Here is a 57,671-nt window from a genome sequence, read left to right as displayed (position 1 = left end):
GCCGGCCAGCTCGCGATAGAGATCCGAGATCTTCTGGCGCACTTCCGTGCCCATGACCTTCAGAAACGAACTTTCCGCGCCGGGCACGCCGCCGGCCTCGGCCGCCGACACCACGCGCAGGTTGGTCATTTCGACCGCCATCAGTTCGAGCTCGAGCTCGACCAGACGCTCGGCCACCCGCGGATGCTCGATCAGCGGCTTGCCTTCGGCCTGCTCGCTGCGCGCGATCTGCTTGAGGTGCTCCAGCGCGGCCTTGGAAATACCCACGCCGGCGATACCGGTACGCTCGAAGGTGAGCAGGTACTTGGCACAGGTCCAGCCCTTGTTCTCTTCACCGACGAGGTTTTCGACCGGCACCTTGACGTTGTCGAAGAAGACTTCGTTGACTTCGTGCGCGCCGTCGAGGGTGATCAGCGGACGCACGGTCACCCCGGGGGTGTTTTCCATGTCCACCAGCAAAAAGGAAATGCCTTCCTGCTTCTTGACCGTGGTATCGGTACGCACCAGCACGAAGATCATGTTCGCGTGCTGGCCGAGGGTGGTCCAGGTCTTCTGACCGTTGACGATGTAATGATCGCCATCCCGCTCGGCGCGGCACTTCAGGCTGGCCAGGTCGGAGCCGGCGCCCGGCTCGGAATAACCCTGGGCCCACCAGTCCTCGCTCTTGAGGATACGCGGCAGGTAGTAGTCCTTCTGTTCCTGGGTGCCGAACTTGATGATCACCGGGGCGACCATGTTCAGACCGAACGGCAGGATACGCGGCGCACCGGCTTCGGCCGTTTCTTCCTCGAAGATGTGCTTCTGGATCGGGCTCCAGCCCGGGCCGCCATGCTCTTCGGGCCAGTTGATCGCCAGCCAGCCCTTTTCATAGAGCGCGCGTTGCCAGGTGATCATGTCCTCGGGCGAGACGTGCTCGGAGGACTTCACCTTGTCAGAGATTTCCTTCGGCAGCTTTTCGGCCACGAAGGCGCGGACCTCGTCGCGGAATGCGAGTTCGGCTTCGTTATATTGAATATCCATTGATTACTCCGTAATACCCAGCGTTACAGGTCGCCGAACTTGCGGCCTTCGCTGGCCAGCTTTTCCAGCAGGGCGGACGGCTGCCAGACCGGATCGCCCGATTCGTCATAGAACTGCTTGACCTTGGCATGGATCGTGTCCAGCCCGACCTGGTCGGCCCAGAACATCAGACCGCCCCGATAGACCGGGAAACCGTAGCCATAAATCCATACGATATCCACATCCAGCGGACGCATGGCAATGCCTTCCTCGAGGATCTTGGCGCCTTCGTTGACCATCACGTAGAGGCAGCGTTCCAGGATTTCCTGATCGCTGACATCGCGGGTCTCGATGCCCTTCTCGGCACGGTACTTCTCGATTTCGGCCATGGCCGTTTCCGACGGACGCGGGGTGCGATCGCCTTCGGCGTAGTCGAACACGCCGCCGCCGGTCTTCTGGCCCCAGCGTTCCTGCTCGGCCAGAGCATCCATCCAGTCGCGCTCGGGCGCGTTTTCGGGATCGTCTTCGCGCAGGCCTTCACGAATACGCCAGCCCACATCCAGACCGGCCAGGTCGGCCATGGCGAACGGGCCCATCGGCAGGCCGAAGTCGAACAGCACCTTGTCGACCTGCGAGGGTGTTGCGCCTTCGTTGACCAGCTTGACGGCCTGGGCCTGGCGCTTGTGCAGGATACGGTTGCCCACGAAGCCGTTGCACACGCCCACCAGCACACCGACCTTGCCGATGCGCTTGGACAGGTTCATGACCGTGGCGATGACTTCGTCGGAGGTCGCCTCGCCGCGCACGTTCTCGAGCAGCTTCATGACGTTGGCCGGCGAGAAGAAGTGCATGCCGATGACGTCTTCGGGGCGCTTGGTGGACTGGGCGATTTCGTTGACGTCCAACGTGGAGGTATTGGTGGCCAGGATCGCACCGTCCTTGCAGACGCGATCGAGCTCGCCGAAGACCTGCTTTTTGACCTTCATGTTCTCGAACACGGCCTCGATGACCAGATCCACGTCGGACAGGTCGTCATAGGACAGCGAGGTGCTGATCAGCGACATGCATTTTTCGACCTGATCGCTGGTCATGCGGCCTTTCTTGGCGGTCGCTTCGTAGTTCTTGCGAATCAGGGCCACGCCCTTGTCGAGCGCTTCCTGCTTCATTTCCAGCATCTTCACGGGGATGCCGGCCGACAGGAAGTTCATCGCGATGCCGCCGCCCATGGTGCCGGCACCGATGATGCCCACCTGCTTGATTTCGCGCTGCGGCGTTTCCTTGGAAATACCGGGCACCTTGCCCACTTCACGCTCGGCAAAGAAGACGTGGCGCTGGGCCGCGGATTCCGGCGAATTCAGCAGTTCGGTGAACAGCTCGCGTTCGCGCTTCATGCCGGCCGCGAAGTCCAGCTCGGTGGCGGCCTGAACTGCCTTGATGCAATGGAAGGGAGCCAGAAAGCCGCGCTTCTTGCGGGCAATGGACTGCTCGAATTCGGAGAAGACGTTGTCGCTTTCCTTCTCCACGCTCAGCTCGCTGACCTTGCGACGCGGGGCGCCGTCGGCAATCAGCTTCTCGGCATAGGCAATTGCCTCGGCCTTGAGATCGCCGGAGACAACTTCATCGACCACGCCCATTTCCTTGAGCTTGGCCGCCTTCATCGGCTTGCCTTCGACGATGGCCTGCATGGCAGCCTTGGCGCCGATCAGGCGCGGCAGACGCTGGGTGCCGCCGGCACCCGGCAGCAGGCCGAGGTTGACCTCCGGCAGGCCCATCTTGGCCGAATCCAGGGCCACGCGATAATCGCAGCCCAGGGTGATTTCCATGCCGCCGCCGAGTGCGGTGCCGTGTACCGCAGCGACCAGCAGCTTGTCGCTGTTTTCCAGCGTCTGCACGACGTCGGGCAGACCCGGCTCCTGCGGCGGCTTGCCGAATTCGCGGATATCGGCACCGGCCGGGAAGGTACGCCCGCCGCCGATGATCAGCAGCGCCTTGGCGCCATCGTCGGCCATGCCCTTGTCCAGCGCCTCGACAATGCCCTGGCGTACCGCATGCCCGAGCGCATTGACCGGCGGATTATCGACGGTGATGACGCCAATATCGCCATCGCGTTCGTAGGAAACCACTTCACTCATAAAACACTCCTTTCCAATTTTCGTAACCGCCCGCCGGTGCGCGCGGCCTGTCTGTCTTGTTGCCGAAACTCGCCCGGACCTTTGCTAACCCGCCTGCGGCCACTCCTGTTCCTGCAACGCCCGCCACATCAGCTTGCCGGTGGGCGAACGCGGCAGCGTTTCGCAGATTTCGATCACCCGCGGCACCTTGTAGGCAGCCATGTTCTCGCGACACCACTCACGGATATCATCCGCGCTGGCGGCGTCCGCGGCGTTGAGCACCACGCAGGCCTTCACGCTTTCGCCGCGGCGCGGATCGGGCGTGGAGATCACGCAGGCCTCGCGAATCGCCGGATGACGATACATGAGGCTTTCCACTTCCGCCGGCCATACCTTGTAGCCCGAGGCGTTGATCATGCGCTTGACGCGATCGACGATGAAGAAATAACCCTCGTCGTCGTAGTAGCCGATATCGCCGGTACGAAAGAACGACTTGCCACCCAGATCAATGAACGCCGCCTCGGTCTCCTCGGGCCGGCGCCAGTAGCCGGAAAACACCTGCGGACCGTTGCTCACGATCTCACCGACCTCGTTGGGCCCCAGTTCAGTCAGCGTTTCGGTATCGATGATGCGCGAATCCACGTCGAACACCGGGATACCCAGGCATTGCGGCTTGGGCGCATCGAAGGGGTTGATATGGGTGGCCGCGATCGTCTCGGACAGCCCATAGCCTTCGATGTAGTGCAGGCCGGTGAGCTTGAACAGCTTGTCGGAGACCGCCGCCGGCATGGCCGCGCCGCCGCCGCCGATATTTTCCAGGCTCGACAGATCGTATTTCTCGATCTCGGGATCGGACAGCATGTCGATCGCCATGGTGACGATATTGGTCCAGCGGGTGATCTTGTACTGCTCGATGAGCTTCGCCGCCGTGCGTCGTTCCCAGCGCGTCATCAGTACGACCGTGCTGCCGATGAAGATGGGCGCGTTCATGCCGTTCTGCATGCCCGTGACATGAAAATACGGCAGCGTCGCCAGGGATTTGCCTTCCGAAGTACTACGACTCCAGTAGACGCTGTGTACCGCCGAAGCCATGACCGTACGATGGGTATGCACACAGCCCTTGGGCGCGCCGGTCGTGCCCGAGCTGTAGGGCAGCACGCACAGATCGTCGGGCCCGGCCTCGTGGGCGCTCGGGGTGTGGCCGGCGTTCAGGGCGTCGGCCCACAGCACGGCGTTGTCGCGACCGGTAGGCTGGCTTTCGGCCTTCACTTCGGCCGGCAGGTCGAGATCGGTGGGCGCGCTCGCGTACTCGCCGTAGTTGGCCACGATCGCGAGGTCAAGCTTGCCGCTATCCAGCAGCGGCGCCACGGCTTCGTAGCGCTCCTGACCGCAGATACAAATCGTGGCGTCGGTGTCCTCGACATAGTGTTCGAGTTCGACGCTGCGGTTCATGGGGTTGACCGGCACCACGGCCGCATCGGCACGCAGAATAGCGTAGTAGCCGACGACGAACTGCGGCGCGTTCTGCATGAACAGCAGCACGCGATCACCGCGTTTTACGCCCTGGGCCTGCAGATAGCCCGCCAGGGCACAGACCTGCTCATCGAGCTGGCGATAGCTCAACGGCGTGTCGTAATAGATGATGGCCGGCCGCTCCGGATAGCGACGTGCCGAGATTTCGAGGTTGGTATAGAGGCTGGTCTGCGGCAACCCCAGCGAATGGGGCAGATTGGCAGGCCATGCGGCGTAATGCCGATCGAACATAACGGTCATCTCCTCGCTTTCCAGCGTTTGGCGCTGCCCCACTCTTGAACGGTGCTCGACAGGCCAGGGTTTGCGTTGCCGGCGCCGCCAGGCCGCCGTCGACTCGAATGGTCGGTCACCGGCGACGCCGCGGCTTGGCGTCTTTAACTTGAAATACTATTTCGTTTTTTGAAGCGGCTTTTTTACTCCGCGCGTCGGCTGATGTCCAGTCGCCAGGCCTCGTCCAGGCCCGGCTGCTCAAGCAGGGCTTCGTCGCAGCGGCTGCCGTGCAACGGCGTGGCCGAGACATAACCCTCGCGTAGCGCCACCACGTCCGACAACGGGTCGGCGATCGCGGTGATATCGCGTTCGAAACTGAGCCAGTGATAGACCAGCCCGCGGCCATCGGTACCCGCGATCAGATGCGGTGCGACGATCGTGCCCGTGGACTGGCGGGTAAAACGCAGCCCCTGGATCGTATCCGCGTCCTGCATGGGGAAATTGAGGTTCCAGCAGCAGCGCCCCGTTTCACCGCGCGCGGCCCACAGCCGCCGTATCGCATCCACCGCGTAGGCTTCGGTGGCCGAAAAGTCGAGCGCGCTGCGATCGTGAAAGGCCTGGCTCAGGGCAATCGCCGGAATACCCAGGTGATCGGCTGCCAGGACCGCGCCGACCGTGCCCGAATACATCACCGAGTCGGAGAGATTCGCGCCCCAGTTGACCCCGGACAGCACGAGATCCGGCGGATCGTCGCGCAGCCAGTCGGCCATGGCGACCATCACGCAATCGGCCGGCGTACCGGTGAGCGCATAACGCTGGGTGCCGTATTCGGTGACCCGAAGCGGGTGGTGCATGGAGATGCCTTGGCCCACGCCGCTCTGGTCGGCCATGGGCGCCACCACCCAGACTTCTTCGGCCACCGCCGCGGCGATGCGCTCGGCCACGGCAAGCCCCGGGGCCTCGACGCCGTCATCGTTGGTCAGCAGTATTCGGCGAATCGGCTTCATGACGTTTCCGGGCAGTCGACTATCGGCCCCGCGAGTTTCGCACGCGTCTGTGTCGATCGTTCAATCATGGGCACGCGCGACCGCCCAGCCGCGTTCGGCAATCAAACCGGCGCGCCGGCCGACGTTGAGCGCATCGCTGTTACTGGCGTTGCCCTGCACCGCGCGTGCATACACGCCCTGCAGAATCGCGGCGGTACGAAACAGCGAAAACGCCACGAACACCGGCCAGTCGTCGATCGGCGCGAGCCCGCGTGCCTGGCGATAGCGCTCGAGCTGTTCGGCCTCGGTAGGAATGCCGTGGGCGGCCAGATCCAGCCCCTCGATACCACGCACACCGGCCACGCCATGCGGCAGGTGGTAGGGCATGCAGGCATAGGCCAGATCGGCGAGCGGATGGCCGATGGTGGCCAGTTCCCAGTCGAGCACCGCGGCCACGTCGGTCGAATCCGGCGCGATCAGCAGGTTGCCGATACGGAAATCGCCGTGGGCGATCGCCGGCGTGGTGTCGTCGGGGATATGGTCGGTCAGCCATTGGCCGAGCGCATCCATGTTCGGGTCGGTTTCGGTGGCCGAGGCTTCGTACTGGCCACGCCAGCGCTTGATCTGGCGTTCGACATAACCGTTTGGCCGGCCGAAATCGTTCAGCCCCACGGCCTCCACGTCTACGTCGTGCAGCGCGGCGAGCGCATCGATGAGGCCGCGATAGATCTCGCCGCGCTCGCTGGCCGCCAGTTCCGGCATGGCCGGATCGCCGAACACGCGGCCCGGCACATAGTCCATGACGTAGAACGGCGTGCCGATGACGTCGGCATCCTCGCAGTGCACATGCATGTGCGGCACCGGTACGCCGGGCGCGTCCACCAGGGCCGACATCACCCGGTATTCGCGGTCGATCCGGTGGGCCGAGGGCAGAATCTTGCCCGGCGGCTGTTTGCGCAGCACGTAGTGGCGCGGCGCATCCGCGCTGCCCGTGGTAAGAAAATAGGTCGGGTTGGACTGCCCGCCCTGAAACTGGCGCACGTCGAGTCCGCCCTCGACCAGGCCATGGTCACGAAGATACTGTTCGAGCGCGTTCTCGTCGAAGCGGTGCGCCTCGCGCACCGCCACGATTTCCGGCGCGCCGGCCTGACTCTGATCCGCCATGTTCAGCTGATCGTCTCGCCGCCATCGGCGACGAGCGTCTGCCCGGTAACATAGGCGCTGGCGTCGGTGGCCAGGAAGATGGCAACACCGGCAATATCCACCGGCTCACCAATACGCCGTACCGGCGTACGCTTTTCGGCCTGTTCGAGGCGTTTCGGGTCTTCGACCAGGGCCTTGGCGAAATCGGTACGGACCAGCCCCGGCGCGATGGCGTTCACGCGAATATTCTGCGGCCCCCATTCGACCGCGAGGTTACGCACCAGCGCGGCTTCCGCGGCCTTGGATACGCCATAGGCGCCGATCACGGTATTACCGCGCAGGCTGGCGATCGAGGACAGCACGATGACGTTGCCGCCGCCTTGCTCGGCCATGCCGGGCAACACCATGTTGCATAGCCAGAACGTGCCACGCACGTTGGTTTCCATGATCTTGTCCCAGGCCTCGTCGGAGAGTTCGGCCGTGGTGCCATAGACCGGGTTGGTCGCGGCATTACAGACCAGTACGTCGATCTGGCCATAGGTTTGTTTCGTCTTGTCGACGAGGTTCTGCAGGTCTTCTTTCTTGCCGACATGACAGGCAATCGCGATGGCGTCGTGGCCGGCGTTGCGCAGTTCTTCGGCCACCGGCTCGCAGGCTTCGCTCTTGCGGCTGGAAATAACCACCTTGGCACCGTGCTCGGCCATCTGCCACGCGATCGCCTTGCCGATACCGCGGCTCGAACCGGTGATGACGGCGACCTTGCCGTTCAAATCAAACAGATTGGACATCAAATTCTCCTGGCGTTATCAAACGCGTGCCGGCGGCCCGCAGGCCGCCGGCACGGTGTGCCTGCCGCTAGCCGCGGGCCGCGCGCTGGCGACGCAGCTCGAGCTTGGCGATGCTGTCCAGATGCACTTCGTCCGGGCCGTCGGCCATGCGCAGGGTGCGCACGTTCGCCCAGGCCGAGGCCAGGAAGGTGTCCTGGCAGACGCCCATCGCGCCGTGTGCCTGAATGGCACGGTCGATCACGTTGAGCGCCATCTCGGGGGCGATCACCTTGATCATGGCGATTTCCTGGCGGGCTTCCTTGTTGCCCACCTCGTCCATCATCTTGGCGGCCTTGAGCGTGAGCAGGCGCGCCTGTTCGATTTCGATACGCGAACGTGCAATGTTCTTGCGAATGGAGTCGAACTCGGAGATCTTGCGGCCGAAGGCCTCGCGGTTTTCCACCCGTTCGCACATGGCTTCCAGTGCCCGCTCGGCGATGCCGATGGTGCGCATGCAGTGATGGATACGCCCCGGCCCCAGACGGCCCTGCGCGATCTCGAAGCCACGGCCTTCGCCCAGAATCAGGTTCTCGGCCGGCACGCGCACGTTGTCGTAGTGGATTTCGGCATGGCCCTTGGGGGCATGGTCGTAGCCGAACACGTGCAGCGGCCGTTCGATGGTCACGCCCGGGGTATCCAGCGGCACCAGAATCATCGACTGCTGGCGATGCTTTTCGGCGTTCGGGTCGTTCTTGCCCATGACGATGGCGACCTTGCAGTTGCGCGCCATCGCACCAGAGGACCACCACTTGCGGCCGTTGACGATGTACTCGTCGCCGTCGCGCTTGATTTCGGTGGCGATATTGGTGGCATCCGAAGAGGCCACGGCCGGCTCGGTCATGGAGAAGCAGGACTTGATCTTGCCTTCCAGCAGCGGCTCCAGCCACTCTTTCTTCTGTGCTTCACTGCCGTAGCGCTCGAGCACTTCCATGTTGCCGGTGTCCGGCGCGCTGCAGTTGAAAACGATGGGCGCGATCGGCGAACGGCCCATGATTTCGCACAGATGCGCATAGTCGTAGTTGGATAGCCCGGCGCCGTAATCGCTTTCCGGTAGGAACAGGTTCCAGAGGCCTTCGGCCTTGGCCTTGGCCTTGAGTTCTTCCATGATCGGCGGCCAGGCCCAGCGATCCTCGGCCTCCTGGTGCTGCTGTTCGTAGACCGACTCGGCCGGGTAGACGTGTTCGTCCATGAACGCGAGCAGCCGGGCGTGCAGATCCTCGGCCTGCTTGGATAGTGCAAGCATGATCTCTCCTCATTGTGGCGGACTGTTGTGCTCGCACTGGCCCGCGCACGGCAGGCAAGCCCAAGCGTGTTCTTTTACCGACCGGAAACTGACACAGCCGCGGGCGACCGTCAATTTAATGAAACGCAGTTCCAGACTCGGCATGAACGATCGTTCGTTTTCGCGACGAAGCCCGACCCCACTCTGCGCAGGTCGATCGCGTGCGGCGAAACCGAACGATCGTTCACCGACCTCGACCATACGCCCTGCCGCGCAAAAAATCGACTGTTTATTGCACGCGACAGACTCGGGCCGCAGGTTACGCCTGGCGCCCGGGAATACGGCATCGATCGACGGACGGCGCGCACGGGGCTGCAACCCGTGGCCGCGCCTGAGCTGGACGGGCGTTACCCGTGGTGTAACGAATCCACTATGCGTCGATGGGTACGCCTTGCTCGCTCTCGCTACCGCTACGCAGTCGGTAGGTACCCTCGCCGATGGCGAGCAGGCGCTCGTCGGCGTCGACGATATCCACCGTGGAATTGAAGATACGAGTCCCGCCCGCGCGCCGCCGGCCGATCGCGCGCACCAGGCCCTGGCTGGCCTGACCGGTGAAGGTGGTGGTCATCGACAGGGTGATGGCCTTGCGGATACGCCCCAGGTAGGGGCAATAACTGCCGGCCGCCGCACCTGCGATATCGAGCAGCGTGGCGAGGATACCGCCGTGCAGCACCCCGGCGAGGTTGAGGTGCCAGGCCTGAATCTCCAGTTCGAGCGTGGCCCGGTCCGGCACCCATTCGACGAACTCGAAGCCCAGATGCGCGGCAAAGCCGCGGTCGTAGCGCGCGTTGGCGTCGGCCAGTGAGATGACCCGGCTGTCTTCGTGATCCGGCATCGATCAGTCGCCGCCCACGACGAGCTGTCTAACCTGCTCCACCACCTGCTTGAGGCGCGGACCGAGATTGTCGACCAACACCTCGCGGGTCAGGCGTTGTGCCGCCCCCCCACAGTTGAACGACACCACGCGCTGGCCGTTCTCCAGCACCAGCGGCACCCCGACACCGCTGATATCCCGGCTCCAGGTGCGATCGGTCATGCAGAAACCGTAACGGGCATAGTCGTCATAGGCGCGTTCGAGCAGCGGTTCGATCTCCGACCACGGCATGGCGCTTTCCGCTCGAATACGCTCGTAGTAGGGCTCGCGGGCGGCCGGCTCATGGGCGGCCAAAAACGCCAGCCCCATCGAGGACAGACCCATCGGCACCCGCGAGCCCACCTGCAGGCGCAAGATCAACGGGCCCTTGCCCTGACAGGCATGGGTATAGGTCAAATGCGCCCCCTCGGGCACCCCGAGGGCCACCATGCAATCGGTGGCATCGGCGAGCTCCTGCATGAACGGCTGGGCGATATTGCCCACGCCCTCGCTCGCGAGGTAGCGATAGCCCAGATCGAGCACCCGCGGGCCCAGCCGGTACTTTTCCAGATGCGGCATGTAGAGCAGATACCCCAGCTGGGTCAGCGTGGCGGTCAGCCGGGATACTGTCGGGCGCGGTATATCCGTGCGCTTGGCCAGCTCTGCATTACCAAGATATTCCGCCGCATCGCCAAAACAACGCAACAGCTCCAGCCCCCGCGCGAGCGCGGTGACGTAGTTGTGCCCCTTGGTGTCCGGACCGTCCGGCGCCATCGTCTTTCGCATTTTCTCTATTCCCAAGCCACAAGTTTTTGGCGCCGCGCCGGCTATCCGACGCAGCTATATCGGTTTTGTATTTTTCGGTTCCGTGTTGCCAGCCCGTCCAACGCTGGAAAGACATCGTGGGCCCGATCGAGCGATCCAGCCTCTTTGATCAAACACCCTGCCCCCGAGTCGAACACAAGATAGACATAACGGTAAGCAAGCGCCATACCGAAAAAGTCGCATGGCAACAGTGCCCTGACGCCGCTACGCCTGCGCCGCGACCCGGCAGCACAGGCGAACGCTTTCACGTTGATATATAAAACGAACAATCGTTCGGCAAATAGCTCGGATCGGCACTCTCTAATCGTGAAATTAGTATTTTTTGATTTGCGCGGCAACGTATACTTGCGGGCATCCTTGCCTGTCGCGTCAAACACTCGCACGGGCCATGGCGCGAGCAAGACGCTGCAACGGCCAGAACGCAATGACGAACAACAGTGCAAGGGCCATGAAGGCATAGTCGAAACCCGCCTCGAACACCCGCTGCGCGGGTTCCTCCGGATGGCGCAGCCGGTAGAAGTCGCTGGCGTACTGCGCTAATACCGCCGACAGGTTCACCCCCAGGGCGCCGCCGATCTGGCGGCCGAAATTGATGATGCCGGAGCCGCGATCGAGTTGTTCTTCGGGCAACAGCCCCAGGCTCGCGGTGGTGATCGGCGGCATCATCAGGCCCACGCCAAGGCGCCCGAACACCGCCCAAACCACCAGCCAGGCGGCCGCGGTCGGAATCTCGGCCGCGGCGAGCAGCACCATGCTGGCAACGAAACACAGCAGGCCTGCGGCCACGAGTCCGCGGATCGGCACCCGGTCGGTCAGATGGCCGGCCACGGGAAAAACGAACGCCATGGCCAGCCCGGCCGGCACCAGCATCAGCCCGGAGGCCGATGCGCTCATCTGCGCAGACTGCTGGAAATAAAGCGGCGCGAGATAGGTGCTGGCGAAAAGCCCCGCCCCCATGACCATCGACAGCACGAAACCGCTGGCAAAGCCGGGCCTGGCCAGTACGCTCAGTTCAAGCAGCGGCTCGCGTACGCGCCGCTCCCAGGCCACGAACAGCACGGCCAGCACCAGCCCGCCAACGAGCACCCCATCGACCAGCGGATCGAACACGCCCCGCCGATGCAGCGAGGCGATCGACCACAGCAGCGCCACCAGCGCGGCACTCAACAGCGCCATGCCGACCCAGTCCAGCGAGGCACGACGACTGCCACGGCCGGGTAGAAAGCGCCAGGCGAGCCCCGCTGCCAGCGCACAGGCTGGCAGCACCACGATGAAGGTCGCCCGCCAGGAAATGCTGTCGACCAGCACGCCGCCCAGCGCCGGCGCGATCGCCGGGCCGAGAATCACCCCCATGCCGTAGATGCCCATCGCCTGGCCACGCCGGTGCACGGGAAACACCTGGAAGATGGCCACCAGCGCATGCGGCTGGATCATGCCCGCGGTGAGTCCCTGACCCACGCGCGCCGCCACCAGGGTCGGAAAATCGGCGCTTAGCCCACCCACGAGCGAGGCCACAATGAAACCGCCCATGGCCAGCGCGAACGCGCCGCGCGAGCCGAAACGCGAAGCGGCCCAGGCGTTGAGCAGCATGCCCACGGTCATCGCCGCGAGAAACCCCGTCGCCAGCCAGTGGACCTGGTCCTGGGCGACGTTGAAGCGGGTCATGATCGCCGGCACAGCCACGTTGATGATGGTGGCCGCAAGCACCACCGAGAAGGTGCCGAGCATGACCGTGACCGACACATACCACTTGTAGCGCGCGCCGAAGCGCTCGCCGAGCACGGCATAGGTCCGTGATTGCGACGCGTCGCCCATCGATTAATCGCGGGTCGGGTCGGCCGCGACCTGCACCAGCAGCTTGCCCCGATTGCGTCCCTGCAGCAGCCCCTGGAAGGCTTCCACCGCGTTTTCCAACCCGGCGACGATATCTTCCTGATACTTGACCTCGCCGCTGCGCACCCAGGCGCTCATGTCGCGCTGAAAATCGCCGTAGCGATGGCGATAGTCGAACTGGATGAAGCCCTGCACGCGCAGGCGCTTGACCAGAACTTGGCCCATGAAGGCCACCAGACGATCGGGGCCGTCGGGCGCTTCGCTGTCGTTGTAGTGAGCGATGCGCCCACAGACCGGCATACGCGCAAAGTCGTTGAGCAGCCCGCGCACTGCGTCGAAGACCTTGCCGCCCACGTTCTCAAAATAGACATCGATGCCGTTCGGGCAGGCGGCGGCGAGCTGGGCTTCGAAATCGTCGTCCTTGTAGTTCACGCAGACATCGAAACCGTACTGTTCGACCACGTGCTCGCATTTGTCCGGCGCGCCGGCCACACCGACCACGCGACAGCCCTTGAGGCGAGCGATCTGGCCCACGACCTGGCCCACCGCGCCCGCGGCCGCCGACACGACCACCGTTTCGCCGGACTGCGGCTGGCCGATTTCGTCGAGGCCGACATAGGCGGTAAAACCGGGCATGCCGAGCACGCCCACCGCGGTACTGATCGGCGCGGCGCTCGGATCGAGCCTGCGCAGCGTTTTCGCCGTTTGCACGGCATACTCCTGCCAGCCGCCATGGGCCAGCACATAGTCGCCCACGGCGAGGCTGTCGTCGTTGGACTCGACCACTTCACCCACGGTCGCGCCTTCCATGACCGCGCCTTCGGCGACGCTGGCCGCATAGGACTTGGCCGCGCTCATGCGACCCCGCATATACGGGTCCAGCGACATGTATATCGTTTTCACCAGCACTTCGCCCTCGCCCGGGCGCGGCATCTGGCTTTCCTGCATTTGCAGGTGGGTTTTATCCGGCATGCCCTGGGGGCGACGGACAAGAATGATCTGGCGATTGACGCTCATCGATAAGCTCCCATGAACGAGCGCGGCTGTCGCAAAACAGCGGCCCAAAGAAAACAGGGGCACCAAAGTGCCCCTGTGACATGCGCATGCTCTATTCGAAACTTATTCGGTTTCGATATCCGACACGCGACGCAGTTCGACCTTGCCGTCGACCACTTCCGCGATTTCCACATCCACGGCCAGATTGCCGCTATCGGTGATGCTCTGGACCTCATACGGATTGTGGTTGGTCTCGACTTCTTTGAGCGCCTCAGGAATCGCCGCGCGGATCGCCTTGGCATCCTTGACGGTGCCGGCCTTTTCCATGGCACGGGCGACCAGGAACATGGCGAAGTAGTTGTACGCCGTTTCCGAGGTGGGCACGCCTTCGTGATCCTTCTTGTAGAGCTTCACGAATGCGTCGGCGCCCGGGTTATCGGAATACACCAGCGGGGTGACGCCCACCGCGCCTTCAACGGCTTCCATGCCGCCGGCCACGTTGGCCACTTCGTCGATCTTGGCCTGATCCATGACCACGAAGCCGCCCTTGAAGCCCAGTTCGCGCGCCTGACGCACCACCAGGCCGGTCGGCTCGGAGGCACCGCCCACGAACAGCACGTCCGGCTCGGCAGCCAGCACCTTGCTCACGCCGGTATAGAAGTCCGCGGACTTGTTGTAGTCCATCGGGTTGCTGGCCACGACTTCGCCGCCGGCGGCTTCCCAAGCAGGAACGAACGCCTGGGTCCAGTACTTGGCATAGTCATGGGTGGCGTTGGCCACGGCGAGCTTCTTGCCGAAGCGATCCATCGTGAGCTTGGTGAAGGGCTTCACGTAGTCGGTGAAGTTCGGCGGAATCTTCACCGTGAGCTCGTTGCCCTTTTCGGTGACCGAGGGAATCGAGGTGTAGGACATCACCAGGAAGCCGTCGCGCTCGTTGAACGCCTGCAGCGCGAACGTGCCGCCGGAATGCGGCGTGAACACCACGGGCGTGTTCGACTGCTGGACCAGACGCTTGCCGTTTACCGCCGCGCGGCTGGGCGAATACATATCGTCCAGGCTGACGATATTGATTTCGTAGTTGGTGCCATCGACATCGATGCCGCCGTTGCCGTTGATTTCCTTGGCGGCCATGCGCAGGCCTTCCAGGGTGTTTTCACCGTAGAGCGCAGCGCCGCCCGACAGCGGCCCGGTGAAGCCGATATTGACCTTCTCGGCCGCATGCGCGGCGCCGGCCATACCCATGGCCAGAGCTGTCGCTACGGCGACCCGGCGAACCGTTTTCTTGAATGTCATTCTCTATCTCCCCTCTTTTATTCGGGTTGGTTGCTAGCACTCGTGGAATCACGAGATTTTGGAATTCCTAGGCGCCGATATAGGCCTTGCGCACCGCCTCGTTGCCGAGCATTTCTTCCCGGTCGCCCTGCATTACGAGCTTGCCGTTCTCGATCACATACGCGCGGTTGGCGATCTTGAGCGCGGCATAGGCGTTCTGCTCGGCCAGGAGCACGGTCGTGCCCTCGGCGTTAATCGACTGCACGGTCTCGAAAACCTGTTTGACCACCAGCGGCGCCAGCCCCAGCGACGGCTCGTCGAGCATCAGCAGCTTGGGGCGTCCCATCAGCGCACGCCCGACCGCGACCATCTGCTGCTGACCGCCGGACAGCGAGCCCGCGGGCTGGTCCTTCTTTTCTTCAAGAATCGGGAACATCGCCAGAATATGCTCGAGCGTGCGGTTCATGCCGGCACGATCGCGCCGGTGCACATAGCCGCCCAGACGCAGATTCTTGAGTACCGACATGCCGGGAAACAGCTTGCGTCCTTCCGGACACTGCACCACACCCGCCTGAACCAGCGCCGAGGGCTTGCGTCCGGTGACGTCCTTGCCGTCGATGGTGATACGCCCGGCCGCCGGCTTCATCAGCCCGCTGATGGTGTTGAACAGCGTGGTCTTGCCGGCACCGTTGGCGCCCAGCAATACGACCAGCTCGCCGGCGTCGATTTCCAGCGACACCCCGTCGAGGGCCTTGAAACTGTCGTATTTGGCGTCGACGCCCTCAAGCTTCAGCATCTTCTTTCCCCAGATAGGCTTCGATAACCACCGGATCGTTCTTGACCTGCTCCGGCGTGCCTTCGGAAATCTTCTCGCCGTGATCGAGCACGATGATCTTGTCGGCGATACGCATGATCATGTCCATCTTGTGTTCGATCAGACAGACCGTGATGCCGTGATCGACCATCTTGTGAATGAGATCGACCAGCCCGTCGGTTTCTTCAGGATTGACGCCGCCGGCCGGCTCGTCGAGCAGCACCAGCTCCGGATCGGTCGCCAGCGCCAGGGCGAAGGCGACGCGCTTGCGCTCCTCCTGACTGGTGTCGGCGATATAGCGATGGCCGATATGCGAAAGACCCACGAATTCAAGCGTCTCCGCAGCCTTGTCGCGGCAGCGTTTTTCGTCGGTCTTGAGCCGTTTGGAATTGACGATCACGTCCCACAGGCGGGACTCGGTGCGCAGCCGATGACCGACGATGAGGTTGTCGAGCACGGTCGACTCCTCGAACAGCATCGTGGTCTGGAACGTGCGCGCCACGCCCAGCCGAGCGATCGAGTCCGGCGACTTGCCGGCCAGATCCTGGCCCTTGTACTCGATCACGCCTTCGGTGGGCGGCATCGCGCCCGCGATGAGATTGAAGAACGTGGTCTTGCCGGCGCCGTTGGGCCCGATGATGGCGTTGATCTGATTGGCGCCGAATTCGACGCTCACATCGTTGACCGCCGCCAGACCGCCGAAGCGCTTGGTGAGATTGCGGATATTAAGCATTGTTGCGCGCCTCCGTAGCGTCGGCACTGTTCGAGTCGGTCGTATCCACGCGGGACTCGCGCGTCTTGCGCGGCGCCTGACGCGCCATGCGCCGACCGCGCCAGGTCAGGAACGAGCCGACGATGCCGCGCGGGAAGAAGATCACGAGCAGCACCAGCATCGGGCCGAACACGATCATTCGGTATTCCTCCAGCGACTGCACGGCCTGGGTCAGCCAGGTGATCACCAAGGTGCCCAGCAGCGGCCCCATGAGCGTGCCGATACCGCCGACCAGCAGGTAGGCGATCATGTCGAAGGTATGAATGAAGTTGGCCTCTTCCGGCCCGATGAAGCGCACCACGCCGGCATACAGACCGCCAGCCGCCGCGGCATAAACGGTGGAGATGACGAAGGCCAGAACCTTGTTGCGCATCAGATTGATGCCCAGCGACTGGGCCAGATCGTCACTGATACGAATAGCGCGGAAGGTGCGGCCGAGCAGGGATTCGGAAATCCGTCGGGTCAGCCAGATCGCCAGCGCCAGGAAAGCCAGCACCAGATAGTAGAAGGGGATCGTCTGGGTGAAATCAACCAGGCCGAAGCCTTCCGGCGGCGCAATGTTGATGATGCCCAGCGAACCGTGGGTCAGCGCCTCCCATTTGTCGATCATCAGATAGATGATGTAGCCGACGCACAGGGTGAAGATCGCGAAGTAATGTTCCTTCAGCCGTAGCGACACGATACCCACCACGAAACCGAATACCGCACCGAACAGCCCGGCCGCGGCAAACGCCGGCCAGAACGGCCAGCCGTGATCGACGGTGAGGATGGCCACCACGTAGGCGCCAATCGCGAAGAAACCGCCATGGGCCAGATTCAGCTGGCCACAGTAGCCGGTGATGATGTTCATGCCGTAGACGGCGATCGCCCAGATGAAGGCCAGCGCCATCACATAGATGTGGTACTCGTTATCGGTGACCAGCGGAAAGACGACCGCCAGGGCCAGCAGCAGCCAGCGCATGGTCGAGCCGAGCAGAAAATCGATTGCGCGGTTCATTAGCGCACCCCCTTGGTGAACAGGCCGGTCGGCTTGATCGACAGGATCACGACCAGAAGCACGAAGGCGATGACGTCCTTGTAGGTGCTCGACAGATAGAAGCCGCCGAGCGCTTCGGAAAAGCCGATGATCAGGCCGCCGATGATCGCGCCCGGGATACTGCCCATGCCGCCGAGGATGATGATCACGAAGGCCTTGAGCAGCACCAGATGCCCCATGGCCGGATAGACCAGGTTGATCGGCGCGAACAGCCCGGCAGCGACCGCGGCCAGCGCGCCGGCGATGGCGAAGGTCATCATCGCGACGCGGTTGGCATCGATACCGACCAGGAAGGCGCCTTCACGGTTCTGGGCCATGGCGACGATGGTCGCGCCGGTCATGGTCTTTTTCAGATAAAGGTGCAGGGCGCCCATCAGCGAAAACGCACCGACGATGATCAGCAGCCGCTGCGCCGGCAGGGTCAGGCCGCCGATATCCAGAATCTGGTTATAAGGCGATGCAATACGCCGGAAGTCCGCACCCCAGTACATCTGCACCACGGCTTCGAGAAACAGCAGGATGCCGATCGCCGCGATCTTGTCGTGGATGGGCGGCGCATGGCGCAGCGGATGAAAGACCAGCCGTTCGCAGATCACCGACAAGGCGGCCACGACCACCGCCGCCGCGGCGATCGCGACCCAGTAGTTCAGGCCCAGATCGGACATGGTGAAATAACAGACGTAGGCGCCAACCATGTAGAGCGCGCCGTGGGCGAAGTTGGGCACGTGCAGAATGCCGTAAACCAGCGTCAGCCCCAGGGCGACGAGCCCATAGATGCTGCCGAGCGTCAGGCCGTTTAGCACCTGCTGAAGGAACAAATCCAAGACGGTCTCCCCCTATTGAGCGAACCAAGGTGTCAGACCGTGTACGGGCAACGCACCGTCCACGGAAGATGGAATCAGACCGGCGCTATGCACGACGGCCCAACCGAATCAGCAGCAACGAAAGGAGGGAGTACAGCGCAGCCGGCACCTGCCAGGACACGAAGTCCGGCCGGGCCAAGCCATGCGCTAGTAGCCGACACAGGGGCGTCGGCGACCGCGTATCGATCCGACGATCGCTCATGCGGTGATCTCCTCCGATTGTATGCGCCGTGCTCCGGTAGCGTTTTTGTGTGCGATCTGCGTCGCGTGCCCCGGCGGCATTTTTCTTTTCTATGGTTCAAAGCTGCCACGCTCGCGAACCGCCGTCAACAGCCTAGTGAAACCCCGTTTCATTTGACTAATACAGCAATCCGACACGGCCAACCGTCTGAAAATGGCGGCAAAACCGCAAACGCTTTGCGGGCGGGGTATTGACGATCGAACGTTCGTCCGACGGGCTTTCGCGCCGCCTCAACGGGCCGGACGAAAGCACGAGGATTACGTCGAACGCCGGGCCCGGCCGGGCCTCGTTCGAGCCGATACCGCGCAATCGGCGCGCGATCCGCTATGGGCGACCCCCCGCGGCCAAGTTGCATCTGCGACGAATGACGCGCCGCAGAACATGCATCGCGGCGAACGCATCAGACCTCCAGCCACTCGCGCCGCACGCCCTCGTCGGCCTCCAGATCGCCCGGCGTGCCTTCAAACACGATCCGCCCATGCCCCATCACATAAACCCGATGCGACACGCGCATGGCGATACTCAGGCGTTGTTCGACAAGCAGCACGGAAATGCCCTTGTCGGCGATCGCGAGTAGAAAGTCGCCCACTTGGGAAACGATCTGAGGCGCCAGCCCCTCGGTGGGTTCATCGATCATGATCAGCTTGGGGTCGCCCATCAGGGTGCGGCACATCGTCAGCATCTGCTGTTCGCCGCCGGAGAGCAGATCGGCCTTCACGTCGGCCCGCTCGGACAGGCGCGGGAACAGTTCGTAGGCGTCCTTTAGCGACCAGCCGGTCTTCGCCCCCACCTTCTTGACCCCCATTTCGAGGTTTTCGCGGGTGGTGAGTCCCGTAAAGATCAGCCGATCCTCCGGCACGTAGCCGATGCCACGGCGCGCGACCTGATGCGACTTGAGCCCGGCCACCGACTCACCGTCGAACTCGATGCGGCCGTGCGGCGCAACCAGGCCCATGATCGCCTTGCAGGTGGTCGAACGCCCCACCCCGTTCCGCCCGAGCAGGCTTACGATCTCGCCGCGGCCGACGTTGAAATCCACCCCCTGCAGGACGTGGCTCTTGCCGTAATAGGCATGCAGATCCTTGACTTCCAGCATATTCGCGCTCATTGCTAATGCGCCTCGCCCAGATAGGCTTCCTGTACCGCCGCGTTGGCCCGGATGGCTTCCGGCGTATCGCTGGCGATGACCTGGCCGTAGACCAGCACGCTGATGCGATCGGCCAGTTCGAATACCACGCCCATATCGTGCTCCACCATGAGCAGCGTCTTGCCCTGGGTGACTTCGCTGATCATCGCCATCGTGTGGTCGCGCTCGGCCAGGCCCATGCCCGCCGTGGGTTCGTCCAGCAGAATCACGTCCGCGCCTCCGGCGATGGTGGTCCCGATTTCCAGGGTGCGCTGCTCGGCATAGGTCAGCAGCGAGGCCGGCACATCGCGACGCGCCGAAAGCCCCAGTCGTTCCAGCCACTGTTCGGCGGCCTCGTTGAGGGCGGCCTGACGGCCGACCAGATGCCAGAACGAGTATTTATAGCCCTGGGCCCAGAGCAGCGAGCAGCGCAGGTTCTCGAACACCGTCATGTTCTGGAACAGGTTGGTGATCTGAAAACTCCGACTCAGCCCGCGCCGATTGATCTGGTGCGGCGCCAGCCCGCTGATACGCTTGCCGTGCAGGCTGATCTCGCCTTCGCTCGGGGTATAGCGGCCGCTGATCAGGTTGAACAAGGTGGACTTGCCGGCCCCGTTGGGCCCGATGATGGCATGCCGCTCGCCCGGGGCCACCGCCAGATCCACGCCGCGAATGATCGGCGTTTCGCCAAAGCGCTTGTGCACGTTCGCCAGTGTGAGTGCATCGCTCATGTCTTTGCTCCCGGTGCCTGCATGGATCGGTTCACCTCGGCCCAGCGGGCACGCACCACGCGCGCGGCCCCGAGCACACCGCCGATGCCCGCTGCCAGCACGAGCAGCGCGACCAGCCAGGACACGACGCTCGTGGCGTTGATCTGCATATAGAACAGCTCGATCGGGCTGGACGGGTCGTAGGCCAGCGATAGCTGATAGCCCATCTCCACCACCGCCACGAGCCCGGCGATCGCCAGCAGCGCGGGTATCAGGGCCAGCAGATAGCCCGGCAACAGCCGCCGGAACAGGCCGGCCCGCCACGGCGCAGCGTGTGCATAGATCACACCGGCGATACCGCCCGGCGCATACATCACCATGAACACGAACATCAGGCCGAAATACAGGATCCAGCCTTCCGAAAAACCACTCAGCGCGGTATGCATGTAGGTCACCAGCACCGCGCCGATAATCGGCCCGAAGAACAGGCCCACGCCGCCGATGAAGGTCATCAACAGCACCGCGCCGGACTGCACCAGCCCCACGTTGGGCGCGGTCATGATCTCGAACATGATCGCGAACAGACCGCCCGCGATACCGGCAAAGAAGCCCGACAGCGAGAACTGAATAAAGCGCGCGATGGTGGTGTTGTAGCCCACGAACTGGGCACGCTCGGGATTGTCGCGAACCGCGTTGGAAATACGCCCGAGCGGTGTCTTGGTGAGCAGATACATGGCCACCGCGGCAATCACGGTCCATGCACCGATCAGGTAATAAACCTGGATCGACGGCCCGTAGCTGAAGCCGAACAGCGTCACATCGGTCACACGGTTGCCGGATATGCCGCTTTCACCGCCGAAGAAGTCGGTGAACATGTTGGCGCTGGATTCCACCATGGAGCCGATGCCGAGCGTGATCATGGCGAAAGTCACCCCGGCCCGACGGGTCGAGATCGAGCCAAAGAGAATGCCGAAGGCCAGCCCGCCCGCGCCGCCGATCAGCGGCATCAGCTCCAGCGGAAACTGCCAGACCTCGTCATTGACCGCCCGGATCGCATGCAGGGTAAAGAAGCCCCCCAGGCCGAAATACACCGCATGGCCGAAGGAGAGCATGCCCGCCTGACCGAGCAGCATGTTGTAGGACAGCGCGAAGATGATGAACACGCCCATCTGGCTCATCATCGAAATCGAGCTGCTTGAGGTGAAAATATAGGGCAGTACGACGATCACCAGCGCAAACAGCGCCCAGACGCCGATATGCCATAAAAGTGCCGTACGCGAAGATTGGGAATGACTCATGATTCGCGCGCTCCCATCAGCCCACGCGGGCGAAAGATCAGAATCAGCACCATCATCAGATAGGGCAGCATCTGACCGATACGCGACAGATCGATATGGGCCAGCCCGCCGGCAATGTTTTCACCGTCGAGCCCCAGCCCAACGGCAGCCAGCAGATCGGCAACGGAATAATTCAGGCTCACGGCAAAGGTCGTGACCAGGCCGATGATCAACGAGGCGGCAAGCGCGCCGCCGAGCGAACCCAGCCCGCCGAACACCACCACCACGAACACGATCGGGCCCATGGAAAACGCCATGCCCGGCTCGGTGATGTAGTAGTTGCCGGCCATCACCCCCGCCAGCCCGGCCAGACCGGTGCCAAAGGCGAATACCAGCGTGAAGATACGCGGCACGTCGTGGCCGAGTGCGCCGACCATTTCCGGGTGCGACAGCGCCGCACGAATGATCATGCCCACGCGTGTGCGCACCAGCAGCAGGTAGATCGCCACGAACATGGCAACGGCCACGAACAGAATGAACGCGCGATAGGCCGGAAAGCTGGTGCCGAACAGGGTGAAAAGCGTGAAGTCCAGCGACGGCGGAATGGCGTAGTTGACCGGGATCTGGCCCCAGATCAGCACCACCAGCTCGTCGATGACATAGACCAGACCGAAGGTCAGCAGCAGCTCGGCCACGTGTCCGTGCTTATGCACGTTGCGCAGCCCGAAGCGCTCGGTCAGCGCGCCGAGAAATCCCACGAACAGGGGCGCGAGAATCAACGCCACCCAGAAATTGGTGTACGAACTGATGGTGTAGGCGCAGTAGGCGCCCAGCATGTAGAAACTGGCGTGGGCGAAATTGAGCACGCCCATCATGCCGAAGATCAGCGTCAGGCCGCTGGCCAGCATGAACAAAAGCATGCCGTAGAGCAGGCCGTTCAAGACCGAAAAAACAATGGATTCGAGCATCACCGGGCACCCCGAGACGGCGAAATGACAGAGCGTCGGGCGTACGCGGCACCCGGCGCATGCGCCGGGGCCCCGTCACCGTCATGCCGACCGGCTGCGAACCAGCCGGCCGGGGATCAAGCGTGATCGCTGACGATCAGCTCGACGGACGCTTCATTTCGCAAACGCTGTCGACCGCGGTGCTGGCGGCATCGAGCTTGGCGTTCATCACCCAACCCAGGCCGGAGCCTTCGGAGTCGTACTTCGGATAGTCTTCCGAGAAGGTAGAGATGAACAGCGGCTGCAGCAGCTGGTGATCCTGCTCACGCATGGTCACCGTGCCGAACGGCGTTTCCATGGTCATGCCTTCCAGGGCCCGCGCCACGGCCAGCGGATCGGTACTGCCCGCCTTTTCCATGGCCTGCTGGAGCATGTCCATCTGGGTCTTGATACGCAGGTAGTAGAACTCGATCCCTTCGTAGCGCTGCTCGAACTCCTCGAGAATTTCACGCAGCTCCGGTGCTTCGTATTCCTCGACCAGGTTCTCCTGCCATTCGGTGAGCATCTTGACGTGTTCCGCACCCGCCTTGCCCAGCGCCGTGGGCGTGCCCAGGCCGCCGGCATAGTAGGTGTACCAGTCCACGTCCAGACCGCCCTGGGCGCCGGCCTTGACCAGCAGCGACAGATCGTTGCCCCAGTTGCCGCTGATCACCGTGTCCGCGCCGGAGGACTGAATCTGGGAGATATAGGGCGAGAAGTCCTTCACCTTGCCCACCGGATGCAGCACGTCGCCGACGATTTCGATATCCGGACGTTTCTCCTTGAGCATTTCCTTGGCGATACGCGAGATCGCCTGCCCATGGGAGTAGTCCATGTTGATCAGAAACACCTTCTTGATGTCGTCCTGCTCGGCCATGTAATCGGTAATGGCCTGCAGCTTCATGGCGCTGTTGGCATCGAAACGAAAATGCCAGAACGAGCATTTCTCACCGGTCAGGGCCGGGTCCACGGCCGCATAGTTGAGAAAGACCATGCGATTATCGGGATTGCGGCGGTTGTGTTTCTCCACGCCGTCGACCAGCGCCCCGCCTACATGCGAGCCATTACCCTGGGTGATGTACTGCACGCCTTCGTCGGCGGCCTCGCGCAGAATCTGCAGCGATTCCTGGGCGCTGGACTTGTTGTCGTAGCCGATGATCTCGACATCCTTGCCGAGAATGCCGCCGTCCGCATTGATGCGCTCGGCCAGATACTTGAAGTGCTTGAGACCGGCATCGCCCACGTTGGCGAAGGGCCCCGAAAGCGGGTCGATATAGCCGATCTTGATGGTGTCGTCGGCCGCGCTGCCAAGCGTTGGCACGGCCAGCGCCGCTGCCACCCCAACTGCCGCCACGGCCCGTCGCACGAGCCCCTTGTAGTGCTTCATTGCGTCTCCTCCGGTTTGTTTTAGCGTGGCTTTTGCCACTTGTTATCGATGCCTCGCACATCGTGCAATCGAAACTAGCACCGTCTGATTCGCGGCGCCAAAAATACGTGCTGCATACCGCTATCGGCGGTACAGTTCGAGCCACGGGAATGCGTGAACGATCGTTCATGTTTTGATGAAACAGAGTTTCATCCACGTTGACGCCCCCCGGCCCTTGTGTAGAATTCGACGCGCGATCAAAGGAGATAAAAATGACAGCGGCCGCGATGAAACGATTCGAAAACCGCACGGTGATCGTCACCGGTGCGGCCAGCGGCATCGGCCGCGCCAGCGCCCTTCGCTTTGCCGAGGAAGGCGCACGCGTGGTGCTCGTAGACCGCGAAGAAGCCGCGCTTCAGGCGGTTCTCGACATGCTGCCCGGTAGCGGCCACGAAATCTCGGCGCTGGACGTGCGCGATGAAGCCGCCGTCACCGCCCTGGCCGATCGTATTGCCGCCGAACACGGCGCGATTCACGTGCTTTGCAACAACGCCGGCATTGCCGGCGGCGACTATGCGCCGGTCACCGATAACGATCTGGACACATGGCGCGACGTGGTCGACGTGAACCTGTTCGGCACCATGCATTTCACCCGAGCGGTCGCACGCCACATGCGCGATGCCGGCGCGGGTGCGATCGTGAACACGGCCTCGGTTGCCGGCGTGCGCTCTGGCGCGGGCGGCAATGCCTATAGCGCATCCAAGGCCGCGGTGATCAACCTCACCCAGACCAGTGCCTGCGACCTGGGCCAGTACAATGTACGGGTGAACGCGGTCTGCCCGGGGCTGGTCAAAACGGGCATGACGAAGTCTGTTTTCGACTATGCCGAAGCGAACGACAAGACTCACAAGCTTGGCGCGCGCTGCGAACTGCGTCGCTACGGCCGGCCGGAAGAGCTGGCCGCGGCGATCACGTTTCTCGCCAGCGACGACGCCAGCTTCATTACCGGCCAGGCCTTGCCGGTCGATGGTGGCAACACCGCCTCGCTGAACATGCCGGGCATGAAGGTCTGATCATGACGATCCGTAACGTCGCATCGCCTGCAGTCGGCGCCACCGCGGTGGCTCCATACGGGATGGCGACGCGTAATTATCGGTGCCATCATGGCGCCCTTCGCTTGTCGCAGAGCGCCAGTGACCGTTTCCACCGACGGCGCGCGCTCCCCAGTGGTGTGACGAGCCAGCAAAGAGCAAAAACGATATGAGTGAAGAAATCGAACGCGACGTGATGGAGTACGACGTACTCATCGTCGGCGCCGGCCCGGCCGGCCTGTCGGCCGCCTGCCGTCTCAAGCAGAAGAGCCCGGAACTGGAAGTCTGCATTGTCGAAAAGGGGTCCGAAGTCGGCGCCCATTTGCTGTCCGGTGCGGTCTTCGAGCCGCGCGCGCTCGACGAGCTCTTCCCCGACTGGAAGGAAAAAGGCGCGCCGTTGAACGTGCCGGTCTCGCGTGACGAAATCTATTTCTTCACCAGCGAAAGCAAGGCTACGAAGATGCCCAATGCCTTCGTGCCGGCGCCGATGCACAACGAAGGCAACTACGTCATTTCACTCGGCCAACTCGGCCGCTGGCTCGGCGAACAGGCCGAAGCCCTGGGTGTGGAAATCTACCCCGGCTTTGCCGCCCAGAGCCCGATCATCGAAGACGGCGTGGTCAAGGGCATCATCACCGGCGAGATGGGCGTGGGCAAGAACGGCGAGCCCAAGGACAGCCATGTCCCCGGCATGGAACTGCGCGCCAAGTACACCTTCTTCAGCGAGGGCTGTCGCGGTCATATCGGCAAGCAGCTCATTCGCGAATTCGAGCTCGACAAGGACGTCGACCCGCAGCACTACGGCATCGGCCTCAAGGAAATCTGGGAAATCGACCCGGAAAAACACGAGCCGGGCCTGGTCATTCACGGCGCGGGCTGGCCGATCCATCTGTCGGGCAGCGGCGGCTCCTTCCTGTATCACCTGGAAGACAACCGCGTGGCCGTCGGCCTGATCGTCGACCTGAACTACGAAAACCCCTATCTGTCGCCGTTCAAGGAATTCCAGCGCTTCAAGCACCACCCGAAGATCGCCCAGTATCTGGAAGGCGGCAAGCGTGTGTCCTACGGCTCGCGCGCCATCACCAAGGGCGGCCTGAACTCGCTGCCGAAGATGACCCTGCCGGGTGCGGTGCTGATCGGCTGCGATGCCGGCACGCTGAACTTCGCCAAGATCAAGGGCAATCACACGGCCATGAAGTCCGGCATGATGGCAGCCGAAGCCGCGGCCGACGCACTGGCCAATGGCGGCGAGGGTCACGACGAACTCACCGCCTACACCGACGCCTTCAAGAAGAGCTGGGTTTACGAAGAACTCTATGCCAGCCGCAACTTTGGTGCCTCGCTGCACAAGTTCGGCACCTTCAAGGGCGGCGCGCTCAACTATATCGAGCAGAACTGGTTCAAGGGCAAGGCGCCGTGGAACTTCCACGACACCACGCCGGACTATGCGGCGACCAAGCCGGCCGATCAGTGCACGGAGATCGAGTATCCCAAGCCCGACGGCAAGCTGTCGTTCGACATCCTGTCTTCGGTGCATCTGTCGAATACCGGTCACGAGGAAGACCAGCCCTGTCACCTCAAGCTGACCGATCCGTCGATCCCGATCGAGCATAACCTGCCCAAATACGCAGAACCTGCCCAGCGTTATTGCCCGGCAGGCGTGTACGAAGTGGTCGACGGCGAAGACGGCAAGCCGCGCTTCCAGATCAACTTCGCCAACTGCGTGCACTGCAAGACCTGCGATATCAAGGATCCGTCCCAGAACATCACCTGGGTGCCGCCGGAAGGCGGCGGCGGGCCGAAGTACTCGGCGATGTAGGCACGGGCGCTGCGGTTTGTTCGTCGAACTGCGCCGTGGCGACCGGGTGTTTTTAAAGACATAGCGACAAGAGAACCGACACATGAAAGTACTGGTGAGCGTCAAGCGCGCGATCGACTACAACGTGCGCATTCAGATCAAGCCGGACGGCTCCGGCGTCGTCGAGAACGGCGTCAAGCACAGCATGAACCCGTTCGACGAAATCGCCGTCGAACAGGCCATGCGCTGGAAGGAAGCCGGCAGCGCGGATGAAGTCGTGGCCGTGACCATCGGCCCGGAAGCCGCCAAGGAACAGCTGCGCAGTGCGCTGGCCTTCGGCTGCGACCGCGCGATCCACGTCAAGACCGACGAGCCGGTACAGCCGCTGACCGCTGCCCGTGTGTTCGAAGCGCTGGCCAAGAAGGAAGAGCCCAAGGTCTTTCTGATGGGCAAGCAGGCGATCGATGACGATTCCAACCAGACCGGCCAGATGACCGCCGCCCTCCTGGAATGGCCGCAGGCGACCTTCGCCTCGGAAATCGAACTCGACGGCGAAACCGCGAAGGTCACCCGTGAAATCGACGCCGGCCTGGAAACGCTGGATATCGACCTGCCCGGCGTGATCACCGCCGACCTGCGCCTGAACGAGCCGCGCTATCTCAAGCTGCCGGACATCATGAAGGCGAAGAAGAAACCGATCGAAGACACCAGCCTCGACGACCTCGGCGTGGAACGCGCCGCTATGCTCGAAACCGTCAAGACCGTGGCCCCGCCCGAGCGTGGCGGCGGCATCAAGGTTGAATCGGTCGACGAACTGGTGAGCAAACTCAAGGAAAAGGGCCTGCTATGAGCAACAAGATTCTGATCATCGCCGACTACCTCAACGGCGAACTCAACCAGTCCACGGCGCGTGCGGTCACCTGCGCCCAGCAGATGAGCCCGACCGCGATCGACGTGCTCGTGCTCTGCGACGACGGCGCCAATATCGCTGCCTCCGCGGCCAAGCTCGACGGCGTGAACAAGGTGCTGCAGGCCGACAACGACGCCAACAAGCATCCGACCGCTGCGGCCCTGGCGCCGCAGATCGCGGCCGCCGCACAAAGCGGCGAGTACAGCCATGTGCTCGGCCCGAACACCACCTTCGGCAAGGATCTGATGCCGCGCGTGGCCGCCAAGCTGGGTGTCGCCATGATCACGGACATCATGGCCGTGCATTCCGCGCATGAGTTCGATCGCCCGATCTATGCCGGCAACGCGATCATCACGGTCAAGGCGCCGGAAGATCAGGTTCTGGTCGCCTCGGTACGCTGTGCCTCCTACCCGGCCGCGGCCGAAGGCGGCAATGCCGAGATCGAAACCCTGAGCCTGGACGCCGAAATCCCGTCGCATACCCGCTTCGTGAACCTCGAGCAGGCCAAGAGCGATCGTCCCGATCTGCAGACCGCGCCCAAGGTCATCTCCGGCGGTCGCGGTGTCGGCAGCGAAGAGAACTTCAAGATCGTCTACGACTTCGCCGACAAGATCGGCGCGGCCGTGGGTGCCTCGCGTGCTGCGGTCGATGCGGGCTTCGTACCCAACGACATGCAGGTAGGCCAGACCGGCAAGATCATCTCGCCCGAGCTGTACATGTGCTTCGGCATTTCCGGTGCCATCCAGCATCTGGCCGGCATCAAGGACGCGGGCACGATCGTGGCCATCAACAAGGATGAAGAAGCGCCGATCTTCGAAGTGGCCGATATCGGCCTCGTCGGCGATCTGTTCGAAATCATCCCGGAACTCGACAAAGCCGTCAGCTAACCCAAGCGTTCGCTATGGCCAGTCGACCGGTATCCGCGGCGCTCGCATTCGAGCGTCGTGGGTACCGGTTTTTTATTGCGAGAGAGTGAGTGAGGAGAATGTCGTGCAGATCATAGAAAACATCGACGCCCTGCAGGCGCTGGTGGGCGAGGAAGTGGGCGTGAGCGATTGGCTGCTCATCGACCAGGCACGGATCAACCAGTTTGCCGATGCCACGGAAGACCACCAGTGGATTCATGTCGACGTCGAGCGCGCCGAGCGTGAATCCCCCTTCGGCGCGCCTATCGCCCACGGCTTTCTCACCCTGTCGCTATTGCCGCAGCTCACCAGCCAGATCCGGCGTATCGAAGGCGTGACCACCACGGTCAACTACGGTCTCGACAAGGTGCGCTTCATCGCGCCCGTACCGGTTGATTCGAAGGTGCGCGCCCGCCAGAAACTCGAAGCCGTGGAGCCGCGCGGCGACAACCGCTATATGCTCCACAACACGGTCACCATCGAAATCGAAGGCAGCGACAAGCCGGCCTGTATTGCCCAGTCGCTGTCGCTCATCATTTTCTAATCAAGAAGGGATTGCCCCATGGCCCAACCGGAACTTGATAGCGGTCATATCCGCGTCGCCCTGACCCACGGCGTGCTGCGCATGACGATCGACCGCGCCGACAAACGCAACGCCCTCACCGGCGCGATGTATGCCGATATGCAGCGCGTGGTCGACCACGTACGCACCAACGACGAAGTACGCACGCTGCTCATCGATAGTGCCGGCGATATGTTCTGTGCCGGCAACGACATCAGCGATTTCGCCAAGGCCACGCCGGAAAGCCGGGCCGAAAGCGGTGGCGGCCCTGCGATGAAGTTCATCAAGGCGCTTATCGCCCTCGACAAGCCGATCCTCATCGCCGTTCAGGGCCAGGCCACCGGCATCGGCACCACCATGCTGCTGCATGCCGACCTCGTGATCGCCAACGAAAGCGCCCGTTTCTATACCGCCTTCATCGATCTGGCCCTGGTGCCCGAAGCCGGTTCCAGCCTGCTGCTGCCGGCGTTGGTCGGCCGCCAGAACGCGGCCCGGCTGCTGCTCGCCGGCGACACGCTGGACTCCGAAGAAGCCCTTCGCATGGGCCTGATTGCCTATCGCGTGCCCGATGCCGAGCTGGGCGAGCGTGCCACCGCGATTGCCGAAAAGCTCGCCGCCAAGCCGCCCGAGGCCGTGCGCCTGAGCAAACAACTGCTGCGCCAGGGCATGGGCAGCGACGACCTGGGCGGCCAGATCGACCGCGAAATCACCCATTTCAGCGAACGCCTGTTCTCGGACGAAGTGCGCGGCATCATGAACAAATTCTTGCAGCGCAAGAAATAGGCGTCTCGTCGCCCGAGGGCCTCGAAGCCGCTTCTCCACGAAGCGGCTTTTTTATGCCTGACACCCGGTATGGCAAACTTTCCGGGTCGACGCGCGCCGATTAGCTCGCGCATGACTGGAAATTGTCATCCAATTTCGAGATGCTTGTAAAAGCCACCGTTTAACAAAAAGCCCATGTCTTTCGCCGCCCGAGACGCCCTGACCTCCGAGCTCACGGCCTTGTTCACGGCCGAAAGCCGGCTGTATCGCCTCGCCGGCAGTGCGGGCGTGTCGTCGCTCATGGTCGAACGCTGGCAGGGCTTCGAAGAACTCTCGTCGGTGCATCCCACCCAGATCGTGGCCCTGTCGCCCGATGCCCAGCTCGCCCTGCCCGACTTCATCGGCGAGCCGCTGACCCTGATCACCACCCTGGCCGATGGAAGCCGCTACTCGCGCACCGGGCTTGTACGCGATGCCGAGCTGCTCTCCGGCGACGGCGGGCTCGCCCGCTACCGGCTCACCACCGTGCCCTGGCTGTGGTATCTCACCATCGGCCGGCACAACCGCGTGTTTCAGGCCAAGACCGTCATCGAGATCGTCGAACAGGTCTTTGCCGACTACGCCGCGATCGCCGCCTGGCAGCTCGCCGACGAGGTCGGCGAGTTCCTGCACGACACCCGCCCCCGCAGCTATTGCGTCCAGTATCGCGAGTCCGATTACGACTTCGTGGCCCGGCTGCTCGCCGAAGAAGGGCTGGGCTTTCATTTCGTCACCGATGACGAAGCCCCGGCCGGGCATCGGCTCATGCTGTTCGCCGATGCCGCCCATCGCCCTGAAGACGTCACCTCGGCCAATGCCCTGGGCGGGGCCGGCATCCGGTTTCATCGCGCGGCCAGTCAGGAACCCCAGGACGCCATCCAGCAGTTCGGCGCCACCCGCCAGCTGCCCTATGCCCGGCTGTCGTCCACCAGCTTCGACTACAAGCGCAAGGCCAATGCCAGCGCCGGTCTGCCCACCGAGGCCCGCTACGGCGCCGAGGATGCGCCCATGCTCGAAGCCTACGACTATGCCGGGCCCTATGCCTGGGCCAGCGACGCCGAAGCCGAGCGCTATACCCGCCTGGCCCTGGAAGCCGCCGAAGCGCGCACCAAGACCTGGCACGGCGAGTCCAGCGTTCGCACGCTCGCCTGTGGGCATGTCTTCACCCTCACCGAATCCAATCTCGACGCGCTGTCGGCCGCCACCGGCGATGCCGACGAGCGCAAACGCCAGTTTCTGGTGCTGAGCGTAAGTCATGTCGGCATCAACAACCTGCCCAATGATCTGGCTAAACGCGTCGAGGCCCGGCTGGGCAAGATACCGGCGGCGCACGGCGAACAGGCCGATGCCGACCTGCTCGCCCAGGCGAAGCAAACAGGCTATGCCAACCGCTTTGATGCCATCCGTCGCGATGTGCCCTGGCGGCCCGTCTTGGCCGACGACACCGGCCTGCGCTTCAACCCGCGCCCGACCGCGCCGGGTGCGCAGACCGCGACCGTGGTCGGCCCCGACGGGGCCACGGCCCCGGTCGGCGCCGATGCCCTGCATACCGATGCCCTGGGGCGGATCAAGGTGCGTTTTCACTGGCAACGCGGCGATCAACCCGACGACCGCCTGACCTGCTGGATTCGTTGTACCCAGCGCGATGCCGGGGCCGGCCATGGCCAGCAGTTCATCCCGCGCATCGGCCAGGAAGTGCTGGTGCAGTTTCTCGGCGGCGATATCGATCGCCCCGTGGTCACCGGCAGTCTCTACAACGGCCAGGGCGAAGCCGGCACGCCGGCCACGCCCGGCGGCACGCAGCGTGAAAGCGATACCACGGCTTACCAACAAGCCGCAGACCATGCCCCGTCCGCCCAGGGCAATCTCGCCGGCGGCCAGGCCCCGGCCTGGCATGGCGCCGCCGCCGGGGATAACGATCATCGCAATGCCGCGGCCCTGTCCGGCACCAAGACCCAAGAGTTCGGCGGCAGCGGCCACAACCAGCTCGTGTTCGACGACACCGACGGCCAGCAGCGTATTCAGCTGGCCACCACCCAGGCCCACAGCCAGCTCAACCTCGGCCATCTGATCCATCAGGCCGACAACTTCCGTGGCAGTTTTCGCGGTACCGGCTTCGAGCTTAGAACCGATGCGTACGGCGCGGTGCGGGGTGAGCGTGGCGTATTACTCTCGACCTATGGCATCCAGGCGAATGAGCCCGCCGGCGACTTCACCGCCGGCCAAGCGCTGCTCAAACAGGCCAACCAGCTCGGCGAAAGCTATAGCCAGATCGCGACCACGCATACGACGACGGCGCTGGCGGCGCATCTGGGCGCAGCAAAAGCGAACCAGTCTTCGATCGACGAGAGCGCCAGCCCACTCGCGGCCCTACTGAAAACCGCTCAAGGGCAGGTTGATGCCGCCGACTGGCAACAGGCCACGGCCGATGCGGACAACAAAAACACAGCGTTGGCCGACACCAAACGCCCCCACCCGGCCGATCCGATCCTGGCCATCGCCGCCAAGGCCGGCCTGGGCGTCGTCGCCGGCCAGGATGTGCACTGGCATGCCGACGAAACCCTGACGGTCGCCAGCGGCACCGACAGCAACTGGGCCATCGGCGAACGGCTGCATATCCATAGCGGTCAGTCCATCGGGGTGTTGGCCGGCGTACAAGGCTCGGGCGAGGGTTTGAAACTCATCGCCGGCCACGGCGACCTGGACCTGCAGGCCCAGGCCGACCAGATGAAGGTACAGAGCAAGGACAGCCTCAAGATCGCCAGTGCCAACGCCGAAGGCGAGTTCGCGGGCAAAAAGGCCGTCAAGCTGGCCACCGCCGGTGGGGCCTCGGTCACGCTCGAAGGCGGCAAGATTACCGTGGCCTGTCCGGGCACGCTCACCGTGCATGCGGGGAACAAGGTGTTTACGGGGCCGGGCAAGATCAAAACCTCAATGGACAAATTTCCGCCCGGCGGTGGCCTATTCGGTGAAACCTTCGAGTTTGTCGACCCGCTCGGCCGATCATTGGCCGATATCCCATATACCGCCGAGGTCGACAACCAGATCCAGCGCGCGCATACCGTCGAAGACGGGCGGACGCGACGGTTTTATACGAGCGACAAACGCCCGGCCCGCGCCGACTACACCGTGCCGAAGATCCAGATCGGCGACGACCGGTTCGAATAGAGGACCCCATCATGTCCACATTGGTCGACGATCACGAAGGCGTAACCTACGAGCGTGGCCAGGCCAATGCGCGCTCGCGAACCAACACCACGGCGGACTCCGTCAAGACCTGCACGTTGGCCTGTGCCGATCTGTGGTCGATCGAACAGGTGGCCGCGATCGAAGCCCAGTCCGAAAACAACGAACTGCTACCGCAGGCTATCCGCCGTGCCAAACGCACCGCCGGCGGCTACGCCGCCCTTTTTCTATCCGACGAAGGCACCGATAAAGCCGGGCGTTTCTACTGGCCCGGGCTGGCGGCATTCGCCGCCAAGCAAGTCGTCGAAGGTATCGAGTACGCCAACGAGAATATTGATTTCTGGAGCCTGAACTTCCGCTCCAAAGCCGCGTTCGCCCGTGCAGCCGCAGCGAATACGTTCTATTATCTGCTCAAGGGCAACTTCTGGGTGTTCATCGAAGTGGTTCCGTGGATGACCTACTACAAACGCCACGGCCGCGAATCATTCGACTGTTGCGTGGACCAACGCGATGTCGCCACCTATAACCCGGAAGTCAAACGCCAGATGCACGCGTTGCCTTGGGCGCCGGGCAAGAACGTGTCGCTCGAGCGTTCGCTCCAGTCCCGCGTCGCGCCAATTGTCGGGCCATATCGTATCCATGATCACGCTGGCGCACTGGCCGAGGTGGATAACTGCCGGGCGACCGCGCCGTTGAAGGCCGGATTTGCGCAGATGAAGCGTGCCGAGAACATCGACGACCCCCTTGACGACGCGAGACTCAAAGCCCTTTATAGAAGCGCCGAATCGTTTCTGAATCATGAGCAGCGACTACGCCTACAACGCCTAGTCTACGACCATCCGGAGTTCCGGAGCGCAATCAGTACGAATGATTTCTTCCGTCGCTGGGCACCGGCAAGCCTCGGCGCGCGAACGCCGGAACTGATCTTCAACAGCGAGGCGACGCTAACGGATGACATCATCAGAAACGAGCTTGAGCCCGCCAGGCTCAAGCCCGAGGATGTGTCGGAATCCATGTCGCTCGACGATGGCTCGCTTTATAACGAGGACGAGCGGATGGCATACGTGGCTCGGATTCTCGATCGCTACCATCGACTGATGACCAAAAAGACCGATTACATGCTCGATCAGCTTCGCGCAATCGCTCGCTGGCAACATGCATAGGCATATCTCGCTAGTCATCTGTGCGCTGGCGATCGTCATCGGGGCCGGTGCTTGGATCAGATCAACCTCGTTTGCCGCATCAACAAAACAGGCTACAACTGCCATGCAGAATCCCGTATTGCGCATTCCGATTGGCGAAAAAGGCGACGATCTGAAAGCACAGAATGACCTGACGATTGACCAAGGTAGTCTTGCTGGCCTCACGTTTTACGAAGTCGGCCGAATCGCGACCGGCACCGAACCTCGCGTCGAGATCGTTAGCGGCGATCGAACGCTCTCGCTACCGCAGGCCACGAAAGTCTTCATGGATGAAGATACGGATCAAGGCTGGCCGATTGGCGACATCAGCGTGTCGATCAAGATGCCTGACTATCCCGGCAAGGACGCCAGCGACGCAGCCTATGAAGAGTACGACCGGGCGGTGTACACGCTCTATAAAGACATCGTGCAACGCATTCGGGCGGCCGGGTACGAACGGTACTATTCGCCGCGTGAGCCGCGCCTTACCGGAGCAGCCACCTACTTTTTCGAGCGCGCTTACAAGAAAGTGCCGATCTATTGGGAAGACGACGAAACACTGCTGATCCCACAAGATCCGTATTACGAGCTGACATTCGATGATTGGAAGCATTTGCGAGCTGATCCGACTTGGACCTGGTATGCCGCCGATGTTTTTATTCGATTGAACTACTCGCGTCGCTATGAAGGCGTAAACCAGGGGGATACGTTCAGCGTCGACATCAAAAATGATCGCACACTTATGATCGGTTACGATCCGCAGCAAAATAGTGACCTGGAGGCGGCGATTGAAAACTATAAAAACACAGTTCCCAAGAAATATAGACGGCGTGCGGAGTTAGAGGTTCGCGCCAGAAAGAACGGCATCCCGATAGCTTCTGATTATAAGGATCCGAAGATTCTCGGTATCGAGGTGCCGAGCTACGAGGAGTGGTCAAGCCACTGAGGGCTGAGGGGCATCCGTCACGCTTGAGGGCGGAGCACTATCCCGACTTTAGATAGCGACAGACGCTTTTCGCAGCAGCAGTAAGGCGTGGCTGATCTGGGCCAACGAACGCCATCTGTAACGTTGCCGCGCCCTGCCTAGGGCCGATTTTACCGTTACGACCTCAAGCTCGGCGGCTACTACCTTGTTTAGGACAGCCCACGGACGCATCGCCCGCAACGTTTGCTGTGATGGGCGGCACTCCGCCCGGCGCCGAGGGGTGGCGCGGGCTCATATCGCGACCCAAAAAAAAACGCGGCTCGTGCTGATCGAGCCACGCTTTCGTTGAGCGGCATGCGTTTGCCGCATGCCGAACTTAAGGCAGTCGTGCCTTAGGAGTCGATCTCGCCCAGCAGATCGTCGCAGGCTTTTACGCAGCGGTTGCAGGCTTCGGCACACAGCGCGCAGTGCTGGTTCTGGTCGCCGTGGCCTTCACAATGCGCGGCGCACTTCTGGCAGGCGTCGCGGCAGGCCTTCACCTGCGTGGCGGCCGGCGATTCGCCGAAGGCGGTCTGGCGCGACAGCACACGCGCGGTGGCGTTGCAGATGTCGGCACAGTCGAGGTCGGTTCGGATGCAGCCACGCAGGTCGGCCACATTGTCTTCGGCCAGACAGGCATCGGCACAGGCGGTGCAGTGATGCGCGCAGTCGAAGCAGGCTTCGACACAGGCGACCAGCTGTTTCTGAACCGACAGCGGGTTCGGGTGGCTCTTGAGCATGGCTTCTGCTTGCATGATTTCGCTCCTTGCGACGTCAGCGCGCTACCGCGCCCACGTTAGAATTCGTATCCACCGCCCGGCGGGGGCGGCGGCTGTTGAATACGCATGGAAACGAAACCCGTGCTGCGGGTATATCAGCAGTCTTACGGAGGGCACGGCCGCCACTGTCATGAGCGCGATACGTGATCGTGTTCGACGCGCCTGCCGGCGTCTAACGCGCGGACAAGCCGCGTCTGGCGCCCGATCAGTGCGCGATTCGGCGCCAGAGCGCGCTGATCCGCTGCGGTGCCAGCCACCCGGCCGGCACCGCGACAACCGTGCCGGCTTAAGCGAAGCGCTTGCGCGCGGCGGCGTATTCGGTCGCCAGGCGGTCGACGATTTCGCTGGCCGGCAGCACGCTGTCGATACTGCCCACGCCCTGCCCGGCGCCCCAGATGTCCTTCCAGGCTTTCTTCTTCTCGCGGTCGCTGCCGAAGGTCATCGCTTCCTTGCCCGATTCGGGCAACGCGTTCGGGTCCAGACCTGCGTTTTCGATGGAGCCGCGCAGATAGTTGCCATGCACGCCGGTGAACAGGTTGGAGTAGATCACGTCCTTGGCGGTGGATTCGGTGACCATCGCCTTGTATTCGTCCACCGCGTTCGCTTCGGCGCTGGCGATGAATCGCGTACCCATATAGGCAAAGTCCGCGCCCATGGCCTGCGCCGCGAGAATATGTTCGCCGCGGGTGATCGAGCCCGACAGAATCAACGGGCCGTCCCAGAACTGGCGGATTTCGGAGACCAGCGCAAACGGGCTGAGGGTACCGGCATGGCCGCCCGCCCCCGCACAAACCACGATCAACCCATCCACCCCGGCTTCAACCGCCTTCTCGGCATGGCGCACGCTGATCACATCGTGGAACACATGACCGCCGTAGTCGTGGGCCACTTCCACCGCGGCATGCGGGGCGCGCAGGCTGGTAATCATCAACGGCACCTTGAAGTCCGCACAGGCTTTCAGATCGTGTTCGAGACGATCGTTCGACGCATGCACGATCTGGTTCACCGCGAACGGCGCGATCTTGGCCTGCGGGTCGGCCGCACGGGCCTCGTCCAGCGTGGTGGTAATCCGCTCGAGCCAGACCGGCAGCTCCTCGGCCGGGCGCGCGTTCAGCGCCGGAAACGAGCCGACGATACCGCTCATGCACTGGGCGATCACGAGATCCGGATTGGACAGAATGAACATCGGCGAACCGATGACCGGCAGACGCATCTGCGCATTGAGTTGATCGACCAGCGACATGAAGACTCCTTTTTGTTCTCGCAACAGGGGGTGAAGGATACCGAACGATCGTTCACCGCGTGTAAGATACGCCATGGCATGAGGCCGCGATACCGTTACAAAGGGATCGCGCGCCATTCATGTGAGGCCGTCAAACGACGGCGTCGAGCTCGCTTGACGCCCTTTACGCGGCTCAACATACTGCGACACGGCTTTTTTCGAAAGGTCGTTTCGAAAAACTTATAGCGGCCTTAACTACGGCCTTCAGCCCATCGCGGCGCCCGTTTGTCCTTCGGCGACGGGCACGGGCCGATAAACGACACCTACAGGCCCTTACTGCAAGAACAATCGAGGAGTCCCATGCGACAAGCAGTCATCGTTTCAACCGCCCGCACGCCGATCGGCAAGGCCTATCGCGGCGCCTTCAACAACACCCAGGCACAGGCGCTCGGCGGCCATGCCATCGAGCATGCCCTCAAGCGCGCCAAGCTCCAGGGCGAGAACATCGACGACGTGATCATGGGTGCGGCACTCCAGCAGGGCTCCACCGGCCAGAACGTGGCTCGCCAGTGCGCGATTCGTGCCGGCCTGCCGACTTCGGTGCCGGGCATGACCATCGACCGCCAGTGCGCCTCGGGCCTGATGGGTATCGCCACCGCGGCCAAGCAGATCGTCAACGACCGTATGAACATCGTCGTCGGCGGCGGCCTCGAATCCGTGTCGCTGGTCCAGAATGAGCACCAGAACACCTTCCGTGCCCGTGACCCGTGGCTGGTCGAGCATCGTCCGGACATCTATATGTCCATGCTTGAAACCGCCGAAGTCGTAGCGGATCGCTACAACGTCTCGCGCGACGCCCAGGACGAATACGCCTACCAGTCGCAGATGCGCACCGCCGCTGCCCAGGAAGCCGGCAAGTTCGACGACGAAATCGTGCCGCTGACCACCATCAAGAAGCAGCAGGACAAGCAGACCGGCGAAATCAGCGAAGTCGAAGTCACCCTCGACAAGGACGAAGGCAACCGCCCGAGCACCACGCTGGAAGGCCTGCAGGGCCTGAACCCGGTGTTCAAGAACGGCCAGCAGATCAGCGAAGGCCGTTTCATTACCGCCGGCAACGCCTCGCAGCTGTCAGACGGCGCCTCGGCCAGCGTGCTCATGGAAGCCGCCGAAGCCGAACGCCGCGGCCTGGAACCGCTGGGTGCCTATGTCGGCATGGCGGTAGCCGGCTGCGATCCGGACGAAATGGGCATCGGCCCCATCTATGCCGTGCCGAAACTGCTGGAACGCTATGGCCTGAAGGTCGACGATATCGGCCTGTGGGAGCTCAACGAAGCCTTCGCCAGCCAGTGCCTGTATTGCCGTGACTATCTGGGCATCGACCCGGACAAATACAACGTCAACGGCGGCTCCATCGCCATCGGCCATCCCTACGGCATGTCGGGTGCACGCATGACCGGCCATGCCCTCATCGAAGGCAAGCGTCGCGGCGCCAAGTATGTGGTCGTGACCATGTGCGTGGGCGGCGGCATCGGCGCGGCCGGCCTGTTCGAAGTGTTCTAACGAACTTGAATAACGTATTGCATCAATCTAGCGTTTGTTGAATACTCATTCCTAACCTACCCCTTGGCGTGGTCGCGATGACCTACGCCTTGGGGCGAAAAAGCCGCCTTCGGGCGGTTTTTTCATTTGTAGATCTATCAATCCGCTGATCCCGTGCTTAGACCATTACGCACCATCGCTTATATCGATGGTTATAACCTCTACTACTCGGCGCTCACCGGTAGTCGATTTAAATGGTTGGATCTACGTCGTCTCATCGAACAAATCATCATGGAGTCGGCGCCGAATCCGGCATTCGAACTTGTCACCGTGAAGTTTTTCACGGCGCCGGTCCTGGGACGATACGCATCGGATCCCGCTTCGCCGGATCGGCAACGCCGCTACCACAACGCGCTGAAGTTTGCGCCCTCGGGGCCGACAGAAGTCATCAACGGCTATCATGCCTCGACGATCAAAAAGGCGCGTTTACTGGAAACGGGCGAACTCAAGCGGGTCGAGGTGCTTGAGGAAAAACAAACCGACGTCAACATTAGCCTGCACATGTACCGCGACGCGGCGTACAACCGCATCAATCAAATCGTCCTCGTGAGTAACGATTCTGATCTCGCGCCGGCACTGGACATCGTCAAACACGATTTTCCCGACATCGTCCGGGGTGTGGTTTTGCCTTCGCTCAATCGTTCCAGTCGACGTAGCGGGCAATTGGATGCGCTAGCCCACTGGACTCGAAGGCAGCTCAAGGCAGACGACCTATCACAAAGTCAGTTACCAAGGGCCGTGCTCAACCGCAAAGGAAAGCCGATCCTCAAACCTGACGCATGGTAATCACGCGATCTCCCAAAGGTTCGGTCTGCAAAACAAAATTTAATGGGTCTACCGGAAACTACGGTTTCCGCGAACGGCGGCGACCCCGATCATGACGCGATGGTTCCCCTGCCCGGCGACGTCGGGCTTCGATGCGTTCGCCCATGGCCAAACCGATCAGTTTTTTCGTTCATCACCAGGGCCGCGGACATGCCCAACGCACGATGGCGATCGTGCGTGAGCTGCCGGCCTCGCAACCGGTCAGCGTTCTCACGGCTGACCCGTCCTTGTTCGACGGCTTCGAGCGCGATATCGAAATCGTCGCCCTGCCGAACATGATCGGCGCGCCCGTTCCCACGCCCGAACTCTACGACCAGCCCACGCCGTCGGTCATGCACTGCGTACCGCTGGGCCTGCCCGCGATGCGCCAGACCATGCGCCGTATTCTCGACCATCTGGACGACCGCGATACCGGGCTGTTCGTGATCGACGTATCGGCCGAACTGGCCCTGCTCGCACGCATCGCCAGCGTACCGGCGATCAAGATCCGCATGCACGGCAATCGCGGCGATGCCGGCCACCTGGCCGCCTACGATGCCTGTGCCGGCATGCTCGCGCCCTTCGACGAGCGCCTGGAACAGGCGGACTACCCCGACTGGGCCCGCGCGAAGACCTTCTACAGCGGCGGCCTGTGTACCAGCAGCGAACATCGCGACGATAAAGTCTCGGCACGCCGAGCGCTGGGCCTGCCGCTGGATCGCGAGATCGTGGTCGCCCTCACCGGCGGCGGCGGCGCGGGTACGCCCTATGCGCCCTTGACCGTGGCCGCACGGGCCGCCCCTGACACCCTGTTCGTCACCGTCGGCCCGCTGCACCGCGAAGGCCACGAAACCGACTTCGCCAACCTGGTCAATCACGGCTGGGTATCGCATACCAGCGACTACATCGCCGCCGCCGATATCGTGCTCGCCTCCGCGGGCGACAACACCGTGCACGAGGTCATGCGGGCCGGGCGTCCGTTTATCTGCGCACCGGAGTGGCGGTATTTCGATGAGCAGCAGCGCAAGGCCGAGTCGCTGGCCGCCGTGGGTGCGGCGATTCACCTGCCCAACTGGCCGGGCGATCTCGACGGCTGGCGCGCGCTACTCGAGCGGGCCCGAACGCTCGATATCGAACACCAGCGCGGCCTGTATTCGCCCGAAGCGGCGGCCCGGGCGGCCGAGTGGCTGCAATCGCGCGTGGAAACGCTATGGCGGGACGACGCGACGGGCGCGCCCCAGCCGGTGGCGGTGGCCGCCAACGCCAACTAGGGCCTGTTAGCCCCAGTCGTCGCGCAGCGTAGCGTGGCTTGGCCCTGGACCAGCTAACTCCGGCGCCACCCGCCTTGTCTGGCACGCTTTTGTGCAGCGAGGGCGCTACTGGCTTCCGTGTTAAAGGCCACTAGCCGTAGCGCACCTCGCCGTCCAGGCGGGCGGCGCGGATTTCTTCGGGGCTCGGCTGGCGCCGCACGACGATATCGTCGGCCGCGGGCGACCAGTCGATAAGCCCCGCGTCGCGAAACATGCCCAGCCAGTAGTCCATGCACCAGCGCCCCCAGCGTGCATGGAAACGACGGGCGTTGGTGACAATCGCCTCGAAATGCGGATACGGCGGCCGGTAGAGGGGATGGTGCTGGTGCCAGGCACGGGCACCGGCCAGCCAGTAGAAGTCGACGCCCGCGGCCGCCAGACGCCAGGCGTAGTCGGTTTCTTCGCCGCCATAGCCTTCATAGGCCTCGTCGAAACCACCGGCACGGGCGTGATCGGCCCGGCGCAGCGCGAACGACAGCCCCCAGAGCTGGCCCGGGTCGCCTTCAGACACCGGCGCGTCGGTTTTCAGCCGCGGCCGTGCCGGATGAATCTCGCCCAGCCGGTCCATGCGTTCGAAATCCGGCGTACCGTCAGCGTCGACGCGTACGGCATCGGCCGGTAGATAGCGCACCTCGCCCATGAACAGCCCCGCACGTTCGGCCAGCGCGTCGAGATAGCGCTGCACCAGCTCGGGCGCCGGTATGCAGTCCACGTCCAGAAAGATCAGCCCTTCGTGGGCCGCGCGCTCGGCGGCGAGATTGCGAGCCCGTGCCAGCGGCAGATCGGAACCCTCCACCCGGATATGACGCACCGCGAAACCCGTGGCCGGTAGGTCCGGCTCGATTTCGGGCTGCATCCAGGCGATGACCAGCTCATCCGGCGGGCGCGACTGGGCGTTGAGCCCGTGCATGAGGTTGACCAGATGCGCGCGCCGGTCGCGTACCAGGGTGAGTACGCTCGTGTTCACGAGGCGTGGCACTGGGCCTGGAAGTGGGCTACGCCCTCGATCACGCCGCGGGCATGGCTGGCGCCGGCCAGATAGGCATGCCCCAGCCCCGCGGCCTGGGCAAGGCCGTCGCGATAGTTGGCGACCACGATGGCGCAGGGCAGTGTCTGCAGCATTTCCAGATCGTTGGCCGAATCACCGGCCACATAGACACGCTCGTGGTGGGTGTCGGTGGCCTGGGCCAGATAGTCGACCGCCGCGCCTTTCGAGGCACGTATCGGCAGCACGTCAACGCAGCGATCGTTGCTGTGAATCACCCGAGCCTGCAGGCCGTTCTCGGCCAACAGTGCGCGCAGGCGCGGGGCGATGTCCTGCCCCGGCTCGCACAGATAGCTGATCTTGTGCTCGCGCTGCTCCAGCGGCGACTGGGCGACGAGTTCGTCCACGCCGTCCAGCACTCGGGCAACCGCGGCTCGGTTCCAGCCCTGCCCGATTCGCGCGGCCCAGCGGGTATCGCGGACGTAGGTCACGCCGTCGGCCGCCAGCCGATACACCTCGGCGCCCACGCAGGCGATAAGAAAATCCGGCCAGGCAATGCCGGCCTGCTCGAGAATCAGCAGCGCGCTATGGAAACTGCGGCCGGTGGCCACGCCGAAGCGCAGCCGCGGCTGCCCGGCATACCAGGCGTTGAAGTGCGTCACGCCCTGCGAGCAGCCCACCAGCGTACCGTCGATATCGCATACCAGCATGGCGTCCGCCGGCGCGGATACGCGCGCCCTGCGTTGGCGGCGGGTATCGCACAGACGATGCACAAGCCGGTGGTAGTAATCCACATGGCGCGCCCAGTCGAACACGCTGGTGGCCTTGCGCCCGCCGGCCTGGCAGGCTAACCAGCGTTCATGATCGTCGAGCAATTCGACGGCGGCTGAGGCGATGGCGTCGGTCGAGCAGGGATTGACCAGCACACCGTTGTGGCACTGTTCGATGATGTCGTTCGGCCCGCCGGAATCGGTGGCGACGACCGGCAGCCCCGCGGCCGCGGCTTCCAGCAGGGTCAGGCCGAAGGGCTCGTTGAAGGCCACGTTGGCGAACAGCCCGCCGCGCTCGCGTGCCCAGGCATAGACCGCCGGCACGTCGGCGCCGTGATGCTGCTTCGGGTAGGCAATACGGCCATACAGATCGTAGTGATCGATCAGCGCCAGCATTTCGCGCAGGTTGTCGGCGATCTCGGGTTCGAGCGCATCCAGGGATTGCCGCCCGCCGGCGAGAATCACCAGATTGGCGCGTGCCTGCAACGCCGGCGACTCGCCGTAGGCCCGGATAAGGTTCGCCAGGTTCTTACGCGTGACCGGGCGTGCGATCGCCAGCAGCGCGGGTTTGTCCGGCTCGTTGAGAAAGCGCGACATCAACGCATGCACGCGCTCGTTGGGCTGGGACCGCGCAAAGGCCTGCAGGTCGCTGGCCGGGCGGATCACGCGGATACGCCCCGGATCGTAGTCCGGATACTGGGCGTACTGGTGTTCGGCCTCGTCGCGCGAACTCGCGATCACCAGGCTGGCATCGCGCAGCGCCTGGTTTTCCACCGCGATACGGCGATCGAGCGTCGCGTTTGCCGGCGTGCCTGCCGCCCCGGAATTCGCGGCGTAATCCCGTTTGGGCTGGCCCAGGGAGTGGGCGGTGAACACGAACGGTATACCCAGCCGCTGCTTGACCTCGGCGGCGACGTGGGCGGCGTCTGCGTAGTGGGCATGCAGCATATCCGGCGCCTGCGCCAGGCTGTCGATATAGTCGATCAACCCGTTGCTGAACGCCGGCAACTGATCCCAGAGTTCTTCCTTGCTGCGGTAGGCCGGGTCCGGCGTGGCCAGCCGGATGATGCGCACCTTGGGGTTCACGTATTCGCAGCCGCTGCGATAGTCGCCCTCGGTGAAATCCGCATCGAAGGCGCGCGTGATGATATCGATCCGCTCGATATCCGGGTCGCGTGCCGAGGCCTGGGCCAGTTCCAGCAGGTAACGAATATGCCCGCCGGTATCGGCGGTGAGCCCGTATTCCACGTCGTGGGCTCGAAGACACCCTTGCAGGGCGATGTGCATGATAAACATGGGCGCGCTTTATCCTGTGTCGCCGTGAACCATCATCCCCGTGCCATGACCCTGAACCGGCCGCTGCGCATCGCGCAGATCTCACCGCTTATTCTGCCCCTGCCCGCACGCGAGGCCGGCGGTACCGAGCGTATCGTGGTCGACCTGAGCTACGCGCTGAACGCGCTCGGCCACCAGGTCACCGTGTTCGCAAGCGCCGACAGCGATCTCGACCTGCCGTGCGTGAGCGCGCTCGAAAGCCTGGCCTTCTTCGAGGCCCGCGACGGCCACGTGCCGCCCGGTCTGCCCGGCGTGCTCGAAGCCGCGCTCATGGAGCGTCTGCGCGCACGCCTGGCCGATTTCGATATCGTCCACTGCCACGGCGAATTCTTTCATGCCGCGCTGCTGGGCGAGCGACGCAGGCACAGCCTGACCACCATCCACTGGCGTACCGACGAACTCGACCGCCAGCTTTTCTTCTCCGCCTTTCCGGACCTGCCCGTGGCCGCCATCTCGGCCAGTCAGGCCGCTACCATACCGGCCGCCAACTGCCGCGGCGTTGTCGCCCACGGGCTGGACCCGGCACGTGTTGTGCCAACGCAGCCCTCGACGGTCGACGACACGCTGCTGTTCATCGGTCGCATGACCGATCAGAAGCGTCCCGATCGCGCCATCGAGATTGCCAGACGCTGCGAACACCCACTCAAACTAGCCGGAAGTCGCGACCCCGGAAATCCGTACTATTTCGAACACCACGTCAAACCCGCGCTGGGCGGCACGATCGAACACGTCGGCGCGGTGGACGACGCACGCAAACGCGAGCTGCTAAGCGCCGCCCGCGCGCTCGTCTTTCCCATCGACTGGCCGGAGCCCTTCGGCCTGGTCATGATCGAGGCCATGGCCTGCGGCACGCCGGTGATCGCCTGGAACAACGGCGCGGCGCCGGAAGTGGTGGAGCACGGCGTGACCGGCTTCATCGTCGACAACATCGACGACGCCGTGGCAGCCGTCGCCCGCCTGCCCGAACTCGACCGTGCCACCATCCGCGCCCGTTTTCTCGAACGCTTTACCGCCGAACGCATGGCCCGGGATTACGTCGCGCTCTACGAACGCCTGCTGGCCGATGCCTGAACACACGGTTTGTATGCCGCGCCCGCATTACTACGCATTACTGCAGCCTGCCCGAGGCACTACCATCCAGTCCTATGCCCAGCCAAGCGTGCACGCCTTATGCATGAGCGTATCCCGCGCGGGTTCGCCACCGCTGCGCCCATGCGGTCGACCGAGGCCATGAACGGCGCTGCCACGCGCACGCGTATTGCCATTTGTGTGCCCGTGCGCGACGAATTCGATTCGCTGCCCGCCCTGCTCGATGCGTTCTCCAAGCAGACGGCCGCCCGCGATTGCTTCGTCGTCTGTCTGTTGTTCGACGGCTGTCTCGACGGCGGCCAGACCTATGCCGATGCGCGCGCGCCGCTGCTCGACTACACCCTGGTCAGCGAACGCATCGAACGTCAGACCGTGGCCAACGCGGGGCGAGCCCGCCGGGCGGCCATGGCACTGGGCACCCGTACGCTGGCTGAAACACGGCGCGGCGGCGATATCGAGCTGCTGCTGTGCACCGACGCCGATTCCGTGCCCGCCACGGACTGGGTCGAAACCAGCATTCATGCGCTAAAGCATGCCGACGTGGTGGCCGGCTATATCGAACGACCCGACGCACCGCCCAGCGATATGCATCGCCGCGTGGAACGCTACTGGGAACGGCTGCGCTGCCTGCAGCGTACGGTCGACCCGCTCGGCCACGATCCGGCGCCTTCGCACCCGTCGCAGGGCGGCGCGAACCTGGGGTTTCGGGCCGATGTCTATGCCGCGCTCGGCGGCTTCGACGACGTGGCCACGCACGAAGACGTGCGTCTGGTTACCGCCGCCCGGGCGGCCGGCTATCGCGTACGCCACGATCGCAGCGTCCGCGTGGCCACCTCCTCGCGCGTGCACGGGCGCGCCGTCGACGGCCTGGCCGATACCCTGCGCGCCCGCCAATCCACGCGCGCCATGCCGGCCGTACAGAACCCGGACGCCGCACTTGCACGTTACCGGCTGTGCGCCCAGGCACGCGCCGCCTTTGATGGACTCGCTGACGCCGCAACGGCCCGAACGCTTGCCGAACGCAGCGGCCGTTCCGTGGCCGAACTGCGCGCCATCGCCGGCGAATGCGCCAGCGCCGAAAGCTTCGTCATGCAACTCGTGCGCGAACCCGAAAACACCGAAGAACTGGCGCTCGACAGCGCCGAGCAGCGACTCGCCCAACTGGAAACCGCCCACGGATGTCCGACCGCATGACCGAAACGCCCGATCTGGCCAGCCTCGACCGTAACGCCAGCGATAGCGCCTACATGACCGCGGGCATCGCCCGCCTACAAACAGGCCTGGCATTCGACGACCCGGCCGACGCATCGAGCTATCGCGTGCTGCTGCGCCGGCTCTATGCCGCCGGGCGCTTCGACCTGCCGCTGGGGCGCCTGTTCGAAGGCCATATCGATGCCCTGCAGATCATCAACCGCTATGGCGATTCGGCCGCGGCGGCCGCCCTGCACGCAGCCGCACACCACGGCGCCTGCTTTGGCGTATGGAACGCGCCGCTGGCCGGCGAAGCACTCACGCTCGCCCACGACCGGCTCGACGGCGGCAAGGCCTTCGCCTCCGGCGCGGGCCTGCTCAGCCATGCGCTGGTCAGCGCCGAGGTGCCGGACAGCGACGCCAAGCAGCTGCTCGTCGTCGACCTCGCACGCACCCCGCCCATCCTCGATACCGACTGGTGGCAGGTGCTGGGTATGCAGCGCTCGCATACCCATCTCGTGCGCTGGAACGATGCGCCACTAAGCGACCACGACATACGCATCGGCCAACCCGGCGACTACGAACGCGAACCCTGGCTCAGCGCCGGCGCCCTGCGGTTCGTCGCCGTTCACGCGGGCGGTATCGCCGGACTGTTCGACGGCGTACGCCGGCATCTGGTGACCCGCGGCCGCGACGACGACCCGCACCAGGCGGCCCGGCTGGGGCGCCTGTACGGCCTGGCCGACGGCGCGGCCGCGATGGTCGATCGCACCGCCGCTCGCCTGTATGAAAGCGACGCTGATCACCATCCGGCGCTCGTGGCCAACGCCCGCAGCGCCGTGCTCGACGCCGGCGAACAGGCACTCACCCTGGCCCAGCAGTGCGTCGGCCTGTCCGCGTTTTTCGAAACCGACCCGCTGTGTCGGCATATGGCGGATCTAATGGTCTATCTGCGCCAGCCCGCACCGGATGCCCAGCGGGTTAAAACCGGGGCAGCCGCGGCGGCCGGGCATATCGAGCTGTCGCTGTGAACGCGCCCGATCTCGATCGCATCGTGCGTGCCCACGTCATCGCCCCGCATCCGGACGACGAAGCCATCGGCGCCTTCGGGCTGATCGCTGCCCTGCGCGCACGCGGCACGGTGGTCGACGTGACGCTGGTCACCGACGGCGGCGCCTCGCATCGCGAAAGTGCGGCCTGGCCACGGGCGCGCCTGCGTGACACCCGCTATCGCGAAACACGGCGCGTGCTGCGCCGCGCCGGCATCCGCCGCCAGGACCTGCGCTTTCTCGGCTACCCCGACGGCGACCTGGGCTTTGCCGGGCCGGCAATGATCGCGCCGCTCGCCCGCGATCTCGCCCGTCGGCCACGCCCGGATCTGATCGTCACCCCCTCGGTCAACGACAATCACGCCGATCACCGCGCCGTCGCTGCCGCCGTCAAACGCGCCTGGCCGGCCTCCATCCCGCGGCTGTCCTATCTGGTCTGGCCGCGTCTCGAACCGCACCGGCCCCGACCGCGCGGGCGCAACCAACGTTTGCCGCTGCGCGGGCGCGCGGCGATGAAACAGGCCGCGCTCACACTCTATCGCAGCCAGTTCGGCCAACTCGTCGACGACGCAGACGGCTTTACAATCGGCCGCGATCTGCGCGTGCGCTTCGGCCACCCCGTGGAACGCTTTGGGAGCCAGCCATGAAATCCGCCACCCGCCGTGCGATCGACCTTGCCGGCTTCGAAGCCAAATTCCGCGCCGGCCCCGACCCATGGCACACCTTCACCGACCGCGATGAAGCCATCAAGCGCCAGCGCATCCTGCGCGCGCTCGGCGACGGCCCCATCGCCCGTATTCTCGAACTGGCCAGCGGCAACGGCTCCAACAGCCAGGCCCTGGCCCGGCGCGCCCTCAAGCTCCAGGCCTGCGACGGCAGCCCCAGCGCCACCCAGCTCACCCGCGACGCCCTCGCCGACGCACCCCATGCCCAGGCCTGGCAGATCGCCCTGCCCGCCCGCCTGCCGGGCACGCAGTACGAAGCCGTAGTCATCGCCGAACTGCTCTACTACCTAGACGCCCGCGCCATGCAACGCCTGGCCCGCGACGTCGCCACCGCCCTTGCCCCCGGCGCCCGCCTGGTACTCGCCCACCACCAGGTGGAATTCCCCGACAACAGCCAACGCACCGCCGGCATCCACACGCGCTTCATCAAAGCCCTCGGCCGACCGGTTATCAGGGTCCGCCAGTTCCGAAGCCAGCGCTGGCGGGTGGATGGGTATCGCGTGGACTAACGTGCCGTAAGCGATGAGCCGGTCATCTCGAGGCATGCATAAAACACCTTCGGCTCAGGGTCGTCGCAGCAGTTGAAGTGACTGAGCTATGGCGCTCAAGAAACGCCAGCAACGAACGCTGCAGCGGCAGCTGGCTGAATGACCGGCCAGTACGTTTTACACATACACGCGCGCCCAGTCGGGAATTCCATGCGTCGTCCAACGCCTTAAACTGACTCGTGGCCCGCCTCACCGTCGTGGGCGGCAATCGCACAGCGCAGGCGGAGCATATTCTCGATAGCTGTCAAACGTGTCTCGATACGGTCCAGGCGTATGTTCGTATCATCGACCGTCGCGCGTATCGAACGCAGGTATTCGAGGATCAGATTGTTAGCGCTCATGGCTACAGCCTCTGCGATGCACAAGTCGTAAATTAATATAGCGCGTGTCCGGTCGCCAGTTCGTCCCCGCGGGTGCGGGGAACACGTCGTTGTCCGCGCGCTCGACCAGGCCGAGGATCGGTTCATCCCCGCGGGTGCGGGGAACACGCTCCATGCTTCGGCGCGCTGCCTCTCTGGCGCGGTTCATCCCCGCGGGTGCGGGGAACACGCATTCAAGGGCGCTACCTGGGTGGCGCAGTCCGGTTCATCCCCGCGGGTGCGGGGAACACCGTAGCGCCCAGCTCGCGCATTTGCGTTTGTGCGGTTCATCCCCGCGGGTGCGGGGAACACAGATTGATGCCGCTCCCGATGGCCATGTTTGACGGTTCATCCCCGCGGGTGCGGGGAACACCTCTTCGGCCTTTGCCTGCACCGTCGATACGTCGGTTCATCCCCGCGGGTGCGGGGAACACGACTCGCGCAGCCCATCGCTGCGTTTCTTCTTCGGTTCATCCCCGCGGGTGCGGGGAACACGACCCGACCGTCGAAACGGCCGATTTGTCGGACGGTTCATCCCCGCGGGTGCGGGGAACACGCTTCCGCAAACGTGATGCCCGTACGTCGGCCCGGTTCATCCCCGCGGGTGCGGGGAACACGCCGACGCGTTTGCCTGCGACTGGTTCGTGACCGGTTCATCCCCGCGGGTGCGGGGAACACTCTTCGCCGGCCAGATCGGTGGCGCTGCCCAGCGGTTCATCCCCGCGGGTGCGGGGAACACGCCGTCGACTTTTCCTGTGTCGTGGTCAGCTGCGGTTCATCCCCGCGGGTGCGGGGAACACGCGTGGAACTTCGCGTTCTGCTGCGACTTCCGGCGGTTCATCCCCGCGGGTGCGGGGAACACGCGTCCGCGCCGCTTAACAGGAGCCCCGCATGCGGTTCATCCCCGCGGGTGCGGGGAACACTTAGATGAGCTCGACCGTGGTGTGCGTGCGGCCGGTTCATCCCCGCGGGTGCGGGGAACACTTGGGCACGATTTCGGTGCGCTTGAGATCGACCGGTTCATCCCCGCGGGTGCGGGGAACACGTTATGCAGGCGTCCGCATACAGGAAAAGTTACGGTTCATCCCCGCGGGTGCGGGGAACACTTCGGCAGGCCGTTGAACACCATGTTCTCGGACGGTTCATCCCCGCGGGTGCGGGGAACACGTCGTCTGCGACGGCTTCGGGTTCGGCGCCGGCGGTTCATCCCCGCGGGTGCGGGGAACACTAGCCGCGCACGGTTTCGGCGGTGATTTGGGCCGGTTCATCCCCGCGGGTGCGGGGAACACGGAATATGGAGCGGGGGAAGTATTTTCGTATCCGGTTCATCCCCGCGGGTGCGGGGAACACGTTGTTGGTCGCCTCGATCTGCGCGATGAGCTCGGTTCATCCCCGCGGGTGCGGGGAACACTGTTGCGCGGTGCGCTGCACAAGCAAGCCGGCCGGTTCATCCCCGCGGGTGCGGGGAACACGCGCAATTAGCGTCAATCGGGTTCGCGCCATCCGGTTCATCCCCGCGGGTGCGGGGAACACCCTTCGCGTTCACACCGCAGACGGCTCTCGACCGGTTCATCCCCGCGGGTGCGGGGAACACGGCCAGGTTTCGAAACCGCCGCGATGCCTCGCCGGTTCATCCCCGCGGGTGCGGGGAACACGCCAATCGCGCGCAAATACGCTCGGCAAGTGCCGGTTCATCCCCGCGGGTGCGGGGAACACGATGATCGCGCGATCGACTTCGACCCAGTCATCGGTTCATCCCCGCGGGTGCGGGGAACACCTTTGCCTGATCGCTCTGAATCGCCTTCCACGCGGTTCATCCCCGCGGGTGCGGGGAACACACTGGCCTTCGTCCATCGAGCCGAATGACAGGCGGTTCATCCCCGCGGGTGCGGGGAACACCGTTCCAGCAACTCGCGCTTCGCGTCGCTGTCCGGTTCATCCCCGCGGGTGCGGGGAACACGCCAGAATGCGGCTGATCTGTGTGTCCATGGCCGGTTCATCCCCGCGGGTGCGGGGAACACTGGCAGCGAGAACGCGATTCTCGCCAAGCGGCCGGTTCATCCCCGCGGGTGCGGGGAACACTCTAATTATAAACGACTGATTGCAAAGGACAATTCAGACGCGTCAAAAACCACCAGCCGATTTGCTGGATTTTTAACCAATTTGAGTTGTTAAAGATCGAGCGTTTTCAGCTACTTATCTTCGGGCGGCAGGAAGCGCACCAGACGTAGTCCGTCGTGGTCGATCGGTATGCGTCGGTTGACGCCGACGGTCTGGAATTCGAAACCCGATTCGTGGCGGCTGGCCCAGGCCATGGCGACATTGCCGTCTTCAACCAGCACTTCGATCTGTTCCCAGATCATTTCGCGCACGCGCTTACTGACATCGCCGACATAAACGCCCGCCCGGATTTCGAGCAGCCATACGGCGAGCCGGCCACGCAGGCGCGGCGGCACGGCCTCGGTGACGACCACGAGCATGGCCATATCAGCTGCTGCGGTGACCGGCGTCGCCCAGCGATTCGGCCGTGGGAATGGCGGGTGGTACCTGATCGGGCGAAGGCGGCGGTGGCTCGATCTCGCCGGCGGCAAGAATTTCTTCGATCATCGGGATGATTCGATTGAGCAGTTTCGTCTTGGTAAACGCATCCCGACAGGCAATGCGTACTTCGCGATCGGGCTTGGCCACGCCCTTGGCTGCGACGCGAAACGCGGCCGGCACCACGGTTTCGAATTTCACGATATCGGCGATGTCGTACACGAAGCTCTGCGGTTTACCGGTATGCAGAAAACCGATGGCAGGCGCATAGCCGGCCGCCAGAATGGCGGCTTCGGTAATACCGTACAGGCAGGCCGTTGCTGCCGATAACGCCTTGTTAATGGGGTCGGAGGCGTCCCAGTCGTTCGGGTCGTAGCGACGACCGTGCCATTTCAGTCCGTATTGCTTCGCGAGCTGCTGATAAAGCTTGCGAACCCGCGCGCCTTCGATACCACGCAATTGATCCACGCTGCGACGCGACGGCGGCGCTTCGCCAAAGCGCATTTCGAACATCTTGCGTACGACTTTCAAACGAAGGTCGTCTTCCAGCGCGAGCCGCGCCTGGTAGAGCAACTTGTCGGAGCGCGCCCCGCCCGGCTGACCCGCGCTGTACAGGCGCACACCGGCTTCGCCCACCCAGATGAGCAACGTGCCCACCGTCGAGGCAAGCTTGATCGCGGCATGCGAAACCCGCGTGCCCGGTTCGAGCAACAGGCAGGCGGTGGTACCCACCGGAATATGCATACGCTCGCCGTTGACCTCGTCAACCACCACGAACGCGCCGTCGCGTACATCGATCTGGCCGCGGCCGACAAACACCATCGACCGGCGATCCTTGAGTGGGATGGGTTTGAGGGGAATGAAGGCCATCGAATATCAGCGCGGCGCGAGACTTAACAATCCCAGCCCGAATGCTTTACCGGGACCAATGCCCTGTTCGACCGCAGCCTGCAGGGCAGGCGCATCCGTGGCCTTTAGAACGCCTTCGAAACAGGCTTGTTGCAGACAGATCGTGTCGTTTTTCAGATGTACGACATCGCTCGCCGTCACCAACACGTTCTGTATCTCGAAGCCGCATTTAGTACCCTTGCGTTCGAGCCATGCCTGTTGCTGGGGTTCGGTTTGCAACCCGTAGCGCTTGCCTTGTTGCGTAATCGTCGGGTTCGCGAACAGCCGGAAACGGTAATACCGCTCGATCTGAATGAGCCGAGCCGGGTCGATTTCTTTGGTTTCCGGCGCTTTTTTGAGATAGCCCTTTTCCTTGAAACCCCGCCAATCCGGTTCGACGATCGATTGAACCATCAGGACAGGCGCCCGCCATACCGCTTCGGGCTCGACGCGCCAGAGAAAACGCGGCGGCGCCTCGTCGCCTTCGGTTACGAACGCACGCACCAGAGAGCGGTGCATGTCATAGGCGTCGGCAAGATCGCGCCGAACCGCGCTTTGGCGCAGGTCAAGCGTCAGTCGTGTCAGAAACATTGCCGACCTCCAGTTTCAGATCGAATGTCTTGACGAAACGCGGACCAAACCGGCGCTCGGAAAATGGCGCAATCGGTTGATCGACCCGAACGGTGCCTTCCTCGGCATCTTCGATCACGACGCGTCGCTGCGGGGTGTTCTCAATACCGTCTTGTTCGGTCAGCAGCGCCGCCGACCCGAGTACGTCCAACAGGCCCCCATCGCGCAACCCCTCCGGCATGAAGACCGGGCAAGACGGAGCGAAACTCTTACGCCCGAGGCACAAAGGCCAGTGGGGCGTGCGCAGGGCATTGTGGACTTGCGACAGCAATTCGCGGTCGCCTTCCAGTGCAACGAGGAAAACCGCGTCCGACAGGTAATAGCGCTGGCTGACCACCGTACGATTCGCATCGGCCTTGCCGGATGAGGCAACCACGCCGGTCGCGGTGTGATAGTCACGCATCGGAATACCTTCGCGATCGACCCGCACGGCCATCCGCAATGCTGCGAGATCGGCGACCGGCTCGGCTCGATCGCGTCCGAGTGCGGCACAGACGAGGCCCAGCACGCCCGATTTGGAGGGCTCGAGCTGTGTATCGCGCTCGTCGAACCGGCTGGTCGTCCCCCAGGATTGCATGGGCCCGGCCAGGCGCATCAGCAGTGTGGCCACGACTATGCCTCCAGTGCTGTATCTGCGATATCCCGTACGCGCTGAGCAAGCTGAACGAGGTTCGGCACCGCTTCACTTTGATCGTTGTCTTGCCACTGGCCGGTCAGATCCAGATAGAGCCACTGGTCCTGGCCGTCGCTGTACACGGCCGATAGCTTCTGGTCGGTCTTCTGCAATCGTTGAACCGATTGTTCCGTGAGCGACTCACGCAGATCCGCGGTCACAGGCTTTTCAAACGCATTGGCCAGACTCATCGGCGCAACATGGCGCAGGCTCACCCCGATGAAATCTGGCGCGTTGTGCGCCGCGAAGGTGTTCTGTTTGCCCGTGGGCACAGCACGCACGAAGGCCGTGGCGAATGCCTCGATCGCCGACAAGGCCAGCTCACGATCCCCCTGCAGGTTGTCGAGCAGCTTGTTGATGTCGAGTACCGCGTAGCGATAGAAAGTCGCGGAGTTGAATTCGATCTGGCCGATCATGTCCGCGCCCGGCTCATCCTCCGGCCCCAGGTCGTCGTCGACCGCCGTGTAGTAGTCGAATTCGCGTTCCACGCGGTGCGTACTGATCGCATGGGCGACCTGGCAGGCTGCGTCCTGGTTGACTGCGGGCAGATCAGCGAGCATGCGGCCAAACAGCGCGATGTCCACTGCCTTGCCGCCATCGAGAAGCGCCTTGGCTTTCTTGGTAACTTCCGGCGGCGCAGCCGCCTTGCGCTGTTTCTTGTTGGCGGCCGAATCGACATCCGCCAGTTCGTCCCAATGCTCGTCCACCAATTCCGCGAAGCCTGTAATTTCCTTCTCGCCGAGAAAGAGCAGGTATTCGGTCTTTTCGCTGTCCTTCTTGGACAGGCTAAGCCCGGCTGCCGCCAGCGCGCTTTCGATCTTGCCTGCGGCTTCTTCGGGATCGCGATCGATGAGTCGCTCGATCAGCAACCGCTTGAGGCGTTTTGTACGAATGCCGCGGTGCGACGGGTCGATAAGGTCGTATTCGGCCGCCGCCAATCGCGTGGCCCGCTTGAAGCACTGGCTGCTTACCCGCGCACGACGATGGCCGCCAAAGATCGCGTCCTTGGGCGCGCCGGTATCGTCGCGATTGAGATTCGACGGTGCGAAGTTCTGGATGATGTGGAATTCGAGGAATGCACGCATGTTCAGGCCCCCTGCTCTTGTGGTGTTTCGGGTTGGGTATCGTGTTCGTTTGTACGCGGGATCCAGTAGAAATCCCGTGCCCAGCGCTGGCGCCGCCGATCCAGGCGCGCGATGTTCGGGGCGCGCGCCAACCAGACCGCCAGATCTTTGATGAGCCGGGTCGGGTCGTAACCGATGCCGGTATCGCGCAGCAGGACCATCGCCTGGCGTAGATGGTCGGCCATGGTGTCCGGCGAGGCGCCGAGTACCGCAATGAAACGGCGCTCGATGCTTTCGCCGTCGTCATTCTGTTGCGCGACGAGCTTATTGAGCGCTGTGGCCAGGCTTCGGTTCGGCTCGTACACCGGATGGATCGCGAACAGACCGGCTGCCAGATAACGCGCGCGCCGTCTCGGATCGCTGCTTTCCCAAGCCGGATCCACGAAGGGTTCTACCAACGGGAACACCGCGGGATCCTCGCCCGGCGGCAACGTCAGGCTTCGACGCAGACGCGCCAGCCCACTGGATTTGTCTTTCGTAAGCGTTACCAGATGTTTTGTGAACGCCTGCGGATCGCTATCCTCAGCCTGACGCGCGAACGCCACCCCATAGAAGTCGCGCCCCCAGCGTTGTCGCATCTCACGCCACCGATGTTCGTCTTTGCAAGGGTCGAGCCACAGCGCGATATCGGATATCAACTGGGCGTAATCGAAGCCATAGCCGTCTGCTACGAGTAGCGTTGTGGCCTGGCGTAGACGCGCAACCACCTGCTGTTCATCGGCTTCAAGCAACGCGATGAAACGCTGTTCGACGCTTGGATTGTCTCGTGTACGCCAAAGCGCGCCGAACGCTTCGGCGAACGAGGCACGCGCGCGTTCCGGATGGCTGGCGAACAGGCCAGCCACGAGATACAGCGCGCGCCGATGCGGATCGTCGGCTTGTCGATCGCCACCCACGAAACCCTCCACGAGCGTTATTGCTTTTGGATCTTCACCAAGTTCTCGCGTCAGGCTGTGGCGCAGATGGGCGATCGCGCCGCGGTCGTTCTGATGGAGCGTTTCGAGATAGTCGACGAATGTCTGCGCATGCGATGTCATGACTTGTCTCCGGGAGCCGCCCCTTCATTGATGGGCGCATGTTTGACGAGCAGTCCGACCAAACGCGGATAATGGCGGGCCTCTGAACGCAATCCACGGGGCGTACTCCCCAGCCCGACCACGACATCGTCCCAGGCGCGATGGGCCGCTCGATTCAGCGCCTTGTTCCAGTGTTGGGTCGCCGCCATGAAATCGCCGGCCCCAAGTCGTTGCATAAGCTCGGGCAAAGCACGTTCGGCCGCAGAAAAATAGGTCGCCGTGAGCGGCCCGGCCGCCAGCAGGCTTTGGGCCCGCGCCTTGGTTTCCTTGTTATCCGGATCGGGCATGCTGTGTACGAGCATCGCGCGGGCAAGTGCTCGCAACGCGTAGTACAGCGCTTCGGCGTCCGCTAACTTCTTCTGGAGCGTTTCGGAGCGATCCGGATCGATCAGAAGGTTCGCAGGCAGCACGATCTGTTCCATGCGCCATCGCAGCAACTTGGCTTGATCGCTCGCTAAGCCGGCCACCATCAACGGCTGGTGACGATGCGCGCCGGGCCCGAGTGTTCGGTGCAGACTGGCCGCATAGGCCATGACCGCCGCCGGGCGTCTATTTTCATTTTCTGTCGCAGGCCCGGGCACGAGCGCGGGCAGATCGCGCCAGGTCGCGCGGCCCTCGGTAAAGCTGATGCGCACCGGGCCGTTCTGGCCAGCACGATAGCTGGCCATCGGATCAGGCTGGGTATCACTATCGCCGAGTGCCAAACCCGCGCCAAAGCGTAGCCAGCGAATATTGCCGTTGTCTTCTCGCTGAAACAGCACGGCACGGCTTTGGCGCGTGTAGCGGTCGTTGGGCCCGGTGGCCAGAACCGGCGCACCGCTAAGTTGGCTTTCGGTCAACGGCTCGCGCTCCCAGCTCGGTTTATCCGGTTCGGCATCGGATCGTCGTTGATCGGGATGCAGAGCCAGGGCGATCGTCTCCGCAAGATTCTGGCCGAGTGGGATGACGGCGGCGGTATTGGCCAGCGCGCCGGCTTTATCCGCGCTGCGAAACACCTTGACCAGACCGCCTGGGGTGAATTGCAGAAATCCGAGCAGCGTATTCAGCGCCTGCGCCGGTGTGAGTTCCGCCGGCTCGCTGTCGAAGGCGTGATCGAACACCACCGGCGTGTTTCCGGTCGCGCTCGCCAGCGAGATCTGGGCCACACTTTTGTGTTTATCGCGGGTCGGCTTGGCCGTATCCAGCAAGGCCACCTGCATGAACGGATGCGTGTCATGAAATAGCCAGAAGCGGTCCTGCCAGTGCTCCAGATACGTGCGTATCGCCTCGATGGGCAGGCCATCGCGATACCAGCCGGCTCGCTCGGATTCGCGCCACCGCCCCCGCGCCATCGTGATCGCGCGATGGGTGATGGCCAGCAGCAACCGGTATTGCGCAACGAGCGTCGGCGGCGCGGTGTCAGCCAGTGCCACGATGTCCCGGCTGCGTTTAAACGTCTCGATCAATCCCATCGAGGTGACCGTGCCGTCTATCAGGCAGACCGACAGCCAGGGCTCTCGAAGCAGATCGTACGCC

50 protein-coding genes and 1 CRISPR repeat array (2 of these 51 cut by a window edge) are annotated in these 57,671 nt (G+C 63.5%); of the genes, 17 read left to right on the top strand and 33 right to left on the bottom strand.

What is annotated here, in order from left to right; translation table 11 throughout:
* The 21 genes from CMN27_RS16010 to CMN27_RS15910 form a co-directional block, all read right to left on the bottom strand.
* Positions 1 to 1,020: the 5' portion of an acyl-CoA dehydrogenase family protein gene (locus tag CMN27_RS16010; protein ID WP_293628046.1), read on the bottom strand. Its footprint begins 168 nt before the window's first position; only the first 1,020 of its 1,188 coding nucleotides appear in the window; its start codon is at positions 1,018 to 1,020; the stop codon falls past the left edge of the window.
* A gap of 23 nt (positions 1,021 to 1,043) precedes the next feature.
* Entirely contained in the window at positions 1,044 to 3,131 is a 2,088-nt protein-coding gene (locus tag CMN27_RS16005) for a 3-hydroxyacyl-CoA dehydrogenase NAD-binding domain-containing protein (RefSeq protein WP_293628044.1), read from the bottom strand.
* Positions 3,132 to 3,215: 84 nt separating this feature from the next.
* Positions 3,216 to 4,874: a long-chain fatty acid--CoA ligase gene (locus CMN27_RS16000; protein WP_293628042.1), complete on the bottom strand. Its 1,659-nt coding sequence runs from the start codon at positions 4,872 to 4,874 to the stop codon at positions 3,216 to 3,218.
* A gap of 182 nt (positions 4,875 to 5,056) precedes the next feature.
* Complete coding sequence (gene surE / locus CMN27_RS15995; protein WP_293628040.1) at positions 5,057 to 5,860, bottom strand: 5'/3'-nucleotidase SurE; 804 nt, start codon at positions 5,858 to 5,860, stop codon at positions 5,057 to 5,059.
* A 60-nt stretch (positions 5,861 to 5,920) separates the two neighbouring features.
* A complete protein-coding gene (locus tag CMN27_RS15990; protein WP_293628038.1) occupies positions 5,921 to 7,003 on the bottom strand; it encodes a phosphotransferase family protein in 1,083 nt (360 codons plus the stop codon).
* A 2-nt stretch (positions 7,004 to 7,005) separates the two neighbouring features.
* Complete coding sequence (locus tag CMN27_RS15985) at positions 7,006 to 7,770, bottom strand: SDR family oxidoreductase (RefSeq protein WP_293628036.1); 765 nt, start codon at positions 7,768 to 7,770, stop codon at positions 7,006 to 7,008.
* 67 nt (positions 7,771 to 7,837) lie between these two features.
* On the bottom strand, positions 7,838 to 9,052 hold the full coding sequence (locus tag CMN27_RS15980; protein WP_293628034.1) for an acyl-CoA dehydrogenase family protein: 1,215 nt from the start codon (positions 9,050 to 9,052) through the stop codon (positions 7,838 to 7,840).
* 409 nt (positions 9,053 to 9,461) lie between these two features.
* A complete protein-coding gene (locus CMN27_RS15975; RefSeq protein ID WP_293628032.1) occupies positions 9,462 to 9,926 on the bottom strand; it encodes a PaaI family thioesterase in 465 nt (154 codons plus the stop codon).
* Between the two features lie 3 nt (positions 9,927 to 9,929).
* Positions 9,930 to 10,730: an IclR family transcriptional regulator gene (locus tag CMN27_RS15970; protein ID WP_293628030.1), complete on the bottom strand. Its 801-nt coding sequence runs from the start codon at positions 10,728 to 10,730 to the stop codon at positions 9,930 to 9,932.
* A 408-nt stretch (positions 10,731 to 11,138) separates the two neighbouring features.
* A complete protein-coding gene (locus CMN27_RS15965; RefSeq protein WP_293628028.1) occupies positions 11,139 to 12,584 on the bottom strand; it encodes a DHA2 family efflux MFS transporter permease subunit in 1,446 nt (481 codons plus the stop codon).
* 3 nt (positions 12,585 to 12,587) lie between these two features.
* Positions 12,588 to 13,619: an NADP-dependent oxidoreductase gene (locus CMN27_RS15960; protein WP_293628026.1), complete on the bottom strand. Its 1,032-nt coding sequence runs from the start codon at positions 13,617 to 13,619 to the stop codon at positions 12,588 to 12,590.
* 102 nt (positions 13,620 to 13,721) lie between these two features.
* Positions 13,722 to 14,891 (bottom strand): ABC transporter substrate-binding protein, encoded by a 1,170-nt coding sequence (locus CMN27_RS15955; protein ID WP_293628024.1) that lies wholly within the window; start codon positions 14,889 to 14,891, stop codon positions 13,722 to 13,724.
* Positions 14,892 to 14,958: 67 nt separating this feature from the next.
* Positions 14,959 to 15,666, bottom strand: a complete 708-nt coding sequence (locus tag CMN27_RS15950) for an ABC transporter ATP-binding protein (protein WP_293628022.1) — start codon at positions 15,664 to 15,666, stop codon at positions 14,959 to 14,961.
* Positions 15,653 to 16,417, bottom strand: a complete 765-nt coding sequence (locus tag CMN27_RS15945) for an ABC transporter ATP-binding protein (protein WP_293628020.1) — start codon at positions 16,415 to 16,417, stop codon at positions 15,653 to 15,655. The genes CMN27_RS15950 and CMN27_RS15945 overlap by 14 nt, the downstream gene beginning before the upstream one ends.
* Positions 16,410 to 17,453, bottom strand: a complete 1,044-nt coding sequence (locus CMN27_RS15940; protein WP_293628018.1) for a branched-chain amino acid ABC transporter permease — start codon at positions 17,451 to 17,453, stop codon at positions 16,410 to 16,412. Before CMN27_RS15940 ends, CMN27_RS15945 begins: the two co-directional genes overlap by 8 nt.
* Positions 17,453 to 18,316, bottom strand: a complete 864-nt coding sequence (locus tag CMN27_RS15935) for a branched-chain amino acid ABC transporter permease (RefSeq protein WP_293628016.1) — start codon at positions 18,314 to 18,316, stop codon at positions 17,453 to 17,455. The genes CMN27_RS15940 and CMN27_RS15935 overlap by 1 nt, the downstream gene beginning before the upstream one ends.
* Before the next feature lie 680 nt (positions 18,317 to 18,996).
* The gene (locus tag CMN27_RS15930; RefSeq protein WP_366515477.1) at positions 18,997 to 19,692 is read right to left on the bottom strand and encodes an ABC transporter ATP-binding protein; all 696 of its coding nucleotides are present in this window, start codon (positions 19,690 to 19,692) and stop codon (positions 18,997 to 18,999) included.
* Positions 19,693 to 19,706: 14 nt separating this feature from the next.
* Positions 19,707 to 20,453 carry an ABC transporter ATP-binding protein gene (locus CMN27_RS15925; RefSeq protein WP_293628012.1) on the bottom strand — a complete coding sequence of 249 codons (747 nt, stop codon included), beginning with the start codon at positions 20,451 to 20,453 and terminating at the stop codon, positions 19,707 to 19,709.
* Complete coding sequence (locus CMN27_RS15920; RefSeq protein ID WP_293628010.1) at positions 20,450 to 21,730, bottom strand: branched-chain amino acid ABC transporter permease; 1,281 nt, start codon at positions 21,728 to 21,730, stop codon at positions 20,450 to 20,452. The genes CMN27_RS15925 and CMN27_RS15920 overlap by 4 nt, the downstream gene beginning before the upstream one ends.
* Entirely contained in the window at positions 21,727 to 22,677 is a 951-nt protein-coding gene (locus tag CMN27_RS15915; RefSeq protein WP_293628008.1) for a branched-chain amino acid ABC transporter permease, read from the bottom strand. Before CMN27_RS15915 ends, CMN27_RS15920 begins: the two co-directional genes overlap by 4 nt.
* A 136-nt stretch (positions 22,678 to 22,813) precedes the next feature.
* Positions 22,814 to 24,082, bottom strand: coding sequence for a branched-chain amino acid ABC transporter substrate-binding protein (locus CMN27_RS15910; RefSeq protein WP_293628007.1), 1,269 nt, complete (start codon positions 24,080 to 24,082; stop codon positions 22,814 to 22,816).
* A gap of 266 nt (positions 24,083 to 24,348) precedes the next feature.
* Here CMN27_RS15910 and CMN27_RS15905 point away from each other — a divergent pair, with 266 nt between their 5' ends.
* The 9 genes from CMN27_RS15905 (at position 24,349) to CMN27_RS15865 (ending at position 35,441) form a co-directional block, all read left to right on the top strand.
* Positions 24,349 to 25,134, top strand: coding sequence for an SDR family NAD(P)-dependent oxidoreductase (locus CMN27_RS15905; RefSeq protein ID WP_293628005.1), 786 nt, complete (start codon positions 24,349 to 24,351; stop codon positions 25,132 to 25,134).
* Positions 25,135 to 25,333: 199 nt separating this feature from the next.
* Positions 25,334 to 26,971 (top strand): electron transfer flavoprotein-ubiquinone oxidoreductase, encoded by a 1,638-nt coding sequence (locus CMN27_RS15900; RefSeq protein WP_366515476.1) that lies wholly within the window; start codon positions 25,334 to 25,336, stop codon positions 26,969 to 26,971.
* Between the two features lie 82 nt (positions 26,972 to 27,053).
* On the top strand, positions 27,054 to 27,800 hold the full coding sequence (locus tag CMN27_RS15895; RefSeq protein WP_293628002.1) for an electron transfer flavoprotein subunit beta/FixA family protein: 747 nt from the start codon (positions 27,054 to 27,056) through the stop codon (positions 27,798 to 27,800).
* A complete protein-coding gene (locus tag CMN27_RS15890) occupies positions 27,797 to 28,747 on the top strand; it encodes an FAD-binding protein (protein ID WP_293628000.1) in 951 nt (316 codons plus the stop codon). Before CMN27_RS15895 ends, CMN27_RS15890 begins: the two co-directional genes overlap by 4 nt.
* 103 nt (positions 28,748 to 28,850) lie before the next feature.
* The gene (locus CMN27_RS15885; protein ID WP_293627998.1) at positions 28,851 to 29,309 is read left to right on the top strand and encodes a MaoC family dehydratase; all 459 of its coding nucleotides are present in this window, start codon (positions 28,851 to 28,853) and stop codon (positions 29,307 to 29,309) included.
* A gap of 18 nt (positions 29,310 to 29,327) precedes the next feature.
* Positions 29,328 to 30,110, top strand: coding sequence for an enoyl-CoA hydratase-related protein (locus tag CMN27_RS15880; protein ID WP_293627996.1), 783 nt, complete (start codon positions 29,328 to 29,330; stop codon positions 30,108 to 30,110).
* A 174-nt stretch (positions 30,111 to 30,284) separates the two neighbouring features.
* A complete protein-coding gene (locus CMN27_RS15875) occupies positions 30,285 to 33,296 on the top strand; it encodes a type VI secretion system Vgr family protein (RefSeq protein WP_293627994.1) in 3,012 nt (1,003 codons plus the stop codon).
* Between the two features lie 116 nt (positions 33,297 to 33,412).
* Complete coding sequence (locus CMN27_RS15870) at positions 33,413 to 34,477, top strand: hypothetical protein (protein WP_293627992.1); 1,065 nt, start codon at positions 33,413 to 33,415, stop codon at positions 34,475 to 34,477.
* On the top strand, positions 34,470 to 35,441 hold the full coding sequence (locus CMN27_RS15865; RefSeq protein ID WP_293627990.1) for a hypothetical protein: 972 nt from the start codon (positions 34,470 to 34,472) through the stop codon (positions 35,439 to 35,441). Before CMN27_RS15870 ends, CMN27_RS15865 begins: the two co-directional genes overlap by 8 nt.
* Before the next feature lie 371 nt (positions 35,442 to 35,812).
* Here the strand turns inward: CMN27_RS15865 and CMN27_RS15860 are convergent, their stop codons facing one another.
* A complete protein-coding gene (locus tag CMN27_RS15860; RefSeq protein WP_293627988.1) occupies positions 35,813 to 36,214 on the bottom strand; it encodes a four-helix bundle copper-binding protein in 402 nt (133 codons plus the stop codon).
* Positions 36,215 to 36,524: 310 nt separating this feature from the next.
* Positions 36,525 to 37,481 (bottom strand): nitronate monooxygenase family protein, encoded by a 957-nt coding sequence (locus tag CMN27_RS15855; protein ID WP_293627986.1) that lies wholly within the window; start codon positions 37,479 to 37,481, stop codon positions 36,525 to 36,527.
* 339 nt (positions 37,482 to 37,820) lie between these two features.
* On the opposite strand from CMN27_RS15855, the gene CMN27_RS15850 reads away from it, so the two are divergent.
* The 3 genes from CMN27_RS15850 to CMN27_RS15840 all read left to right on the top strand — a co-directional run bounded on the left by CMN27_RS15850 (position 37,821) and on the right by CMN27_RS15840 (position 41,137).
* Positions 37,821 to 39,023, top strand: coding sequence for an acetyl-CoA C-acyltransferase (locus CMN27_RS15850; RefSeq protein ID WP_293627984.1), 1,203 nt, complete (start codon positions 37,821 to 37,823; stop codon positions 39,021 to 39,023).
* A gap of 153 nt (positions 39,024 to 39,176) precedes the next feature.
* Entirely contained in the window at positions 39,177 to 39,848 is a 672-nt protein-coding gene (locus CMN27_RS15845) for an NYN domain-containing protein (protein WP_293627982.1), read from the top strand.
* Between the two features lie 143 nt (positions 39,849 to 39,991).
* Positions 39,992 to 41,137, top strand: coding sequence for a glycosyltransferase (locus CMN27_RS15840; protein WP_293627980.1), 1,146 nt, complete (start codon positions 39,992 to 39,994; stop codon positions 41,135 to 41,137).
* A gap of 130 nt (positions 41,138 to 41,267) precedes the next feature.
* Here the strand turns inward: CMN27_RS15840 and CMN27_RS15835 are convergent, their stop codons facing one another.
* Together CMN27_RS15835 and CMN27_RS15830 are read right to left on the bottom strand one after the other, a co-directional pair.
* The gene (locus CMN27_RS15835; protein ID WP_293627978.1) at positions 41,268 to 42,143 is read right to left on the bottom strand and encodes a galactosyltransferase-related protein; all 876 of its coding nucleotides are present in this window, start codon (positions 42,141 to 42,143) and stop codon (positions 41,268 to 41,270) included.
* Positions 42,140 to 44,227: an HAD-IIB family hydrolase gene (locus CMN27_RS15830; RefSeq protein ID WP_293627976.1), complete on the bottom strand. Its 2,088-nt coding sequence runs from the start codon at positions 44,225 to 44,227 to the stop codon at positions 42,140 to 42,142. Before CMN27_RS15830 ends, CMN27_RS15835 begins: the two co-directional genes overlap by 4 nt.
* A 45-nt stretch (positions 44,228 to 44,272) precedes the next feature.
* On the opposite strand from CMN27_RS15830, the gene CMN27_RS15825 reads away from it, so the two are divergent.
* The 5 genes from CMN27_RS15825 (at position 44,273) to CMN27_RS15805 (ending at position 48,829) form a co-directional block, all read left to right on the top strand.
* Positions 44,273 to 45,337, top strand: coding sequence for a glycosyltransferase family 4 protein (locus tag CMN27_RS15825; RefSeq protein ID WP_293627974.1), 1,065 nt, complete (start codon positions 44,273 to 44,275; stop codon positions 45,335 to 45,337).
* Positions 45,338 to 45,436: 99 nt separating this feature from the next.
* The gene (locus CMN27_RS15820; protein WP_293627973.1) at positions 45,437 to 46,549 is read left to right on the top strand and encodes a glycosyltransferase family 2 protein; all 1,113 of its coding nucleotides are present in this window, start codon (positions 45,437 to 45,439) and stop codon (positions 46,547 to 46,549) included.
* A complete protein-coding gene (locus CMN27_RS15815) occupies positions 46,546 to 47,577 on the top strand; it encodes an acyl-CoA dehydrogenase (RefSeq protein ID WP_293627972.1) in 1,032 nt (343 codons plus the stop codon). Before CMN27_RS15820 ends, CMN27_RS15815 begins: the two co-directional genes overlap by 4 nt.
* Positions 47,574 to 48,242 carry a PIG-L family deacetylase gene (locus CMN27_RS15810; RefSeq protein ID WP_293627970.1) on the top strand — a complete coding sequence of 223 codons (669 nt, stop codon included), beginning with the start codon at positions 47,574 to 47,576 and terminating at the stop codon, positions 48,240 to 48,242. Before CMN27_RS15815 ends, CMN27_RS15810 begins: the two co-directional genes overlap by 4 nt.
* Positions 48,239 to 48,829 (top strand): class I SAM-dependent methyltransferase, encoded by a 591-nt coding sequence (locus CMN27_RS15805; protein WP_293627968.1) that lies wholly within the window; start codon positions 48,239 to 48,241, stop codon positions 48,827 to 48,829. Before CMN27_RS15810 ends, CMN27_RS15805 begins: the two co-directional genes overlap by 4 nt.
* 206 nt (positions 48,830 to 49,035) lie before the next feature.
* On the opposite strand, the gene CMN27_RS15800 is transcribed toward CMN27_RS15805, so the two are convergent.
* The 8 genes from CMN27_RS15800 to casA all read right to left on the bottom strand — a co-directional run.
* A complete protein-coding gene (locus CMN27_RS15800; RefSeq protein WP_293627966.1) occupies positions 49,036 to 49,209 on the bottom strand; it encodes a hypothetical protein in 174 nt (57 codons plus the stop codon).
* Positions 49,210 to 49,265: 56 nt separating this feature from the next.
* Positions 49,266 to 51,309: a CRISPR direct-repeat array (repeat unit 29 nt; unit sequence CGGTTCATCCCCGCGGGTGCGGGGAACAC).
* A 110-nt stretch (positions 51,310 to 51,419) separates the two neighbouring features.
* A complete protein-coding gene (gene cas2e / locus CMN27_RS15795) occupies positions 51,420 to 51,713 on the bottom strand; it encodes a type I-E CRISPR-associated endoribonuclease Cas2e (RefSeq protein ID WP_293627964.1) in 294 nt (97 codons plus the stop codon).
* Between the two features lies 1 nt (position 51,714).
* A complete protein-coding gene (cas1e, locus tag CMN27_RS15790; RefSeq protein WP_293627963.1) occupies positions 51,715 to 52,635 on the bottom strand; it encodes a type I-E CRISPR-associated endonuclease Cas1e in 921 nt (306 codons plus the stop codon).
* 6 nt (positions 52,636 to 52,641) lie between these two features.
* On the bottom strand, positions 52,642 to 53,244 hold the full coding sequence (gene cas6e / locus CMN27_RS15785) for a type I-E CRISPR-associated protein Cas6/Cse3/CasE (protein ID WP_293627962.1): 603 nt from the start codon (positions 53,242 to 53,244) through the stop codon (positions 52,642 to 52,644).
* Entirely contained in the window at positions 53,219 to 53,893 is a 675-nt protein-coding gene (gene cas5e / locus CMN27_RS15780; RefSeq protein WP_293627961.1) for a type I-E CRISPR-associated protein Cas5/CasD, read from the bottom strand. The genes cas6e and cas5e overlap by 26 nt, the downstream gene beginning before the upstream one ends.
* Positions 53,894 to 53,895: 2 nt before the next feature.
* Positions 53,896 to 55,041 carry a type I-E CRISPR-associated protein Cas7/Cse4/CasC gene (cas7e, locus tag CMN27_RS15775; protein WP_293627960.1) on the bottom strand — a complete coding sequence of 382 codons (1,146 nt, stop codon included), beginning with the start codon at positions 55,039 to 55,041 and terminating at the stop codon, positions 53,896 to 53,898.
* A gap of 2 nt (positions 55,042 to 55,043) precedes the next feature.
* A complete protein-coding gene (casB, locus tag CMN27_RS15770) occupies positions 55,044 to 56,117 on the bottom strand; it encodes a type I-E CRISPR-associated protein Cse2/CasB (RefSeq protein WP_293627959.1) in 1,074 nt (357 codons plus the stop codon).
* A protein-coding gene (casA, locus tag CMN27_RS15765; protein WP_293627957.1) for a type I-E CRISPR-associated protein Cse1/CasA crosses the window boundary here: on the bottom strand, positions 56,114 to 57,671 show its 3' portion. Its footprint extends 77 nt past the window's final position; the window shows 1,558 of its 1,635 coding nt (coding positions 78-1,635); its start codon lies off the right edge, out of view; the stop codon is at positions 56,114 to 56,116. The genes casB and casA overlap by 4 nt, the downstream gene beginning before the upstream one ends.

It is taken from the genome of Salinisphaera sp., assembly GCF_002729955.1.
Taxonomy (GTDB): Bacteria; Pseudomonadota; Gammaproteobacteria; order Nevskiales; family Salinisphaeraceae; genus Salinisphaera.
This window is presented reverse-complemented; position numbering and strand designations above follow the sequence as displayed.

Coding starts and splice junctions, on each gene's coding strand:
- CMN27_RS15925 (WP_293628012.1), bottom strand. CDS start 20,453: ATGAGCGATGCACTCACACTGGCGAACGTGCACAAGCGCTTTGGCGAA.
- CMN27_RS15965 (WP_293628028.1), bottom strand. CDS start 12,584: ATGGGCGACGCGTCGCAATCACGGACCTATGCCGTGCTCGGCGAGCGC.
- cas2e (WP_293627964.1), bottom strand. CDS start 51,713: ATGGCCATGCTCGTGGTCGTCACCGAGGCCGTGCCGCCGCGCCTGCGT.
- CMN27_RS15920 (WP_293628010.1), bottom strand. CDS start 21,730: ATGAGTCATTCCCAATCTTCGCGTACGGCACTTTTATGGCATATCGGC.
- CMN27_RS15805 (WP_293627968.1), top strand. CDS start 48,239: ATGAAATCCGCCACCCGCCGTGCGATCGACCTTGCCGGCTTCGAAGCC.
- CMN27_RS15800 (WP_293627966.1), bottom strand. CDS start 49,209: ATGAGCGCTAACAATCTGATCCTCGAATACCTGCGTTCGATACGCGCG.
- cas1e (WP_293627963.1), bottom strand. CDS start 52,635: ATGGCCTTCATTCCCCTCAAACCCATCCCACTCAAGGATCGCCGGTCG.
- cas7e (WP_293627960.1), bottom strand. CDS start 55,041: ATGCGTGCATTCCTCGAATTCCACATCATCCAGAACTTCGCACCGTCG.
- CMN27_RS15825 (WP_293627974.1), top strand. CDS start 44,273: ATGACCCTGAACCGGCCGCTGCGCATCGCGCAGATCTCACCGCTTATT.
- CMN27_RS15895 (WP_293628002.1), top strand. CDS start 27,054: ATGAAAGTACTGGTGAGCGTCAAGCGCGCGATCGACTACAACGTGCGC.
- CMN27_RS15820 (WP_293627973.1), top strand. CDS start 45,437: ATGCATGAGCGTATCCCGCGCGGGTTCGCCACCGCTGCGCCCATGCGG.
- CMN27_RS15945 (WP_293628020.1), bottom strand. CDS start 16,417: ATGCTTAATATCCGCAATCTCACCAAGCGCTTCGGCGGTCTGGCGGCG.
- CMN27_RS16000 (WP_293628042.1), bottom strand. CDS start 4,874: ATGTTCGATCGGCATTACGCCGCATGGCCTGCCAATCTGCCCCATTCG.
- CMN27_RS15970 (WP_293628030.1), bottom strand. CDS start 10,730: ATGCGAAAGACGATGGCGCCGGACGGTCCGGACACCAAGGGGCACAAC.
- CMN27_RS15950 (WP_293628022.1), bottom strand. CDS start 15,666: ATGCTGAAGCTTGAGGGCGTCGACGCCAAATACGACAGTTTCAAGGCC.
- CMN27_RS15890 (WP_293628000.1), top strand. CDS start 27,797: ATGAGCAACAAGATTCTGATCATCGCCGACTACCTCAACGGCGAACTC.
- CMN27_RS15875 (WP_293627994.1), top strand. CDS start 30,285: ATGTCTTTCGCCGCCCGAGACGCCCTGACCTCCGAGCTCACGGCCTTG.
- CMN27_RS15930 (WP_366515477.1), bottom strand. CDS start 19,692: ATGCTGGAAGTCAAGGATCTGCATGCCTATTACGGCAAGAGCCACGTC.
- CMN27_RS15860 (WP_293627988.1), bottom strand. CDS start 36,214: ATGCAAGCAGAAGCCATGCTCAAGAGCCACCCGAACCCGCTGTCGGTT.
- cas6e (WP_293627962.1), bottom strand. CDS start 53,244: ATGTTTCTGACACGACTGACGCTTGACCTGCGCCAAAGCGCGGTTCGG.
- CMN27_RS15905 (WP_293628005.1), top strand. CDS start 24,349: ATGAAACGATTCGAAAACCGCACGGTGATCGTCACCGGTGCGGCCAGC.
- CMN27_RS15865 (WP_293627990.1), top strand. CDS start 34,470: ATGCATAGGCATATCTCGCTAGTCATCTGTGCGCTGGCGATCGTCATC.
- CMN27_RS15940 (WP_293628018.1), bottom strand. CDS start 17,453: ATGAACCGCGCAATCGATTTTCTGCTCGGCTCGACCATGCGCTGGCTG.
- CMN27_RS15910 (WP_293628007.1), bottom strand. CDS start 24,082: ATGAAGCACTACAAGGGGCTCGTGCGACGGGCCGTGGCGGCAGTTGGG.
- CMN27_RS15990 (WP_293628038.1), bottom strand. CDS start 7,003: ATGGCGGATCAGAGTCAGGCCGGCGCGCCGGAAATCGTGGCGGTGCGC.
- CMN27_RS15960 (WP_293628026.1), bottom strand. CDS start 13,619: ATGAGCGTCAATCGCCAGATCATTCTTGTCCGTCGCCCCCAGGGCATG.
- CMN27_RS15815 (WP_293627972.1), top strand. CDS start 46,546: ATGACCGAAACGCCCGATCTGGCCAGCCTCGACCGTAACGCCAGCGAT.
- CMN27_RS15840 (WP_293627980.1), top strand. CDS start 39,992: ATGGCCAAACCGATCAGTTTTTTCGTTCATCACCAGGGCCGCGGACAT.
- CMN27_RS15975 (WP_293628032.1), bottom strand. CDS start 9,926: ATGCCGGATCACGAAGACAGCCGGGTCATCTCACTGGCCGACGCCAAC.
- surE (WP_293628040.1), bottom strand. CDS start 5,860: ATGAAGCCGATTCGCCGAATACTGCTGACCAACGATGACGGCGTCGAG.
- CMN27_RS15980 (WP_293628034.1), bottom strand. CDS start 9,052: ATGCTTGCACTATCCAAGCAGGCCGAGGATCTGCACGCCCGGCTGCTC.
- casB (WP_293627959.1), bottom strand. CDS start 56,117: ATGACATCGCATGCGCAGACATTCGTCGACTATCTCGAAACGCTCCAT.
- CMN27_RS15955 (WP_293628024.1), bottom strand. CDS start 14,891: ATGACATTCAAGAAAACGGTTCGCCGGGTCGCCGTAGCGACAGCTCTG.
- CMN27_RS16005 (WP_293628044.1), bottom strand. CDS start 3,131: ATGAGTGAAGTGGTTTCCTACGAACGCGATGGCGATATTGGCGTCATC.
- CMN27_RS15985 (WP_293628036.1), bottom strand. CDS start 7,770: ATGTCCAATCTGTTTGATTTGAACGGCAAGGTCGCCGTCATCACCGGT.
- CMN27_RS15830 (WP_293627976.1), bottom strand. CDS start 44,227: ATGTTTATCATGCACATCGCCCTGCAAGGGTGTCTTCGAGCCCACGAC.
- CMN27_RS15855 (WP_293627986.1), bottom strand. CDS start 37,481: ATGTCGCTGGTCGATCAACTCAATGCGCAGATGCGTCTGCCGGTCATC.
- CMN27_RS15850 (WP_293627984.1), top strand. CDS start 37,821: ATGCGACAAGCAGTCATCGTTTCAACCGCCCGCACGCCGATCGGCAAG.
- CMN27_RS15915 (WP_293628008.1), bottom strand. CDS start 22,677: ATGCTCGAATCCATTGTTTTTTCGGTCTTGAACGGCCTGCTCTACGGC.
- CMN27_RS15880 (WP_293627996.1), top strand. CDS start 29,328: ATGGCCCAACCGGAACTTGATAGCGGTCATATCCGCGTCGCCCTGACC.